This window comes from Devosia sp. P2_G7 (genome assembly GCF_056403495.1).
In genome coordinates this window covers 1-57,671 of the sequence record NZ_JBFUFI010000017.1, presented here as the reverse complement: position 1 = coordinate 57,671, position 57,671 = coordinate 1, and the positions used below count along the sequence as shown (strand labels likewise).

Genomic DNA, 57,671 nt, shown 5'->3' with positions numbered 1-57,671 from the left:
GCGCGGCGACTGGATCGCCAACTTCTCGTGGATCAAGCGCACCGGCGCTTTCGCCGCCCTGCCCGGCGGTCCGCTGCTCGATGTGTCGTTCGATCGCGTCGTGCCGCACCACGTGCTGACCGGCTTCCGCTCGTGGGAATACGAGGGGCTGATCGATGCTGGCGTGGTCATCGGCTGGATCAACAAGCCGGCCGCGACCATTGCCCGCCGCCGGGTCGGCAGAGGCGGGCTCGTGGTCACCACGTTCCGCCTCACCAACGACACGCCGGGCACAGATCCGGTGGCTGCGGCACTATTCGACGGCCTTGTCACCACGACGGCAAATCTGGAGATCGACTGATCAGAAACTGAATCAGCTTTTCGGGTAGGAAACATGGGAAACACGCCACACGGCATGCATGTCGATCTCTAACTAGCTGTAAGTAAAGCACAATTTTCCACTTTCTTTTGATACAGGATTGACAATATTGTCAGCCGCAATAGCATCAGCGCCGGCTCGTGAGATCCCCAAGGGACACGCGGGCCGGAGACGACCCGGGAGGAACACGACTTGGCCGATATCAGGCTCGTAAACGTCAGCAAGCACTTCGGACAGGTGCGCGTCATCGAGAACGTCTCGATGACCATCGAGTCCGGTGAGTTCATGGTCTTCCTTGGCCCATCGGGCTGCGGCAAGTCCACGCTGCTGCGGATGATCGCGGGCCTCGAGGATATCGACGGCGGCGAAATCCAGATCGGCGACAAGCGCGTCGACGAGCTGCCGCCCGCTGAGCGCGGCGTCGCCATGGTGTTCCAGAACTACGCGCTCTACCCGCACATGACGGTGCGCGACAACATGTCCTTCGGCCTGCAGAACATCCGCACGCCCAAGGAAGAAATCGCCAAGCGCGTCGCTGCCGCGGCAAAGACCCTCGAGCTCGAACACCTGATCGACCGCAAGCCCGGCCAGCTCTCCGGCGGCCAGCGCCAGCGCGTCGCCATCGGCCGCGCCATCGTGCGCGAGCCCAAGGCCTTCCTGTTCGACGAACCGCTCTCGAACCTCGACGCGGGCCTCCGCGCCCGCACCCGCATCGAATTTGCTCAACTGCATCAACGCATGAAGACCACCATGATCTTCGTGACGCACGACCAGATCGAAGCCATGACCTTGGCCGACCGCATCGTGGTGATGAACAATCGCAAGATCGAGCAGATCGGCACGCCGATGGAGATCTACACCCGGCCGGCCTCGCGCTTCGTCGCCGCGTTCGTCGGCTCACCCTCGATGAACTTCCTGCCGGTGCAGCAGATCTCGGATCGCGACGGCAAGGCGCTGGTGAAGCTCCCCGACAACTCCGAAATCCAGACCAACATTGCCACCGCGCGGTTGCCCAATGACGGCCAGCTCACCCTGGGCATCCGTCCGGAGTCTGTGCGGGTGACCTCAGAGGGTGCCGTGTCGGGCAAATCCGATGTGATCGAGCGGCTCGGCGAACGCACCCTCGCCTACGTACGGCTGGCGGACAATTCAGTCGTGATCGCCGAGGACGAGGGGATCTCCAAGCTCAATGTCGGCGATCAGTTGAAGCTTAGTTTCGACGGCTCTGCGGCTCACCTGTTCGACGCCCGCGACGTCGCCTACAGCGCGGCCGGCTAGGAGCAACCCGCCGAGGGGAAAACACGCCCTTCTGAACCTGAATTCCTGATCCATATCATCAGATAGGTCAGTAATAATGTCCCGAACGGTCGCCACTGCTCAATGCGTCTGGCCACGGGACAGGACCGGTCCGCACCGATCCACGCCATGACTACGCATGGAGCTAACCCGATGGGAGGAAATGTAATTATGAAGTCGTTTTTGAAGATGGCACTGCTGTCGACGGCCCTGCTGGTGCCGGGCGTCGCGCAGGCTCAGGAAGTCGTCACCTGGTGGGACTTCCTCGGCGGCGGCGACGGCGTCCGCATGAAGGCGCTGATCGAGAAGTTCAACGCCGAGAACGCCGGCAAGATCGAAATCCAGGGCACGACCCTCGAGTGGGGCACCCCCTTCTACACCAAGGTCCAGACCTCGGCCGCCATCGGCGAAGGTCCCGACGTGATGACCTATCACCTGTCGCGCCTGCCGCTCGGCGTGTCCTCGGGTGCGCTCAGCGAAATCACCCCGGACGAGATCGCGGCAGCTGGTCTTTCGGGTTCGGACTACGCGGAATCGAACTGGAAGGCCGCCCAGGTTGATGGCAAGCAGTACGCCATCCCGTTCGATATCCATTCGATTGTCCTCTACTACAACAAGGACATGCTGAAGGCCGCGGGCCTGCTCGGCGATGACGGCCTGCCCAAGGGCCTCGACGGCGTCGACAACTTCAAGGCAGCGCTGCAGAAGCTCAAGGACGGCGGCGCCGAGTACGGCGTGTCGATCCACTCGGCCGCCGGCGATAGCCAGTGGCGCATTTTCTACTCGCTGCTCGGCCAGCAGGATGGCAAGTTCCTCGACGACCAGGGCCAGTTCCTGTCGGGCGACAACCTCGACAAGGCCGTGAAGGCCACCACCGTGGTTGCCGACTGGGTGAAGGACGGTCTCGCGCCGGCCGCCACCGAATACCCCGCTTCGATCGCGCTGTTCACCGGCGGCAAGGCGGCCATGCACATCAATGGTGTGTGGGAAGTCCCGACCATGACCGATCTCGCGGCCAAGGGCGAACTGTTCGACTGGGGCGCCATCGCGCTCCCCACCTTCTTCGATCACCCGGCTACCTGGGCTGACTCCCACGCCTTCGCCATTCCCAATCGCGTCGGCAATGAAGTCTCGCCCGAGAAGCGCGCCGCCGTCATGCAGGTCATCGCCTGGATGAACAAGAACTCCCTCGCCTGGGCCGACGCCGGCCACATCCCGGCCTACTCGCCGGTCCGCAACAGCGAAGAGTTCAAGACCAAGCAGCCGAACGCGACCTACTCGATCCTGGCCGACACTGCCGTGTTCGATCCGTCGTCGGTGCTCGCAGGCGTGGCCTCCCCGGTCTACGACGCTGCCGGCAACTACCTGATGCCCGCCGTCAACGGCGAGATCGATCCGCAGTCCGCCATGGAACAGATGCGCGACGATCTGCAGGGTCAGGTGGAGTAATTCCGACCCGGCCGGCGCTCTCCCGGGCGCCGGCCGGACTTCTTATGACTGGCAGGGAGGCCAGAACCAATGTCAGCCGATGCCGCCACCGAAGCCGCAATACCGCTGCCTGCGCGCAAGAAACGCTTCAACCGCTCCGAGGTGCTGGCGGCACTGATCTTCGTTCTGCCCTTCGTCATCGTCTACGCCGTGCTGTTCATCTACCCCACGCTGCAGATGATCTGGCTCAGCTTCCAGAAGGCGCCCCTGATCGGGCCGGGCACCTTCATCGGCTTCGACAACTACGCCAAGCTGTTCAAGGACAAGCTGTTCGGCGTGGCCTTCTGGAACACGGTCTATTTCGTGACCCTCACGGTCATTCCCGCGACCCTTACCGCCCTGGCAATCGCCGTCGGCGTCAACAGGCTCATGGGCTGGATGCAGTCGGTGATCCTCGCCTGCTTCTTCATCCCCTACATCCTGCCGGTCTCGGTGGTGTTCCGCGTCTGGGGTTGGATGTTTGATAGCCAGTTCGGCGTCCTGCAGCCGCTGATTGCGCTGTTCGTCGGCGAGAACGTGCCGGTGTTCCGCACGTTGCCGCTGTTCATGCCGACGGTCGCATTCATCACCGTGTGGTGGACCATCGGCTTCAACATCCTGCTGTTCATTGCCGGGTTGCGGAACATCTCGCCTGAGATTTACGAGGCGGCCGCGCTCGACGGCACCTCGAAATGGCGCCAGTTCACCCGCATCACCTGGCCGCTCATCTGGCCGGTCACCGTGCTGGTGCTGACCATCCAGTTGATCGCCCAGTTCAAGATCTTCGACCAGGTCTATCTGTTCGGCAATGGCGGCCGTTCGGACGCCACCATGGGCCTGGTGCAGCTGATCTATCGCAGCGCCTTCCAGAAGAACAACGGCGGCTACGGTGCCACCGTCGCGGTGGTCTTGTTCCTCATCATCGTCGTCTTCTCCGTGCTGCAGTTCCAAATGCTCCGTGCCCGAGGTGAGAAATGAGCTCCGTCGCGACCCCGGCCGCCGGCGAAATCGCCGGCATGAGCCCGCGCAAGCGGCGCATCATCAGGACGATGGACATCCTCGGATTAGTTGCCACGATCATCACGGTGCTCGGCGCCATATTCTGGGCCTTCCCGCTCTACTGGGCGGTGATCACGACGCTGAAGGTCGAAAATGACATCGTGCAGCCGGGCATCGAGCTCTGGCCCAAGCGCTTCACGCTCGACGCCTATACGCACGTGCTGTTCAACACAAAGATCGGCACCTGGTACATCAACTCGCTGGTCACCGCCGTATCGGTGACGGTACTCGTGGTGATGATGTCGGCACTGGCAGGCTATGCCATCAGCCAGCTGAAGTTCCCGGGCCGCCGCATCCTGTGGTGGATCATCCTGGCCAGCTTCATGATCCCCATCCCGGCGCTTATCGTGAACCACTTCGTGCTGATCAGCCAATTCAAGCTGTTCAACACCTGGCTCGGCGTGATCCTGCCGCAGCTGGTCTACGGGCCGGTGACTGTCATCATCTACAAGCAGTTCTTCGACTCGGTGCCCAAAGAGCTGCGCGAGGCGGCCAAGATCGACAACGCCAACGAATTCCAGATGTTCTTCAAGCTCTATCTGCCGATGAACTGGGGCATCACGACCGCGCTGGCGATCATCACCTTTATCGGCGCCTGGAACCAGTTCCTGTGGCCGTTCCTCGCCGTCACCGATGAGAAGATGATGAACGTGACGGTCGGCATCACCCAGGTCACCGATGCCTTTGGCGTCAAGTATGCCCGCGACCTCGGCAGCGCCATCCTCGCCGGCCTGCCGGTGGCGATCGTCTACCTGATCTTCCAGCGCAAGGTCACCGAGGCAATCATGCTGTCGGCCGGCATCAAGGGCTGACCCAGCCTTCGTGTACGGGTTTCGAGCGGGCGTGGAGGCAATGCTTCCACGCCCGCTTCGCTTTCGCCCATCCCGATGGTCGAACCACGTCACTCGATGCATGGCCGGCCGAGCGATCGCACATTATTTCTGTCGTTTGGTACACAAGCTTGCCAAGGCGAAAAAACCCCGTACATTCAAAGCGGTTCGATTTGTGAACCCGGATTTATCGCCAAGCGCCTGCTCCGACTACCATTCCAGCTGTTGACTCCACCTACTCTCGCGTCTAACGCTTGGGAATATCGGGAGAAATAGCCGGGCCGCTCTGGAGGGAGTGACCGCGCTTTGGTGGGGGAGACGCCAAGCCACATGCCGCAGGGCAAGATCTGAACTGTCCGATGGGCGGTACAAGCAAAGCGCAGTGTAGCGTAGCGGCTGTCTGACGAAAGTCAGGCAATCGATGGTCTATGACGTGCCGTTTCCGATAGGGACTCGGCACAGACAGCCAAGCTCGTATGGCCCGGGTTCGATCTTCAGCAGAGATCGGACGAACATGAGATCCCTGCCGTGCATACATGCAGATCAAGGGGCTGAGGTTTCAGCCCCCAGAACTGCGGCGAGGCTGAACCGTCCCTCCCGAGAAGTGATCGCAGGATAACAAGATTATCTTGGGGAGGTGTGGGGCGTTACCGGGGTCGATGGGACCCACAATTTCAAACATTTGTCGCCTCAAGGCGACGTTCAGCTTTCGTCGACAGTCAAGGGAGACTCTGTCACATGGTCAAACGTAGAATAGTAACAGCGGCACTGCTGGCGCTCGGCGTCATGGCGACGCCGCTGGCAGCGATGGCTCAGAGCCCGCTTGCCGCAACCGCGCCCAAGGAAATCGCTCCGGCGACCCCGCTCGCCGACGTGCCGCGCAACCAGACCGTCGTTCTCGGCTGGGGCGTTGCGCTGTCGTCGCCGATCGGCGTCACCAACCCCTGGGCCCTGCCCGGCTACACCCACCAGGAAGGCAATGCCTTCATGTGGGAGCCGCTGATGTACTTCGCCATTTTCAAGGGCGAGTACGTGCCGTGGCTGGCCGACAGCATGGAATACACCGACGACACCTTCACGGCGCTCGAGATCAAGCTCAACAAGGACGCCAAGTGGAGCGACGGCACCCCGGTGACGTCAGCGGACGTGAAGTTCACGTTCGACGGCCAGCTGAACAACAGCAAGCTGCCCTACAACGCCCACTTCACCCAGTTCGTCGAATCCACCGAAGCGGTCGATCCGCTGACCGTGCTGGTGAAGTTCAAGGCCCCGGCCCCGCGCTTCAAGTTCGAAGTGCTGACCGAGAAGTTCGATACCGGTATCCCGATCGTCCCGGCCGCGTACCTCTCGTCCAAGCCGGACGTGAACATGGAACCCGGCTCGATCGATATCCCGCACTCGGGTCCGTATGACCTGAAGGCGTGGAACGCCAACCAGAAGATCTTCGACTACCGTCCGGACTGGTGGGCCGTGAAGGCCGGCCGTATCGCCGAGCCGGCGGTCAAGCGCGTCATCATCGCCAACATCACCGGCGTCTCGATGGACACCGTCGCCCAGCGCGTCGTGAACAACGAGTTCGACTCCGCCCTCGACATGCGTTCCTCGGTTATCGGCAACATCCTTGCCCAGAACCCGGAAATCACCACGCACACCGGTTCGGAATCGCCGTTCGGGTACCTCGACTGGTGGCCGAACTCGCTCTGGATGAACACCCAGATCGAGCCGTATAGCGACCCGCGCGTCCGTCACGCGATCAACCGTGCCATCAACCGCGATGTCATCAACGACATCCTGTACGACGGCGCCCAGATCGCGACGATCTATCCGTTCCCGCTCTACCCGAACCTGCAGGCCTTTGCTGACTCGCCCGCCGTCAAGGCGCTCGAGGCTCAGTATGAGCCGCGCAAGTTCGACCTCGACGAGAGCGCCAAGCTCATGACCGAAGCAGGGTTCACCCTGAACGGCGACGGGCTGTGGGAGAAGGACGGCAAGACCGTCAACGCCACGATCCAGGGCTTTGAAGGCATCCATAGCGACATCGTCCCGATCCTGGTCGAGATGCTGCGCACGGCTGGCTTCGACGCCGCGATCAACTTCGGCCCCGACTCCTACCAGAACATGGCAGACGGCAAGGAAGGCCTCTACATGTTCGGCCACGGCGCATCCCTGTTCGACCCGTTCGAGGCCCTGAACCTCTTCCACGGCAAGTACAGCGAGGCCATCGGCACCTCGGCGGGCAACAACCGGTTCTCGCGCTACAAGAACCCGGAATACGACGAGATCCTCGACTCGATCGCTCCGCTGTCGTCCGACGATCCGAAGTTCCAGGAAGGCGCCGCCAAGGCTCTGGGCATCTACTGGCGCGACCAGATCGACGTTCCGATCATCCAGTGGCTGCACCGCATCGCCTACAACCAGCACTACTGGAAGAATTGGCCGACCGCCGCGAACCCCGCAATGGGCACCAATGGCGCGTTCTGGGCCCACACCGGCATGCTGGTGATCGCCTCGCTGCAGCCGACTGGCGCGCAGTAACCTGAAGTAGCGAAATCGGAGTGCGCGTCCGCGCGCACTCCTCCAAACGTCACCGTGCCGGAGTTGACCGAGTGAACTTCAAGCTGATTGCCAAGCGCCTCTCCTTCCTGGTTCTGGTCATCTGGGCCGCATCCACGATCGTGTTCTTCATCCCTCGGCTCTCGCCGCGAAACGCCATCCGCGAACGGTTCGCCGAACTGGCGCGTTCCGGCGGTTTCTCGCCGGGCGATATCGAGAAGCTCATCGCCAACATGAACCAGCAGTTCGGCCTCGATAAGCCGCTGCTTGAGCAGTACTGGACCTACCTCGGCAACATCGTCCGGATGGATTTCGGCTACTCTCTGAACCGCTATCCCGCAACGGTCACCGACATCATCAGCCAGGCCCTGCCCTGGACCTTCGGCTTGCTGCTGGTCACCACCATTCTCAGTTTCATTATCGGCAACCTGCTCGGCGCCGTCTCGGCCTGGCCCAAGGCGCCCAACTGGCTGCGCTCGATCGCCACCCCGTTCGTGCTGCTCACTGGCGTGCCGCCGGTCATCATGGGCGTGTTGCTGCTGTTCTTCATCGGCTTCCGTCTGAAGCTCCTGCCGCTGGGCGGCGCCTATTCGATCGGCGTCGTGCCGAACTGGTCCTGGTCGTTCGCCTTCGACCTGCTCCAGCACCAGTTGCTACCCGGCCTCGCGCTTATCCTTGGCTCGGTCGGTGGCTGGGTGCTGTCGATGCGAGGCATGGGTGTAACGATCCAGGGCGAGGACTACGTCAACTTCGCCGAGCACAAAGGACTGACCGGCGGGCGCATCTTCCGCGACTACTATCTGCGCAACACCCTGCTGCCGCAGGTCACTGGCCTCGCACTGGCGCTCGGCACCGTCGTTACCTCGGCCATTGTCGTGGAAGGCATCTTCGGCCTGCCCGGCCTCGGCACAGTGCTGCAAAACGCGATCAAATCGAACGACTTCCCGACCATCTACGGGATCGTGCTGTTCATCACCATCGCCATCGCGGTGCTGATGGCAGTGCTCGAGTTCATCTATCCGCTGCTCGACCCACGCGTGCGCAACCAGTAGGAACCGGAAAATTGACGACCGTTACCGCAACCTCACCGGCGACCGCAGAAACCTCGATGGAGCAGCCCAACGGGCTCACCCTGTTCCTGCGATACCTGCGCCGGAACAAGGGATTGGCCGTAGGCCTGCTCATCCTGCTCGGCCTGATCCTGTTCACCGTGATCGGCTTCATGGTGATCAACCCGAAGCACGCTTACCCGCTTTCAGTGGCTACCAAGAAGCCGCCCAGCTGGCAGTACCCGTTCGGCACTGACTTCTTCGGCCGTAACCTGTTCGCGGCAATGGTCGTCGGCATGTGGCAAACCGCCATCATCGGCGTGCTTGCCGGCGGGCTCGGCACCTTGATCGGCGTCGTCCTCGGTTTCACCTCGGCCTATTTCGGCGGCTGGATCGACTCCACCGTCCGTACTATCTGCCAGATCCTCACGCCGATCCCGGTGCTGCTGATCCAGGTGGTAGTGGCCGGTTCGCTCGACAAGCGCGACGTCACCATCATCACCATGGCGCTGATCGTCGTGATGCTCGCGTGGATGGGACCAACGCTGGTCATTCGAGCCCAGGTGCTGACCATGAAGGAGCGACAGTTCGTATCCGTCGCCAAGCTCTCTGGCGTCAGCGACGTCGGCATCATCTTCAAGGAAATCCTGCCCAACCTGTTGCCATTCATCGCCGCGGCCTTCGTCGGCCAGGTGTTTGCCGCCGTGTTCGCGTCGTTCTACCTCGCCGTGCTCGGCCTCGGCCCACTGCGCGAGCCGCTGCTCGGCAACATCATCTGGGCCGCCCAGCTGCAAGGCGCTTTCTTCAACGGCTGGTGGTGGTGGCCGATCGCCCCGTCGGTCGCGATGATCCTGATCCTTGGCTCGCTCGCCCTCATCAACATGGGCCTCGACGAACTGGCCAATCCGCGCGTGCGCAAGACGGAGTGATGACTATGAACCTTGCAACCACGGAAACCGTAGCGGGGCGCAGCGGCACGGCTACGGGGACCAGCCCGATCCTGCGCGTCGAAGACCTCGTCGTCACCTACTACACCGACCTCGGCCGGGCCCGCGCCCTCGACAATGTCAGCTTCACCCTCGAGGCCGGCACGAAGATGGGCATGGTCGGCGAGTCCGGCTCGGGCAAGTCGACGCTTGCCCTCGCCATGATGCGCATGATCAAGCCCCCCGGGCGGATCGAAGGCGGCCACGTCTGGGTGGGCGGCACAGACCTCCAGTCCCTGAACGATGAAGGCATGCGCAAAGCCCGCCTCTCGAAGATCGCCTACATCCCGCAGGGCGCCATGAACTCGCTCAATCCGGTCACCCGGATCGGTGAGCAGATGGTGGACGCCATCAAGTCCCACCTGTCCGGTGAGAGCCGCCAGGCGATCAACGACCGCTGCGTCTGGGCGCTGAAATCGGTGGATCTCGATCCCGGTGTTTTCCACATGTACGCCCACGAACTGTCGGGCGGCATGAAGCAGCGCGTCTGCATCGCCATCGGCATCCTGCTGCGCCCCGAAGTGATCATTGCCGACGAGCCGACCAGCGCGCTCGACGTGGTCACCCAGCGCCAGGTGATGGAAACCATCGACAAGGTGCAGGACGAGATCGGCGCCGCCGTCATCCTGATCGGTCACGACATGGGCCTTATGGCCCAGACCATGGACCGGGTGGCGGTGATGTATGCCGGCCGCCTTGTCGAGGTGGCGACGGTGCGCGAGATGTTCACCGATCCCAAGCACCCCTACTCGCAGGCGCTGATTTCCAGCCTGCCCACGCTCGACAACCGCGGCAAGTTCCAGGGCATTCCGGGACTTGCGCCGTCACTGCATCGGCTGCCCAGCGGCTGCGCCTTCCACCCGCGCTGCCCCTATGCGTCCGATCGCTCCCGCAAGGAGAAACCCAAGGTAAACGTGCTTCCGGGAGGACGTCTCGTCGCCTGCAATCTGTATGACGAGGAGACCTGATCCGTGGCCAACCTTCTGGAAATCCGCAACGTCACCAAGGTCTACCAGCGCGGCCTGCTGAGCTCGCACGCCAAAGTCGCGTTGAAGGAGTTCTCGCTGACGCTGAAGGAAGATGAGCCGACCATCCTGACGGTCGCCGGCGAGTCGGGCAGCGGCAAGACGACCCTCGCTATGCTGCTGCTGGGTTTCATCACCCCAACAACCGGCGAAATCCTCTATCGCGGCAAGAACATCACCACGCTGCGCGGCAAGGAACGCCTGGCATACCGGCGCGAAGTGCAGGCAGTGTTCCAGGACCCGTTCGCGGTGTTCAACCCGTTCTACACCGTCGATCACCTGCTGACCGTGCCGATCAGGCAGTTCAAGCTGGCCAAGTCCGGCCGCGATGCGCGAGCCAAGATGGACGAGGCGCTCAACACCGTGGGCCTTCGACCCGAGGACGTGCTCGGCCGCTTCCCGCACCAGCTCTCGGGCGGCCAGCGCCAACGCATCAACGTTGCGCGCGCCCTGCTGCTGAAGCCCCGGCTGCTGATTGCCGACGAGCCGGTGTCGATGGTGGACGCTTCGCTGCGCGCCAACATCCTCGAGTCGCTGAGAAACCTGCACCGCGACCATGGTGTGACGATCATCTACATCACGCACGACCTGACGACGGCCTATCACGTCGCCAACTCGATCACCGTGCTGTATCGCGGCGATGTGGTGGAGAAGGGTGACGTCGAGAGCGTGATCCGCAATCCGCAGCATGCCTATACGCAGTTGCTGGTCGACTCGATCCCCTGGCCCAACCTTGACCAGAAATGGGGTCAGCGCCGCGACTTGACCCCCGAAAAGGTACTGGGCAGCTAAGCCGGAACAGCGAGGCTCCCGGCCTGATCGGAGACCATCCAAAAGCCCAAGCGACAGGCCCCGCGGGGCCGTGTTCACTCTGTCCGCCGCCTGCATTGTTTTAGCCCTATTGCCGGCCGTTATTACCCTCGCCTCGCCTTCAAGGACCTTCTGCGCCATGCTCGAGATTGCCGAATTCATTAATCCCACGCCCTCGCCGCTCTGGAAGCTGGCCAAGCAAGCCGGTGTGGACCTGGCGGTCGCCGGTCTGCCGTTCGATACTCTGCAGGCAGGCGAACGCGTCTCGAGCCTATCGGCGCTACAGCGCATGAAGGACGTCTACACCGAGGGTGGCTTTGACATCCGCGTCATCGAGTCCCGCCCCCCGCTGAACCTGGCCAAGCGCGGGCTCGAAGGCCGCGACGCCGAAATCGACGTGGTCTGCGAGCTGCTCACCAACATGGGCAAGCTCGGCATCCCGGTCTGGTGCTACGAGTGGATGACCGACTTCAACTGGGTCCGCACCAACATGGCGACCCCCTCGCGCGGCGGATCGGTGGTCACCAGCTTCAACGTCGACGACGTGCCGGACAACCTCACCTCCAATCCGCCGATCAGCGAGGAAAAGCTCTGGGAGACCCTCGAGTACTTCCTGCGCCGCGTGCTGCCGGTGGCCGAGAAGGCCGGCGTGAAGCTCTCGATGCACCCGGATGATCCGCCGATCACCCCGATCAAGGGCGTGAGCCGCATCATGCGCACGATCCCGAACTACCAGCGGCTCATCGACATGCTGCCGTCGGACTACAACACCATCACCATGTGCCAGGGCAACTTTACCCTGATGACCGACGACCTGCCGCGCGAGATCAGGAAGTTCGGCAAGAAGATCAGCTTTGTGCACTTCCGCGATGTAAAAGGCATCCCGACCAGGTTCGAGGAAACCTGGCATGACGCGGGCAAGACCGACATGCTGGCCACCATGCGCGCCTACAGGGACATCGGTTTCAGCGGCGTGCTACGCCCCGATCACGTGCCGACCGTCGAAGGCGACAGCAACGAACACGCCGGCTACTCGTCGTTTGGCCGCCTCTACGCCATTGGCTACATCCGCGGCCTGCATCAGGCCGTCTACGCCAGCTAAGGAATTCCGATCATGAAGATCGCACTCACCGGGTCGTCCGGCGGCATCGGCCGCGCCATCATCGTCGAAGCCGCCAAGCAGGGCCACACCCTCGTCTGCATCGACCGTGTCGCCGCGCCCGAAACCGAGGAAGCCAGCAAGCTGCACTTCATCCAGGCCGACATGAGCGAGTATGACAAGCTCGTCGAAGCCTTCGCCGGCTGCGATGCGGTCATCCACATGGCAGCCATCCCCTCGCCCGGCCGTCATCCTGACCACATCGTCCACAACAATAACGTCGTGGGCAGCTACAACGTGCTGCGCGCCGCGGCCGAGCACAGCATCAAACGCGTCTGCCAGGCCTCCAGCGTCAACGCGATCGGCCACTCCTACAGCCGCAACCCGCGCTACGACTATCTGCCGCTCGACGAAGAGCACCCGAACTACACCGAGGACCCGTATAGCCTCTCGAAGTGGATCTGCGAGCAGCAGGCCGATGCCTTCGTACGTCGCTATGAGGACATGCGCATCGCCAGCATGCGCTTTCACTGGGTGGTACCGGAGCGCGAGCTCGCGGCCCGTAGCTTCACTGCCAACAGCACTCCTGTCGACGCCGCCAAGCACCTGTTCGCCTACACCCGCTTCGACGCCGCGGCGCGCGCCTGCCTCCTCAGCCTCACCGCCGATTTCCATGGCCACGAGGTGTTCTACATCGTCGGCCCCGACACCACAGTTGACGTGCCGAGCCTCGAACTGGCCGCCAAGCACTTCCCGAACATCCCCATCAAGGGCGATCTCAGCGGCTTCCGCAGTTTCTTCAACTCGACCAAGGCCGAGCGGCTGCTCGGCTGGAAGCACGACTTGTCATAACTCCGTGTCTGGCGATTAACGCTCGCTAGACGCTGTCCTCGATACTGCTTGCTGAAACCCGGAACCAACCCGCCCGCCGCGGGTTGGACCGTCGGTCCACCCCCTGGAGGAACGCCATGAGACTCTCTGCAACGTTCGCCCTGGCCACCGTACTTTTGGGCACGGCTGTCCCGGTCTTCGCGCAAGATGCACCGGACTCTGCGGTGGTGGGCACCAAGCAGTTCGAAATGAAGGAGCTCACCAACGGGCTCGAGGGTCCGTGGGAGATCACCTGGGGACCGGACAACTGGCTGTGGGTGACCGAACGCACCGGTGGCAAGATCACCCGCGTCAATCCGGCTGACGGCACCAAGCAAGTCGCGATCGATATCGAGGAAGTCTCGGCTCCCGGCGGACAGGACGGCCTGCTCGGCCTGGCGCTTGATCCGGGCCTGCTGAAGGATACCGGCAACGACTACGTCTACACCGCCTACAGCTATGTCGATAAGTCGCTCGGCGGCATCCCCTGGGTAACGGACCAGTTCAGCCCGTATCACGACCTCTGGGTCAAGATCGTCCGTCTGAGCTACGACAAGGCGACCGGCAAGCTGTCCGACCCCGTGGACCTCATCACGGGCATGCCCGGCAAGAACGACCACAATTCCGGGCGCCTGAAGTTCGGCCCCGATAGCAAGCTCTACTACACCATCGGCGATGGCGGTAAGAACCAACTCGGCAACTGGTGCATTCCCATCGAGGCGCAACGCCTGCCCACCGCCGACGAAGTGGGCGGCAAGAACTGGATCGCCTACCAGGGCAAATCGCTGCGCCTCAACCTCGATGGCTCGATCCCCGACGACAATCCGGAGCTCGATGGTGTGAAGAGCCACGTCTTCACCTACGGCCATCGCAACATGCAAGGCATCGACTTCGGCCCCGACGGCACGCTCTATGCCTCCGAGCAAGGTCCCAAGACCGACGATGAGGTGAATGTCCTCGTCGCCGGCGGCAATTATGGCTGGCCGCATGTCGCCGGCTTCAAGGACGACAAGGCCTATCAGTACGCCCGCTGGGCCGATGCAACGACGCCCTGCGCGCAGTTGACCTTCAGCGACATCACCATCGATCCGTCGGTGCCGGTCGAGGATGAAACCAGCTGGACCGGCGAACAGCAGGATCCTGTCGCGACCCTCTTCACCGTTCCCAGCGACTGGGACTTCACTGATCCCGCCTGCGGCGGCATCGACTTCATCTGCTGGCCGACCGTCGCCGCTTCCAGCATGCAGGCCTACTTCCCGGCTGCAGGCGAAGGCATCCCCGGCTGGGAGAACTCGCTTTTGGTTACCACACTGAAGCGCGGCTCGATCTATCGGGTTCCGCTCGCCGCGGACGGCAAGACGGCCGCCGGCCCCATCGAGCGCTACTTCCAATCTGAGAACCGCCTGCGTGACATGGCGATCAGCCCCGACATGAAGACCTTGTACGTCGCGACCGACGTCAGCGGCCTCGTCGGCACTATGGACGGCGGCGCCGGCACCACGCTGCAGAACCCCGGCGCCATCCTCGTCTACACCTACACTGGCGAAGGCGATGGCACGGCCGCGACTAGCACGACTAAGGAGGCCCCGGCGGCAGGGGCGGCGGCCGCAACGCCCGCATCCGGCAACCCGGTGACTTTCACCACCGAACAGGCCGCACGCGGCAAGACCGCCTACGACGCCAACTGCGTTTCGTGCCACGGCCCCGATCTGGTGAGCGCCAACTATGGACCGCCTCTTGCCGGCGAGTATTTCGCGGGCAAGTGGATCGGCCAGACCGCCGCCGCGCTCTACACCCATACGCACGATCGCATGCCGCCCTCGCGCGCCGGCCAGCTAGGCGACCAGACCTACGCCGATCTCGTCGCCTACATCCTCCAGGTCAACGGTCTCGCCGCCGGTGACACTGAACTGCCCCCGGATGTGGCCAAGCTTGAGACCATGGTCATCGCCAAGTAGCAGGCGTCTGATCCGAAAACGAAAAAGGGGCCGACGGGCCCCTTTCATTTGGCGGTGCTCCTGGCTCAGAAGCCGACCTTGCGGTGCTGCCGCGGCTCGTCGCTATCGAGATCCGACCCGAATTGGCCGAGCAGCGTCTGGTATTCCTTCTCCGCCAGGCCATAGGCGCCGTTGGTGAACTGCGCCAGGCCCGCCCTATCGACGATGGCCACAACGCCGCGCATGGTGCGGATGAGGCCCCGCGCCTCGAGATCCTGCAATGCCCGGGTCACGCCGGCCCGGCGTACCGCCAGCATGACGGCGAGAAACTCGTGGGTGATCTGAAACGACTCGCCAAGGCGGTCGCCGACCATCAGCAGCCAGCGAGCCACCCGCTGCTCCAGCAGCAACCGGCCATTGGCCGATGCCGTCGAGGCGACCTGGACGGAGAACGCCTGGGCGTACCGCATGAACAACTGGTGCAGCGATGGGCTATCGGCAAGTGCCGCACGCAGGTTCTCCGGCTCGACCCGCACCGCAGTGCCACCGCCCTGGACGAACGTGCTGAACGGCGTCGTCTCGACCCCATGCACCACCGACAGTCCGGTCATACCCTCAGGACCAATGAGCCCGACTTCGATGATCCCGCCATCGGCATCGTCGGCGACGACCGAGGCAAAACCGCGCTCGATGAAGTAGATCGAGTCGACGCTGCGGTTGGCCACCTCGAGGGCGTTGTGCGGAGCCAACTCGATGCGCTTCATCGGCCCCAGCAACTCCAGGTCATGCTCGGACAGGCGCGACAGCAGGCCATTCTCGAATTGCGGGGACATGAAAGACAAGCGTCACGCTCCTACTGGAGCGGCGCGCCCGGTAACTGTTGTTTCCCTGTTCAGGGCCGGCGTAAACGCGCCGCAACTGCCATGGGCTACCGCTCATGCCAAATATCAATGTCCAAGTGAAGCTGCGCCCCCCGCAGATTCCCTTGCGCTATAAGACGCGCCCCTTGGGGCCGTTGATCAAGCGCGGGCGGCATTCTGCCACCGTCTACCGCCACCGACGATATGCCTGAAAGCTAACAGGTCTTCCCTGCAATACGATCAGCACACAATCATATACTTCACCAAACGGTACGAAACCGTACAATGCACCGTCTATATTGTGGCAACGACTAAAGTTACATCACGTGACGGGGTTGATCAAGGCGACATTCAGGTCGCTCGGCCGTTGAAGCGCCACTCGATAGGTGAGGCTGCCGGCTAGATTGTGACAGAAGTACGAGTAGCTGCGACACATCGATTCGAGCCGTCGAAATAACGGTGAAAATCCCGCCTTCGTAGGCATGTCAGTAACGGCACGACGTTGCAGTCAGTTTCTTGCGAAGCTGCCGCTTAACCATTCGCTAACGCTGCGCTGTTTCTGCCACCAAACTGACCGGGCGCTGGAGCAACGTGGTTGTGGGTGTCTGGCCGGTCACCTCGTGCAGGTGCAGGCAGAGCTGCTGCTGTGCCATCACCGGTGCCACCATGGCCCCGACCGCGAGTAGCGCGATCACACCGAGTGCCACCATCATCAGCATTGAGGGCATTCCAAGGTCCTTTCATCACTCACAAACGTCGGCCTGTGACAGACCCGCCTCGAATTGCCGATAGCTCAGCGGCCTCCAACGAGATCGCAGAACTGGCCGGTGAACCTGGCACACAAGAACATATCCGCTGCTCGGCGTTGCCGCCTGCCGCGAAAACCTGCGAGGGGCTGAGGAGACGACCATCCGGACGGCAGGGCCTCCGCCCGGATGGTCCGTCGACCGCTTGCTGCTTCCAACCGAGGGCTGCGTCGGTCTATGGTGGCCTTGGGGGCTCGCGAGTCAGCGATGGGGAGCCACCTGGAAGCATCATGCCGTTGGTCGAACCGGACGAAGCCAAGGCCTCACATCTCAACTTCATCCGACCTTATCGACACTATGCTCAAGTACTAATGAAACTCAGAATGGGCGATAGTTATTTAGAACCGTTGTTCAATCAATTTTAATGGCCGTCGGTACGATAGCGAACTGCAACCTTCCAAGCAACAAGTCCAAGTCGAGCGAACTAAGCTTGAGAGTTCTGTTTGCGGCAAAGCTGACGCGCGACGAGATCGATATCAATAAAAACGGGAAGCCCATCCGTCACACGCCTGGTCGCGGCGGGTAAAGTGAACGCCGCGAAGCTACAGCGAATGGAGAGGGGAGGAGGGAGCTCCACTCGTCAGCAGCCTCGCAGCGCTCCACCAATGCCCGGTGATCACCCGGACTTGGGATACCGCGACTTGCCGCTTCTGCGGCCATAGCGGGATCGGGGGTTCAACAGCGCCGGAGCAATGACTCGGCACGGATCGAACCTTCGATCCGCGAGACGCCGGTCCTGTTGGACGTCCGAAGAGTGTGTGTCGCCGGCGGGCTCTCGGCCCTGTCGTCCGCCTATGCGCGGGGAAGCCGGCAGTGAGACACGGTATGTATCGGTCGAATACTGTACTAAGTGGTTTGGCAAAACGTCAACGATACCCGCAAGCTTTGTTCGGCATCGAACATCACCCGTACGCTGAAACACTCTGTGGTTGCTGTAGCAGGAATTGGCCTCCGCATATTGCGAAGTGACTTTGCACGAGCTTCTTGGCCAGCGCCGCTCCCGCAGACAACAACGCCGGTGACCGGCGGATATCGCATTTCGACGCTCAGCGGTGTATCAGGGAAATGGCGCCGCCCGGCAGGTGGTCCACCGAGCGGCGAAGTGAGGCGAACATACTATCGCGGTTCCGCCGTTCCGTTTTGATGAAGCCGGTAAGGCGTAGTCGCATCTAATTGCTGCGGTTTCTGCCATGACCCGGGCGCTCCCCAGGCCGTAAGTTGCACCCCGCTCGCCGCGAGTGCCAGTCGTTCGCCGGGCGCATCGACAGCCTGCGCCGCGGCAAAAGCGAGAACCCCGAGTGACAGGACAGCGGACGTGGTGACCAGCAGAACTCTCTTGGAAACACGCATCGCGGGGCTCCTGGATTCAGCCAGCGCCTGAGCTGGTACCGTCGCTTTCGCAGCGCGGTGACTCGGGGCCTACGATCAGGCACGCCACCTGACGCGGTGGGAGACGTCATCCGGTGCCACGACGCCGGCGGCCACAGCCGGCGTGCGTGGCATGGTCAGAACGACCGCGGCGGCGAGAAGGGCGATACGGCCGAAGGCAGATGCCGTCGAAACGCGGGACCGTCCCGGCGCCAATCGATCGCGTGTATCTGGCATGGTCTGCTCACTCATCGGCTCGAGCCACGCGTGAGGCGGGCGGATATGGAGTGAGGCGATATGAGACTGGACGGCAGAACTTGCCGAAGCCCTCGCGCCCAGCGGGCATTCGAATTGATTTGGCTCAGTCGAGAAACACCTTCACCGAGTCCGACCGTCCTTCGGCGTCCACCACCGAGAGCGTCACGAACCCCGGCCCATCCGGCCGCCAACTGTTCTGCCTGGCAAAGGCCGAGCGGCCGAACGGCGCACCGTTGGCGAAGAAGGTGAAGGGCGGCACGCCATTGCGCACCTTGACGATCAGCGGCGCCTCGTTGCCCGAGGCGAGCCCCAGGTCAACGTCGACGCCATCGGTCGGATAGGCGATCTGCGGCGCCGCATCGCGCTTCACCTTCTGCTCGTCCGGATGGCGGAAGCGGCGCAGCGGCAATGGCAGCTCCGAGTTGGAGGCAAAGATCGTCCCCGGCGGCGCATCGCGCAGCGGCACCGTCTTCTCGGCCAGCCGGTCGAAACTCTCGAACAGGATCGGCGCCGCCGCCCGGATCCCGGTGATCCCCGGGATCTGCGAGTTGTCGGGCCGGCCGACCCACACCCCGATCACGGTCTTGCCATCGAAGCCGATGGCCCACGCGTCGCGATAGCCGTAGGACGTGCCGGTCTTGTAGGCGATGCGCCCGGCCGAGCCGTTGAGCGGCGGCGGCACGTCGGCGAGGATGTTGGCGACATACCACGCCGCGATCGGATCGAGCACCGGCGCCGGCGTCTCAGCCTCGTCCGGCACCGCCGTCACCCCATCGCGCAGCACCACGGGCGTACCGCCCCGGCCGATCGCCGCATAGATCGAGACGAGGTCGCGCAGTGTCAGGCCGACGCCGCCGAGACCCACCGCAAGGCTCGGCGCCGTATCCGCCGGCAGCCGCGCCGCGGCGTGCGCCCGCTTGATGCGCGACACCAGCCGCGCCGGCCCGACCGCGTCGAGCACCACCACGGCGGGAATGTTCAGCGACTCGGTCAGCGCCTGCCGGATACTGACCGTGCCGCGATTGAAGCCGTCGAAGTTGACCGGCACATAGCCGTTGAACGCCGTCGGCCGGTCCTCGATCAGGCTCTCGGGATGCGCCAGTCCCAGCTCGAACGCCAGCCCGTAGATCAGCGGCTTCAGCGTCGAGCCAGGCGAACGCACCGCCTCGGTCATGTCGACATAGCCGGCGCTCTCGGTGTTGAACAAACCGGCCGAGCCGACCGAGGCGAGGATGTTGCCGGTCTGCTGGTCGGCGACGACGATCGCCACCGACAGCTTCGAGCCGAGCTGCGCCGCGCGGTCGGCGCCTAGCCGCTCGAGCTTCGCCTGCAGCTGGCGCTCGATGGTCAGCTCGATCTGCCGCGCATTGGGGCGCGCCTTCACGGCCGCCTCGGCGAGGTGCGCCGCATACATCGGGAACTCGCGCCGCGCCTTGGGCATCGGCTCGAGCTTCGCCGCCTCGGCCTCCTCGGCGCCGATCACCCCTGCCCCGACCATACGATCGAGCACCAGGTTGCGCGCCGCCCGCGCCACTTCGACATCGCGGTCCGGCCGCCTCGCTTCGGGCGATTGCGGCAGCGCCACCAGCAGCGCGCACTCGGCCGTGGTCAGCCGCCCCGGTTCCTTACCGAAATAGGCGAGGCTGGCCGCGCGAATACCCTCGATATTGCCGCCATAGGGCGCCAGCGTCAGGTAGAGCGTCAGGATCTCGTCCTTGCTGAGCGTCCGCTCCAGCGCATCGGCGTGCACCATCTGGCGCAGCTTGCCGGCGACGTTACGTGTCGGCTCGCCGCCGATCAGTCGCGCGACCTGCATGGTGAGGGTCGAGCCGCCCGAAACGATCCGCCCTGCCCCGGCATATTGCACCGCGGCGCGCAGCATCGACGGCCAGTCGATGCCGTGGTGCTCGGTGAAGTGCTGGTCCTCGTAGGCCAGCAACATCGTGATGAAGCGTCGATCGACCTCTTCGATCGTCACCGGCAACCGCCAGCGCCCATTGGCCGTGGTGAACGGCCGAAGCAGCAGCCCGGCATTGTCGACCACCGCGGTCGAAACCGGCACCGCCGACACCACCGGCGTGGGCGGCAGCGTGGCGCGGATATCGCGCAGCACGGCCAGCCCATACTGGCTGCCGACCAGCGCCACGCCCGCGAAGACGATAAGCGTCGCAGTAAAGAGCCCCGGCGCGCGGAAGCGCCGGGGCTGCTGTTTGGGTGCGGCCGTGCTCATGGCCCGGTCGCGCTGACCTCGATCTGGCCAGCGTCGGTATTGGCGCGGAGCTCCGGCCGGTACATGTCTTCGACCGTGGCGCCCGGCATCACGAAGCTGCCCGGCGAGACGGCACGCACCATGTAGGCGGTGGTGACGCTGCTGGCAGCCGACGTGAACCTGAATGCGGCGACGAACTGGTCGGTCCGCGATTCAACGTGCGCCGGCGTATCGACGGTCAGCCAGCTGAGATCGGCAACGCCTGAGCCCTGCAGCAGGTCGGGGTTCTCGATCTCGAACCCGGCCGGCAGCGGATCGGCCACCACGTACTGGCCCGAACCGAGCTGGGTCGGCTGCGTCGTCAGCACCACCACGAACCGGTCGTTCTGGTGGATATTGCTGAGGTCGGCCGGCTCGCCGTTCGGCAGGTAGTAGTCCCGCGAAATGGTGAAGCCGTTCGAGCTCGCCGCCGGCGGGGTCGCCGGGATGGCGGTGACGGTCACCTTCATCTCGGTCGGCCGGTTGCCGTTGTTGGCGATCTCCACCGGAGCACTGTCGAACGCCTCCTGGTCGTAGCGGCGATAGACGGTGCCGGTCAGCGGCTCGCCGTCGATCGTCACCGATCCATCGCCGGCCTCACGGGCCAGCGCCGAGGCAGCGACCAGCGTCCACGCATCCTCCTGGGTGGAGGTCCAGCGGGCCTGGTCACGCAACGTCGCGAGCTTGGTGGTCAGCGCCGCGATATCGACACCCGACGGCGTGAACTCGGCAGCGAGTGCAAGCACTCCGGCCGTATCACGCAGCTGGCTGCCGTAGTCGTTGCGATACTTCGCCCGGTCCTCGCGTGCCTTGAGGTCCTCGACGGCCGCCTGGAAGGCAGTCGCCGCACGGGTACGGTCGCCATAGAGGGCGAGCGCGGCACCGAGCTGGGCCTTGGCGAGCGGCGACCCGAAGGCGCTGAGGCGCGCCTCGAGGTAGTAGCGCAGGTCGCCGATGGCAGCCCGGCCGGCGCGCGCCAGGTCGTAGAGCGCGAAGGCCACGTCCTCTCCGCCGACCGTGAAGTCGGTAGCGTAGGACACCTGGTTGCCGAGGTTGTCGAGCGCCCGGGTCATCGCCAGCTCCGGCACGTCGTACCCTTCCGCCTTGGCGCGGAGCAGGAACTCGGTGACGTAGGAGTCGAGCCACAGGTCGGTGCCATCGTACGGTCCCCAGAGGCCGAAACCGCCGCTGGAGGTCTGCTTGGCGAGCAGGTTCTTGATCGCGTCCTTGACCCGCTGGGTGATCGCTTCGTCATCGCCCAGACCAATCATCGAGGCGACTTCGTTGAGATAAAGCAGCGGCAGGGCACGGCTCGAGGTCTGCTCGGCGCACCCATACGGGTAGCGGTCGAGCTGCATCAGCAAGCCCGGCACATCGAGGCGGGCAATCGGACCCACCGCGAGCGTCAGTTCCCCGGTATGCGGCACCATGTCGGCGAAGAAGCTCGCATCGAGCATCGTCTTGGCGCCGACTTCCAGCGGGATCAGCTGGCTGGTGGTCACCGGTGCGCTGGCGGCGCGGACCCCGAGCGTCAGCTCCTTGGTCTGCGTTGTCCCATCCGGAGCGGTGACGATCACCTTGAGCGTCTGGTCGCCGATTGCCGTGCCGGTGAGGCTGAGGTAGAGCGCGGTGCGCTCGCCCGTCGGCAGGTCGACCGTCGTCTCGGCCGCATCGGTCGAGAGCCCCGTCCCGGTCTCTAGCGCCACCTCGTAGGTGCCCGGCTGGCCGGCAACGTTGTTGACCTCGACCAAGAGCCGCGACGTGTCGTCGAGACGCAGGAACCGCGGCGGGCTCAGGTTCACCACCACCGGATCGCGCACGATCACGTCGGCGGAGCCATGACCCACGGCGCCGGCGCTCCACGCCATCGCCATCAGCCGCACCGTCCCGTTGAAGTCCGGCATGTCGAAGCTGACCGTCGCGGTACCGTCAGGCCCCACTTCGACGATGCCCGAGTGCAGCGCCACGAGGACCGTGGTCGCCGGCGGCGTGCCGAAGCGCGAGGCGCCCTCGTCACCACCGGTACGGAACGCGCCTGTCGTGCCCTGCATCGGATCGATCAGCTGGCCATAGAGGTCGCGCACCTCGACGCCGAGCTGGCGCTGGCCGAAGAACCAGCCATCCGGATCCGGCACTTGGAACTTCGTGAGGTTGAGGATGCCGAGGTCCACCGCCGCAACCGCGACATAGGCCTTGTCACCCGGCTGAACGTTGGCGAGCTTCACCGTGGTGGTGAAGGCCTGGCGCGGCAGCGCTTCCTTCGGCGCATCGAGCGTCAGGTCGAGCTTCAGGTCGCCCGGCTCCACGTCGGCAAAGGCGAGGCCGAGCGCACGCGCCGGCATCCGCTTGGCTTCCACGCTGGCCGGCCGATAGAGCATTGCCGTCACATAGGCGCCCGGGCCCCAGTCATCGGTGACTTCCAGCGGCACGGTGGTGCCGCCTTCCGGCACTTCGACCGCTTTCATGTCGATGATCCGGTCGTCGACCACCATCACCAGCGCCGTACCCGCGAACTGCGGATCGAGCTTCAGGTTGGCCGTCTCGCCCTTGCGATAAGCCGGCTTGTCGAGCGCTACGGAGAGGGTGTCCGGCGTGTCCGAGCCCGCTTCCGGATAGTAGTAGCCGGCATAGAACTCGTAGCTGGACGAGGTCGCGCCTTCACCGGTGCTCGACACCTCGAGCCGGTACTGGCCCCAGCTCACGGGCGCGCCGATGGCGACCGGGCCGGAGGCGAGCGCATCGACGGTGCCGTTGGCCACTTCGCGCGTCGTAGTGACGGCTTCCCACTTCCAGGTGCCGCTGTTGCGGTACCACTGGTAGGTGGTCTCGACCCGCGACAGGCTCCACTCGAGCCCGGCCTTGTCGACGGTCGCGCCATCGGGCGCCACCGCGATCACGTCGAAGCTGGCTTCGCTGCCTTCGGCAAGCCCGCTGGCATCCTCGAAGCGTGGCTTCAGCCCAATGCGATTGCCATCGGCCAGCACCGGACGGGTGAGGCTGCGCTCGATGGCGCGGCCATTGCTGTCGACGAGGCGCATGATCAGCTGTGCCTCGAGCGGCCGCGTCGTCGACTGCGGCGCACTGACCGTCACCTCGGCGGTGACATTGCCGGATTCGTCGGTGGTGCCGACGACGCCGAGCGGTTCGCGCGAGGTCTCGAACGTGTCGTCGAGACGGCCGAACGTGTAGCCCGGGTAAGCCGGCAGCGAGGTCACCGGACGCAGCACCGCATCGGCCTCGACCGCGAGGTCGGGCGCCGTGGCGCCGTAGAGATACTTCGCCGTCACCTCGACCGGGGTCACTTCGCCGGTCTTGATCGGCTCATCCGCCGCGCTGATCTCGAACGCCAGCCGTTCCGGCTCGAAATCCTCGACGAGGAAGCCGACATTGGTCAGTGCATCGGCCTTGGGGTCGGCATAGAGCCGCATCGTCCACGAGCCGCGCATGGCTTCGGAGTCGAGCGTCACGGCGCTGAAATAGCCGCCGGCGCCTGCGTCGTTGAGCAGTTCAGTGGTCGAGATCACCCCGTCCGGACGCTGCACCTCCAGTGTCAGCGGCAGGTCGGTCACCGCCTTGGCGTGCACATCACGCAGGATCGCGGTGAGGAACACCGTCTCGCCCGGGCGATACACGCCGCGCTCGGTGGTCGCGAACAGGTCGAGCGGACCCGGCGACGGCCGGCCCTCGACACCACGATCGGTGAGATCGAACGCCGCCTTCGACACGTCGAGGAACGCATAGTCCCCGCCATCGGTCTCGGTGGTGATCAGCTGCGGCGCCCGGCCGCCTTCGCCGCGCGACAGGCCCGGCGCGAAATCGGCCCGGCCATCGGCATCGGTCACCGCTTCGCCGAGGATCTCGTTATTGACGGCGACGAGCCGCACCTTGGCATTGGCCACCGGCTGCGCGCTGGTCAGCGAGCGCACGAACGCGTGCACGCCGTCATCGCCCGTCACCGTGGTCAGGCCCAGGTCGGTGACGATGAACCACTGCGTCGCGACTTCTTTCCAGTATTCCTGCTGCACGCCGTTGACCTTGGCGGTCACCACATAGGCGCCCGGCTGCAGCTCCTTGACGATCTCCGCGACCGGGATCGCCGTCACCGTCATGGCGTTCGGCGCGCCCTGCGCCAGGTCCACCTGGCCTTCCCAGGTCTTCTCGCCGGTCGAATTGGCGACGTCCTCGGCCGAGTAGCCGTCGAGCGTGCGCTGGAAGATGCCCTGGCGCACCGCGGTCGCGATCGAGCGGTCGCCGATCCGGTAGATCACCACGTCGGCGGTCTTGGCGTTCACCGAGGTGATCGGCAGGCCGCCGCCGAGCCCGGCGGGCATCACGTAGGCACTGTTGGCAAAGCCGACGAACGGCGCACGATCGGGCACGTAGAGGTCGAGCTCGACATCGGCGCGCAGTTGCTCGCCATTGGCCGACGGCAGGCCCGAGCGCAGCTTGATGTGGTAGCGCCGGCCATGCTCGACGCCGGTGATGCAGATCTGGCTCTGGTCGCTTTCAACCGCCACAGTCGGCGCATTGTCGACCACCACGTAGCTCGAAAGGTCGGTGCCGCCAGCAGGCAGCGAGTCCGAGAACACCGCGCAAATGCGCGGGTTGGCCGCTTCGGCATCCACCTGGTTCGAGGTGACGCGGAAGCCGTGCTCGGCGACCGCCTTCTCCAGCGCCGCTTCCAGCGTGGCATTGTCGACCAGCGCAAGGCTGGCGCGATAAAGCGCAATGGACTCGCGCCACATCTCACGACGCGACAACGCCACGGCCAGCGCACCCAGCGCATCGGCGCGCTCGGCAACGGTCTCGGACAGCATGAAGGCGTTCATCGCAGCATAGGACGAGTTGACCGCGAGGTCGTAGACACCGTTGCCGGCCGCTGCTTCTATCACGGCACGGGCCTCGCCCTGCGCCGCGAGCTTCAGCCATACGGACGGGTCGTTCTTGTTGATCGCCAGCGCCTGCCGGTACGACACCATCGCCGCCGAGGGGTTCGACTGGGCGGACGCCTCGTCACCCGCGGCAACGAGGTCGGCATAGGTCACATCCGGCGGCGGCGGATCGGTCTGTGGTAGGCTGGTCGCCAAGTAGCGGGCGGAATCGATCAGGTCCTGCGCCGGGAACGGCAGTTCGCTCAGCCGCGCTTCGAGGTTCTCGGCCAACGGCGGGGTAAAGTCGACGCGGCCGGACGTGGCGCCCTTGAACGCCGTCTCGGGGCCGACATCGCCCTTAAGGAAGCACCACTTGGCCTTTTCGTTGAAGGTGAAGGCGCGGCAGATCTTGTCATCGGTACAGGCGGCCGAGCAGGCGTCGATATCGACGTCCTTGATCACCGAATAGTCGAAACCGGGAAGATCTGTGCCCGGCAACAGCGTGATGTTGCGGTCCGCCGCTTGGGCAGGTCCTAGGAGGAGGGCTCCGGCCACAACAAGCCACCAGATCGACCGAAAAAGCCGCTGCATTCCCTCACCCCTGTGATCTCTTATAGTTGCGCTACCCTATGATGACGGGGGCTGAACGACAAATGAATGAAGGCGCGCAAAGTCGACGAAACCCGGTTGCGGGGCGCGGTGCTACTCCGCCGCTTCGAGCCGGTTGAGTTCGATCAGCCCGCGGATTTCCGCGCGGCACGAGCCGCAATTGGTCCCCGCCTTCAGCGCCGCGCCGATCGCGTCGACGGTGTGGCAACCGCCGCGTGCCGCCTCGGCGATCTGGTTGGCGCCAACCGAGAAGCAGGCGCAGACGATCGGGCCGGGGTCCGGACGATCGGCTCCAGGACGGCCGACCAGGATGTCGGCCCGCCGCGCCGGCTTGATGTTTTCGGTCAGCAGCGACACCGCCCACTGTCGCGATACCAGCACCGGATCGGGCGATAGGAACAGCGCGAACACCAGTTGGTTGCCGTCGAACAGCGCGAGGCTCTGACGTCCGGTTGCCTTGTCGGTGATGGTCAGCGGCGCCGTCTCGGGCGCCAGCTGGAAGGCCTCGCGCGCCCATTCGAGCGGGTCGGCGAGGTCATCGAGAAACGCCAGCTCGGCGCGCCAGCCGCCGGTCGTCTCGGCGATCGCCCAGTAGTCCGCGCCGGCCAGCTCCGGCCGCTTCCGGCTCACCGCGAAGCCGTAGCGCCGCGCCAGGGCCGGCCCTACGCTTACCGTCGCCATCTTCAACGCCGGCTGTCCTGATTGCGGGTCGGTCTGCCCGGTGACCAGCGCATCGACGCGGCCGGCGGCGGAGAACTGCCCGGTCCAGTGCATCGGCACGAACACTGAGCCCTTCTGCTGGCGGTCCGTCACAAGCGCCCGCACCAGCGCCGAACCATGCCGGTTCTCGAGCCGCACCAGGCTCGCATGCCGGATGCTCTTTTCGAACGCATCGTCCGGATGCAATTCGGCGAACGGCTCCGCCATATGCGCCGACAGTCGAGGCGTCTTCCCCGTCCGCGTCATGGTGTGCCAGTGGTCGCGTACCCGCCCGGTGTTCAGCACCAGCATTCCCGGTGGCGGCACGATCGGCGGCGGCGGTGCCACCGCCACGAAGCGTGCCCGATTATCGGGGGTGAAGAACCGTCCATCCGTGAACATCCGCGCCGTGCTGCGCACCGAGCGCACCGGCCACTGCACCGGCTGCAGCCCGTCATACTCGGCGTGCATCAGCCCCGACAGGTCGAAGTCGCGGTTGCCGTTGTTCTCGAACGCCGAGAGCGCCGCGTGCTCGGCGAATATCTCGCCCGGCCGCTCGTACGCGAAGGCCTCGGCATGCCCCATCCGCCGCGCCACCTGGGTGACGATCCACCAGTCCGGCTTTGCCTCCCCCGGCGCCGCGAGGAAAGGCCGCTGCCGCGAGATCCGGCGCTCGGAATTGGTCACCGTGCCGTTCTTTTCACCCCAGCCCGCCGCCGGCAGCCGCACATGGGCTTCGACCGCCGTATCGGTCGCCGCGTTCATGTCCGACACCACGACGAACGGGCAGGCGCGGATCGCCGCCCGCACCTTGTCGGCCTCGGGCATCGAGTCCACCGGGTTGGTCGCCATGATCCACAGCGCCTTCACCTTGCCCGCACCGATCGCCTCGAACAGGTCGACCGCCTTCAGCCCGGGCTTGGTCGCCACCCGCTCCGAGCGCCAAAACCGCTGCAGCCGGTCGACATTGATGGCGTCGAAATCCATGTGCGCGGCCAGCATGTTGGCGAGCCCACCGACCTCGCGGCCGCCCATCGCATTAGGCTGCCCGGTCACCGAGAACGGGCCCATCCCCGGCATGCCGATGCGACCGGTGGCGAGGTGCGCGTTGACGATGGCGTTGACCTTGTCAGTCCCCGTCGCCGACTGGTTCACGCCCTGCGAGTAGACGGTCACCGTCCGCGTGGTCTCGGCGAACCAGTCGTAGAACACCGCGATATCGCGCACGCTGAGCCCGGTGGCCTCGGCCACCCGCTCGAGGCTCCAATTCCGCGCCACGTCCAGCGCCGCGCCAAACCCATTGGTGCTCTCGGCGATGAACTCGGCATCGACCGCATTCCGCTCCGCCAGCGACTTCAGCAGCCCGACGAACAGCGCCGTGTCACCATCCGGCTTGATCGCGAGATGCAGGTCCGCCTGGTCCGCCGTGGTGGTCCGCCGCGGATCGATCAAGACGATCCGCATCCCCGGCCGCTCGGCCTTCGCCTTGATGATCCGCTGGTACAGCACCGGGTGGCACCAGCTGAGGTTGGAGCCGACGAGGATCATCAGGTCTGCGAGTTCAAGGTCCTCGTAGTTCCCCGGCACCGTGTCCGAGCCGAAGGCCCGCTTGTGCCCGGCCACCGACGAGGCCATGCAGAGCCGCGAGTTGGTGTCGATGTTGCCCGAGCCGATGAACCCCTTCATCAGCTTGTTGGCGACGTAATAGTCCTCGGTCAGCAGCTGCCCCGAACCATAGATGGCGACGGAGTCAGGCCCATGCTCGGCAACGGTCTCGGCGAAGGTATTCGCCACGAGGTCCAGCGCCTGGTCCCAGCTGGCCCGCTCGCCGCCGATCTCCGGGTGGAGCAGCCGCCCCTCCAGCGACAGCGTCTCGCCCAGCGCAGAGCCCTTCGAGCAGAGCCGCCCGAAATTGGCCGGATGCTCCGGATCACCGGCAATCGTCACCGAGCCATCCGGCTGGGGCGTTGCGAGCACCCCGCACCCCACCCCGCAATAGGGGCAGGTGGTGCGGACCGTCTTGGGGTCGGCCATGGTTGCTCCGCCCTACTCCGCCGCCATAAGCATGACCTCGGCCGCCATGAAGATGCGCCCTTCGACCACGTTCACCGCGAAGGTCCGTACCTGTCCCTCGTCCGCGCCCTGCGCCTCGCCAGTCGCGAGATCGAACACCCAGTTGTGCAGCGGACAGGTCACCGACCCGCCATGCACGATACCTTCACTGAGCGGGCCGCCCTTGTGCGGGCAGCGGTTCTCGATGGCATAGACGTGGTTCTCCGCCGTGCGGAACACCGCGATTTTCCCAGCCGGGGTGGTAACGCAGCGCGCACCCCGCAACGGGATCTGCTCGATGCGACCGATTTCGACCCAGTCTTCCATCAAGCTCACTCCGCTGCCTGCGGCACGCCGAATTCTGCCAGAGCGGCGAATTCGTGTGCGTCCTTGCCATTGACCCGCTCTTCCCACGGGTCGACCTGGGCGAATTTCTGCGAGAACACGAACCGGTCGTAGTAGAAGCGGCGCTTCCCCAGATCGCGAACGATCGAGGCCTGGATCGACTCCATGCCCACCCGCTTCAGCCACTTGTACATGCGCTCGAGATAGCGCCCCTGCTCGCGATAGAGCTGGGTCAGTGCTGCGATGATCTCGATCGCCTCATCCTCGCTGTCGGCATGGCAGAGCGCCTCGGTGCCCTTGATGTCGAGGCCGGCAGCACCGGCGAAGACGATGTCGTAACCGGAGTCCACGCAGATCACACCGACGTCCTTGCACGTCGCCTCGGCACAGTTCCGCGGACAGCCGGAGACTGCCATCTTCACCTTGGCCGGGGTCCAGCTGCCCCACATGAACTTCTCGAGCTTGATGCCGAGCCCGGTCGAATCCTGCGTGCCGAATCGGCACCAGTCCGAACCGACGCAGGTCTTCACTGTACGAAGGCCCTTGGCGTAGGCGGCGCCCGAAACCATGCCGGCGGCGTTGAGATCAGCCCACACCCCCGGCAGGTCTTCCTTCTTCACGCCGAGCAGGTCGATGCGTTGGCCGCCTGTGACCTTCACCGCCGGGATTTTGAACTTGTCGGCGACGTCGGCGATGGCGCGCAGCTCGTTCGGGCTGGTCATGCCGCCCCACATGCGCGGCACCACCGAATAGGTGCCGTCCTTTTGGATGTTGGCGTGCACGCGCTCGTTGATGAAGCGCGACTGCCCGTCATCCTCGTATTCACCCGGCCAGGTGGCGATCATGTAGTAGTTGAGCGCCGGCCGGCACTTGGCACAGCCGCAAGAGGTCTTCCACTCGAGCTCCTGCATCAGCTGCGGGATCGAGCGCAGTTCCTTGGCAATGATCAGCCGGCGGACGTCGTCATGGCCGAGATCGGTGCACTTGCACATCGGCTGCACCGCCGATGGGTTGTAGCTGTCGCCTAGTGTCAGCAGCAGGAGCTTTTCGACGAGGCCCGTGCACGAGCCGCAGCTCGCCGAAGCCTTGGTGTGAGCGCGGATGTCGTCGAGCGACGTCAGGCCCTTCGCCGTGATGGCGCCGGTGATCTTCGATTTGCAAATGCCGTTACAACCACAGATCTCTGCCTCATCCGGCAAGGCTGCAACGGCCGCCGTAGGGTCCAGCGGGGCACCACCCTGATAGTTCTGGCCGAAGATCAGCGTGTCGCGCATTTCGCGCGTGTCGACGTTGCGCTTCAGCATGTCGTAGAACCACGGCCCGTCCCCGGTATCGCCGTAGAGCACCGTGCCGATGATCTTGTCGTCGCGCAGGATCAGCCGCTTGTAGACGCCGGCCGTGGCGTCGCGCAGCACGATCTCCTCGCGATCGTCACCCTCGGCGAAGTCACCCGCCGAATAGAGGCTGATGCCGGTAACCTTGAGCCGGGTCGCCGTGGCGACCGGGACGAACGTCGCCTTCTCGTCGCCGCAGAGCTGGGCGGCGAGGACATTGGCCATGTCGTAGAGCGGCGCCACGAGGCCGAAGGTTGCTCCATTCACCTCGACGCACTCGCCGAGCGCGTAGATCGAGGGGTCGGAGGTGCGCATCTGCGCGTCGACCACGATACCGCGGTTGACCGCCAGCTCCGCCGCCTTGCCGAGCGCGGCGTTCGGCCGGATGCCGACCGCCATCACCACCAGGTCCGCCGGCAGGATAGTGCCGTCGGCCAGTTCGACGCCGGTGACGCGCTTGTCGCCGAGGATCTGCTTGGTATTGGCCGCGGTCAGGACTTTGACCCCGCGGGCCTTCATCGACTCGCCGAGCAGGTAGCCCGCCGCCGGATCGAGCTGCCGCTCCATCAGCGTCGGCATCACGTGCACCACGGTGACGTCCATGCCCTGCTCGTTGAGTCCAGCCGCCGCTTCGAGCCCGAGCAGGCCGCCGCCGATGACCACCGCCCTGCCCCGCGCTTTCGCCGCCATCATCATGATGTTGACGTCGTCGAGGTCGCGATAAGTGACGACGCCGGCGAGGTTGACCCCCGGCACCGGGATGATGAACGGCACCGAGCCCGTCGCGATCACCAGCTTGTCGTAGCTCTCGGTGATGCCATTGGCCGAGGTGACCGTCTTGTTCACCCGGTCGATCGTCTCGATCTTGCAGCCCTTGTAGAGCGTGATGCCGTGCTTGATGTACCAGGCGTCACCGTGGATCACGATGTCGTCGAAGCTCTTTTCGCCCGACAGCACCGGGCTGAGCATGATGCGGTCGTAGTTGACCCGCGGCTCGGCGTTGAAGATCACCACGTCGTAGCGATCGGGGTCGGTCTCGAACAGCTTCTCCAGCGCCCGCCCAGGCGCCATGCCGTTGCCGACGATGACGAGTTTCTCTTTCACTGAACTGCCTCCAGTTGAAGTTGTCCCGCGGGCTGCGTTGGGCTCTGCCGGGTCATGCGGCGGACGGTGAAATGCATCAGCCCCAGCGACACCACGACGAGGACGAACAGCGCGATGAAGCAGCTGCTCCACAGGCCCGTGACGTCGTTGAGCCAGCCGAAGAGCAGGGGCAGGATGAATCCGCCGAGCCCGCCGATCATCCCGACAAGGCCGCCCACCGCCCCGACGTTCTCCGGGTAGTAAGCGGGGATGTGCTTGTAGACCGCGGCCTTGCCCAGGCTCATGAAGAAGCCGAGCACGAACATCAGACCGATGAACGCCCAGGGGCTGATGGCAAATGGAACGCTGAAGCTGCCGGCGATGCCATGGATCGTCACGTCGCTCGTCGGCAACGCCAGGATGAACGTCGCTACGGCGGAGACGCCGAAGGTCCAGTACATCACTGTCCGCGCCCCGACCTTATCGGAAAGCGAGCCGCCGTAGGCCCGGAACAAGCTGGCCGGGATCGAGTAGGCGGCGGCGACCATGCCCGCGACTTTGATGTCGAAGCCGTAGACGCCGATCAGGTAGCGCGGCAGCCACAGGGTGAGGGCAACGAACGCGCCGAAGGCGAAGAAGTAATAGAGCCCGAAGCGCCAGACCCGTACGTCTTTGAGCGGCGCGAACTCGGCGGCGAGGCTGCGCTGCGGCGCCCCCTCCTTCCGGCGCTTCACCAGCACCGGATCGTCCTCGGTCGAAAACCAGAACACTACCGCCATGACGGCCAGCACCGCGGCCCAGGCAAGCGCCACGGCTTGCCAGCCGAACGCCACCATCACGAAGGGCGCGAGGAACTTCGTCACCGCGGCGCCAACATTGCCGGCGCCGAAAATCCCAAGCGCCGTGCCCTGCTGCTTCTGCGGATAAAAGCGCGACACATAGGCGACGCCGACCGCGAACGACCCGCCCGCGAGGCCGACGCCCAGCGCCGCCACCAGGAACTGCTCGTAGGTGTGTGCGAAGATCAGCAGCGACGTCGCCACGGCGGCCGCAAGCATGGTCACCGTGTAGACGAGCCGCCCGCCATACCGGTCGGTCCAGATGCCGAGCCCGATGCGGACCAGCGAACCGGTCAGCACTGGTGTGCCGATCAATAGCCCGAACTGCGTCTCGGAAAGGCCGAGCTGATCCTTCAGCGCCACCCCGATGATCGAGAAAATCGTCCAGACGGCAAAGCAGACGGTGAAGGCGATGGTCGACAGCGCCAAGGCTCGGCGCTGCGAACTGGTTTGAGCATCGGGACTAGTCATATTCGCTCCATTGGTGAGAGCCGGAAAACAAAAAGGCTGCCGAAGAAGCACGACCCGCGGACCGGGACCGAGCATCTGTTGGCAGCCTTGCCTGTTGGGGAGCGCCCATCATTGGACGCAAGGTCATCGCGGGTTTCGCGTTTCGCTAGCTACTATGCACGCGGCGTGCCAAACCGGCTTCTCGGAAAAATCCTGTTACAAAACATACCGTTACGCGGATGGGCAGAAATTAATCAGACAGCGGAACTGACTAATCCGAATCCAGACTGACCAAACACGTGCACAAAATTTACTCGCCAATACCCTGTGGTCAATATTTAGGCACATCACCTGAAGCCGCCACCCTCCCCTCAGAGGGGAGGGATAGCCAGCTCTTCAGCTTCCTCAAGCCGCCTCGACGAAACGATGCCGCTCGTACAGGAACTTCAGTACCGCCTCGCGGCACTTGAGGTAGCTGCGGTCGGTAGCCAGATCGAGGCGCCGGCGCGGGCGCGCCAGCGGCACCGACAGCACTTCGCCGATCCGCGCCGCCGGTCCGTTGGTCATCATCACGATCCGGTCACTCAGCAGCACTGCCTCGTCGACGTCGTGGGTGATCATGATCATGGTGTTGTTGAGCCGCTCGTGGATCTCCATCACCGCATCCTGCAGGTGCGCCCGGGTCAGCGCGTCGAGCGCCCCGAACGGTTCGTCGAGCAGCAGGATCTTGGGCTCCATCGCCAGCGCCCGGGCAATGCCGACGCGCTGCTTCATGCCGCCCGAGATTTCAGCCGGACGCTTGTCCTTGGCGTGCCCCATCTGCACGAGGTCGAGATTGTGCATGATCCAGTCGTGCCGCACCGCCTTGGTGCGGGTGGAGCCGAACACCTTGGCGACGGCGAGGTTGACGTTCTCGTAGACCGTCAGCCAGGGCAGCAGCGAATGGTTCTGGAACACCACGGCCCGCTCCGGCCCCGGCTCCGACACGATCTTGCCCTCGAGGAAGATTGCGCCGGAGGACACTTCGGTGAGGCCGGCGATCAGGTTCAGCAGCGTGGACTTGCCGCAGCCCGAGTGGCCGATGATCGAGATCACCTCGCCCTCGGTAATCTCCAGGGAGATGTCCTTGAGCACTTCCGAGGTCGCGCCGTTGCGCTCGAAGCTTTTGTCGACGTGGTCGATCTTGAGATAGGCGGTCATGACGCTCCCCTCAGTTCGCGGCTGTGCCGCGGGTGATGAAGGCGCCGAAACTGGCAACCAGGCGATCGAGCATGAAGCCGATCACGCCGATATAGACCAGCGCCACGATGATGTCGGGCAGGCGCGACGAGTTCCACGCATCCCAGATGAAGAAGCCGATGCCGACGCCGCCGGTGAGCATTTCCGCCGCGACGATGGCGAGCCAGCTGAGCCCGATCCCGATACGCAACCCGGTGAAGATGTACGGCGCCGCCGCCGGCACCATGATCTTGAAGAAGAACTCGATCGGGTTGAGCCGGAGAATGGCGGCGACGTTCCGGTAGTCGTTCGGAATGTTCCGGACGCCCACCGCGGTATTGATGATCACCGGCCACACGGCGGTAATGAAGATCACGAAGATCGCCGAGGGATGGCTATCGCGGAACGCGGCCAATGACAGCGGCAGCCATGCCAGCGGCGGCACGGTGCGGAGGATCTGGAAGATCGGGTCGAGCCCGCGCATCGCCCACACCGATTGTCCGATGAACGCGCCGACCGCCACGCCGACCAGTGCGGCGAGGCCGAACCCCACCGCGACGCGCTGCAGAGAGGCGAACACCCGCCACGCCAGCCCGATGTCGCCGTTGCCGTAGTCGAAGAACGGGTTCCAGATCAGCTCGCCTGCCTGATCCCAAACCACCGAGGGCGGCGGCAGCGACGCACCGGGCGTCGAGCAGGCGATCTGCCAGATCAGCAGCATCAGGAGGATGACGATGACCGGCGGCACGACCGAACGCGCAACGCCCGCGGCAATTTTCTTCATGTCGATCTTCCGGCCGACGGGCTTGCCCGGAAAGGCGAACACTTTCGCCTTTTGGGGCGGCGCGGCGGTTTCGAACTGGGCCTCTGCACTCATGATCGCGGGGTCCGTACTGAAAGGGGAAAAAATGCGGCGCCGAGCCAGGGAGGACCCGGCGCCAGTAGGGGACATCAGCCGAGAGCGGTGATCGCGAGGCTCTCGAGATAGGCGGATGGGTTCTCGGGATCGAACACCTTGCCGTCGAAGAAGGTCTCCGGCCCGCGCGAGGTCGAGGTCGGGATATCGGCCGCGGCAATGCCGAGGGTCGTCGCCGCATCGCGCCACAGGTCTTCGCGGTTCACCTGGTCGACCAGCGCCTTAACGTCGGTGTCGGCCGGGAGGTACCCCCAGCGGATATCCTCGGTAAGGAACCAGGCGTCGTGGCTCTTGAACGGATAGGACGCATGGTCCTTCCAGAACTTCATCTCGAGCCCGGTGGCCTTGGCGACACGGCCATTGCCGTAGTTGATGTCGCCCTTCAGCCGCCCCAGCACATCGGCCGGCGGCACGTTGAACCAGCCGCGCTTGCCGAGGATTTGTGCCAGCTCTTCCTTGTTGGCCATATCGTCGGCCCACTGCGCCGCTTCCATCACCGCCATCAGGATGGCGCGGGTAGCGATCGGGTTGGCGTCGATGAAGTCGTTGCGGAGGCCGAGCGCCTTTTCCGGATGGCCCTTCCACAGCTCGCCGGTTGAAGCGGCTGTAAAGCCGATGCCCTGGTTGACCAGTTGCTCGTTCCACGGCTCGCCGACGCAGAATGCGTCCATGTTGCCGACCTTCATGTTCGCCACCATCTGCGGCGGCGGCACGGTGATGGTCGAAACGTCGGTGTTCGGGTTGATGCCGCCGGCGGCGAGCCAGTAGCGGATCCACAGGTCATGCGTGCCGCCTGGGAAGGTCATCGCGACGGTGACTTCCTTGCCCTCGGCCTTGCGCTTCGCGAACACGTCCTTCAGCGGCGAGGAGTCGAGGCCGACCCCGACATCCTTGTAGGCCTGCGACACCGAGATCGCCTGGCTGTCGAGATTGAGCCGCGCGACGATCGACATCGGCAGCGGCACGTTGTTCTGAGTCACCTTGCCGGTGGAGATCAAATACGGCATCGGCGTCAGGATATGGGCACCGTCAATGCCGTTGGCTGCACCACCGAGCACCAGGTTGTCGCGCGTTGCGCCCCAGCTGGCCTGCTTCAGCACTTCGACATCCGGCACGCCATGCTTGGCGAACAGGCCCTTCTCCTTGGCAATGACCAGCGCCGAGGCGTCAGTCAGCGCAATGAAGCCGAGCTTGGCGCCAGTGACTTCGGGTCCCGCACCCTGGGCGAAGGCGCCCGAGGGGAACAGCGTCTTGGCCGCAACGAGCGTCGCTGCGGTTGCCGTGGTACCGGCCAGGAAGGCGCGCCGGCTCAGGAGGGTGGTCGAGGTCAACTTCTTCATCAGTCTCTCCGTGTGATGCGATCAGCCGGCGCCCGAAGTGCCCCTCGGCTCCCAAAATGAAAAAGCTGCCAGCAGGTCGTAGCGCTGGCCCGAAAGCCAGTGAAACGTTCCTGTTGGCAGCCTTGCCTGTTTGGGAGCGCCCACCGTTGGACGCCGGATCATCGCGATTTCGCGTGTCGGAGAATACAATGCATGTCCCGTGCCAAACTGGCCGGAGGCAATAAGATAAGATATTTCAGCTTGTTACAGCATTGCCCGCAAATTAGGCAGGCGCCAATTGTGCCCAATCAGAATCCACACAGCCGCGTACCGATGCAAAAATAGGCAAAATAGGAATACGCCTAAATCGTGCGCAGACTGTCAAACAGCTTTCTGCGCGGCGATATACGCGTCAACCTGATCGGGATCGAACACCCGGCCATCGAAGAACCCGTCCGGCCCGATAACCAGCGTGCTCGCGGTCACCGTCACCTCGGTCGGCGCTGCCAGCAGCCCCTCGATCTTGCTGTCCACGACCGGCATCGGCACCCCAAGGGGCGCCAGCGCCGACCGGTACACATCCGGCCGGAACGTCATCGCCGCCGCTCGCGCCCGTTCCGGCGTGTGCTCGACTTCGCCCCAGCGCACCATCTGGCTGTAGAACCACGCCGCGTGGCTGCTCCACGGGAAGTTGGCCGCCCCCGCATACGGCACGAAGTGGTCCGGCACACTCGCCGCCATCCCGCCGCCGATATCGAGTTGCCCATCCAGCGCCGGCAGGATCAGCTCCGCTGGCAGACCCAGATAGTGCGGCGACGACATAATCTCCGCGGTCTCGGCATGGTTGGCGCTCTCGCCACACCAGCGCGCCGCGTGGTGCACCGCCCGGATCAGCCCGGCGACAATCTCGCTATTGGCTTCGGCCCAGTGCGCCCGCATACCGATCACCTTGTCGGGGCTGCTTCGCCAGATCGAAGCCTTGACCGTCGCGATATGCGCGCCGGCGTTCTTCACCCCCACCGTGTTCCACGGCTCACCGACGCAATAGCCATCGATTCCGCTCGAACCCAGCGCCTCCGGCAACAGCGGCGGCGGCAGCACCACGATCTCGATATCGCGATCCGGCGCGATGCCGCTCGCCGACAGCCAGTAGCGCAGCTCGTAATTGTGCGACGAGGTCTGGTGCACCACGCCGAACCGCAGCTTCCGCTCCGACGCCGCGACCACCCGCTTCAGCGCCGCGCCCACCGGCCCCGCCTCCAGCGTCGCCGGCGCTCCGGCATCCGCCATCCGCGCCCAAAGCTCGGCGCTCACCGTGACGCCGTTATTGCCGAGCCCCAGGATCATCGGCGTGATCATCGGCACCGACAGCGGATTGAGCCCCAGCGTCGCCGCGATCGGCATCGGCGCCAGCATCTGCGCGAAGTCGAAATGCCCCAGCGCCGCCCGGTCGCGGATATTGGCCCACGAGGTTTCCTTGACCAGATGCAGGTCCAGCCCCTCGGCCGCCGCGAACCCCTTCTCCCGCGCCAGCACCAGCAGCACGCTATCCAGCAGGGGCAGGAATCCGGCGGAGAGGGGGATGAGCGACATGATTATTCCTCTGGGCCGAGCAAGCTGTCGGCCGTAACTAGGCTCTGGGCGATATCGACGATCCGTCGGTTCTGGTTCATCGCGGTCTTGCGCAGCAGCGCATAGGCATCCGCCTCAGCGAGACCGCGCGTTCGGAACAGGATCGCCTTGGCCTGGTCGATGACCTTGCGATCCTCAAGCTCGCTGCGTGCCTGCTCCAGTTCGCGGGTCAGCCGCGCGAAGGCGTTGAAGCGGCTGACGGCCATGTCGAGGATCGGCTTCACCCGCTCCTTCTTCAGCCCGTCGACCACATAGGCCGACACACCCGCCTCCACCGCCGCCTCGATGGCGGAAGCGTCGGAGCGGTCGACGAACATGGCAATCGGCTTCCGGAGCGCCCGGCTCAGCGTGAAGAAGTGTTCGAGCCGGTCGCGGTTGGGGTTCTCGAGATCGATCACCACCACGTCGGGCATGTCGCGCTCGATCACCCGCGCCACCTCGTTGATCTCATTGACCACGGTGACGCGCAAATGCCCCGCCTCCCGCAACCCGTCCTCGATGATCGAGGCACGAATGCGGTTCTCGTCGATGACCAGAATGGCGAGGTCCTGCACCTGCATGGGGCTGACTTATCTGTCCCAAGCCACAAAGCGCAAGCGGTGCTCGCGCAACCCTGCTGCGCATCGACTACGGCCGATTTCTGAATTCCATTTGACTTAATAAATCAGCCAGCACAGTCTCCCTTCCAGCCTAGGAGGGACGCCTTGGGCCTGAGAGGGACGAACCAGGAATTCGGACGGCCGTACAATCGGCGGATCGTCCTCGAAGCCATCCGTGCGACCGGCCCCACGACCCGTGGCCGCATCGCCGCGGAGGTCGGACTCACGGTGCAGACCGTCTCCACCATCATCCGCGAACTCGAAGAGCAGGGCTTCATCCTGTCGCTCAAGGAAGAGCCGCGCGGCCGTGGCCTGCCTCCGACGACGCTGCGCATCAATCCCGAAGGCGGCTATGCCATCGGCATCTACATCACCCCGCTGGGCATCGACGCGGCGCTGATCAATCTCGGCGGCGATGTCATCGGCAGCGCCCACCGCAATGCTGCCCACGCCACCCCCGACGAGGCCTTCACGCTGATCGGCGCAATGGTCGCAGAGTTGCGTGCCCTCCGCCAAGGCGTCCGCATGCTCGGCGTCGGCCTCACCCTGCCGGGCCCATTCGGGGTCGAGTCGATGAGCTTCGTCGGCCCCACCACCATGGTCGGTTGGGACAACGTGCAGTTGCGCGAGCGCCTCGCCGAAGTCACCGGCCTGCCCGCCTTCATCGAGTCCGACATGGCCGCAGCGGCGCTCGGCGAACGGCTCTATGGGCGGGGCGCCGAGTTCGCCGATTTCTACTACCTGTTCGTTGGTGTCGGCCTCGGCGGCATCATGGTGCACGAGGGTGTGGCCCAGCGTGGCGCCTGGGGCAACGCCGGCGAAATCAGCCACATTCCCGTCGTGCCCGATGGTGAGCCCTGCCCTTGCGGTAATCGCGGCTGCCTCGAACGCTACATCTCGCTCGAGGCCTTCGCCCGCCGCGGCCTCGGCGAAGCTGCCTATGCCGACGCCATCGCCCCGCAGCTGCGCGCCGCGCTGATCACCGTCGAGAACCTGTTCGATCCTGAGACCGTGATCCTCGGCGGCCTCGCCCCGGAGAGCCTCTCTGCCGAGTTGGCACGCGTCGCCGCCGACCTGCCCAACTCCGTCTCCGCCCGCCGCGATCGCAAGGCACCGCGCCTCATCGTCTCCAATGGCGGCCCGCACACAGTGCTGCGCGGCGCCGCGGCGCTCGCCGTCGCCGGCGTTCTCTCACCCCGCTTCGGCCAGCTCTTCGCCCCCGGCCGCGACCAGATGAAGGGCCTTGCCGCATGAGCACATTCGAGCCGCTGCTCGTCCTCGACGACATCAAGAAGAACTACGGCGCCATCGAAGCGCTGAAGGGCGTCAGCTTCACCATCGGCAAGGGCGAGGTGGTGGCGCTGTTGGGCGACAATGGCGCCGGCAAGTCGACGCTGGTGAAGATCATCGCCGGCGGGCTCGAACCCACCTCCGGCAAGATGCTGTTCGAGGGCCGCGATTTCCTCGCCAAATCGCCGTCCGAAGCCAAGGTTGCGGGGATCGAGACGGTCTACCAGGACCTCTCGCTCGCCACCAATGTCGATGTCGTCGCCAACTTCTTCATGGGCCGCGAGATCACCAAAAAGGTCCTCGGCATCCCCGTGCTCGACGAAAAGGCCATGGAGGCCGTCGTCGCCAAGGCCATGGCCAGCGCCGGCACGAAAATCCCGTCGCTCCGCACCAATGTCGAGCACCTCTCGGGCGGCCAACGCCAGGCCATCGAGCTCAACCGCTTCGTCCACTGGGGCGGCAAGCTGGTCCTGCTCGACGAGCCCTTCGCCGCGCTCGGCGTCGAGCAGACCCGTCGCGGCCTCGAGATGATCCGCCAGGTCGCCAGCCAGGGCATCGGCGTCGTCATCATCACCCACATCATGCAGCAGGCCTTCCAGGTCGCCGACCGGATCGTGGTGATCCGCCAGGGCGTCGTGGCCGGCGACGTTGCCACTAAGAATACGAGCCCCGATGCGGTGGTCCGCATGATCACCGGGGAGACCCTGGCCGCTGCCGGAGCGGCTGGCTGAAGGGGAAACGGGAAATCCGGCATCAAGGAGCGAACGAAATGAAGCGAATACTCCTATCCGTCTTCGGCGTTCTGGCAGTGGCGCTTGCCCTGCTGTCGCCTGCCTTCGCCCAATCGAAGGGCAAGGTCTACTACCTCGTCCCCACGCTGATCGATGAATTCCAGACTGGCTCCGTGTCGGCGCTGGAAATGTTCCTGAAGCAGGTCGGCTACGAGATGCAGACGCTGAACGCCGACAACAAGACCGACGTCCAGCAGTCCCAGATGAACGACGTCATCGCGCTGAAGCCCGCGGCCATCATCCTCGCCGCCGTCGACTTCAACGCCTTGAAACCCTCGATAGAAGCCGCCATGGCGGCCGGCATTCCGGTGGTGGAATTCGACCGCCAGATCACCTCCACTCCGTCGGCCTTCACCTCGGTCGCCGGCACCGTCGAGATCGGCTACGTCGCCGCCGGCGTGGTCCAGGACCTGCTGACCAAGAAGAACGGGTCGGTGAAGGGCAAGGTGCTGCAGGTGCTCGGCGATCCGGGCGACCCCTACACCCTCGATATCCAGAAGGGCTTCGAGGAGAAGATGGCAGCCTTCCCTGACGTCAAGATCATCTCGGTTCCCGCCATGGCCTGGGCCGCCGACGCCGCCGGCACCATTGTCAACGACCAGCTGCTCGCCAATCCCGACATCGACCTGATCTTCAACCACGCCGCCCACCTCTCGGTCGCCGCCGCCGCTTCGCTCGAAGCAGCCGGCAAGAAGCCGGGCGACGTGCTGATGCTCTCGTCTAACGGCGCGCCGGTCGGCCTCGATCTGATCCGCAAGGGCTGGATGCAAGCCGAAGTCGAGCAGCCGCTTTATGCGCAGGCGGCCGCCGTCGCCATGTTCATGGACAAGATCGTCAACCACCAGGAGATCAAGCCCGGCGAGTATGACGTGCTCGGCCTGAAATCCACTGTGACCAACGAAGCCTGGGGCCCGAATATCAAGATCCCCGGCGCCGCCATCACCATGGAAAACATCGACAACCCGGCCTTCTGGGGCAACATGAAGCCCCCGACGGACACCATCAAGTCGGTGGAATAAGCCCGTCCTCAACCACGTCCCCCTCCCTCGTGCGGAGGGGGACAGATGTCCCCTCACCGGAACCCCAGCATGAACCCCAACACCCGCCGCACCCTCGAGTTCATTCTCGATAACCTCGTCTGGTTCATGCTGCTGTTCGTGTTGATCGTGTTCTCCGCCTTCGTGCCCAATTATTTCCAACCCGGTATCTTCGCCAATATCATCGAGGCCTCATCCGTGCTCGGCGTCATGTCGATCGGCCTCGCGCTGGTGATCATCGCCGGCCACATGGACCTTTCGGTCGAGTCCGTCGCGGCGCTCTCCGCCATGGCCGTGGGCATCATCTTCTGCTCCGCCGGCATCGGCATGGGCGTACAATTGACGCCCGACTGGCTCGGCGTCCCCGTTTCGCTCATCATCGCGCTCGCCGTCGGCAGCGCCATCGGCGCGCTCAATGGCTTCCTCATCGTGAAGCTGAAGATGAACGCCTTCATCGTCACGCTGGCCTCCTACATCTGGGTGCGCGGTGTCGTGCTCGCGATATCGGGCGGCCGCTCGGCACAGGATCTCGCACCCGCCATCCGCTGGTTCGGCGTGCAGCGCCTGCTCGGCCTGCCGCTCACCGCCTGGATCGCCATCGCCTGCTTCGTGGTGTTCTCGCTGATCATGGCCAGGACGCGCTTCGGCCGGCACATCGTCATCATCGGCGGCAACCAGAACGCCGCTTTCCGCGCCGGCATCAAGGTCGATCGCATCCTGATGCTGAGCTTCATCCTCGCCGGCGCCATCGCCGCGCTCGCTGGCTGGCTCCTGGCCATCCGCACCTCCGGCGCCACCGCCAATCTCGGCATTGGCCTGCTCTTTAACGCTTTCGCCGCGGTGGTCATCGGCGGCGTCAGTTTGAAGGGCGGCGTCGGCGCCCTGCCCGGCGTTTATGCCGGCGTGCTGCTGCTCTCGGCCATCAACACCGCCATCAACCTGATGGGCCTCCCCGCCACCTCCACCCAGGTGATCCACGGACTGCTGGTGCTCGCCGCCGTGCTCCTCGATACCCTCAAACTCTCGATTCGGCAGAAACTCGCATGACCAAAAGACTTGAAGGCAAGACCGCGCTCGTCATCGGAGCGGCGCGCGGCATCGGCAAGGCCATTGCTGTTCGCTTCGCCGAGGAGGGTGCGAACCTCGTCATCGCCGACACCGAACGCGAAGCCGGCATGACAACAGCCGCGGAGCTCGATGCGCCGTTCATCTACACCGACATTTCGAAGCTGGCCGACGCAGAGGCCGCCGTCGCCCTGGCGCTCAAGCAATATGACCGCCTCGACATCCTGGTGCAGAATGCCGGCATCTACCCCTGGCAACTGCTCGAGGAGACTTCGGTCGACGACTGGGATCGCGTCATGGGAGTGAACCTGCGCGGCAGCTTCATCGCTGCACGCGCTGCGCTCACGCCGATGAAGGCGCAGGGCTACGGCCGCATCCTCTTCACCTCATCGATCACCGGCCCGCACGTCACCAGCCCCGGCCATGGCCACTACTCGGCCACCAAGGCCGGCATCAACGGCCTGATCCGCGCCGCCGCGCTCGAATTCTCGGGCTACGGCATCACCGTCAACGGCGTCGAGCCCGGCAACATCCTCACCGAAGCTGTGCAGCAGCACCGCTCCCCCGCCTTCATCAAGTCGATGGAAGACGCCATCCCACTGGGCCGCCTCGGCAGCACTCGTGACGTCGCCAATGCCTTCCTGTTCCTTGCCTCCGACGACGCCAGTTACATCACCGGCACGACGATCGTGGTCGATGGTGGCCAACTGCTGCCCGAGGGGAACGACTTCAAGATCATGCCGGATCGACCATAAGGCGGGAGCGGGCCTGCCCTAGGCCAATCGCCTACAACCGGCGCGCCATGTACACCGCGTTTCGTGGCGCCCCTTCGCCCGTCAGCCTCTCGAACCCGAGCTTGCGATAGAACGCCTGTGCCCGCCGATTTTTCGGGCCCACCCCGAGGTGCATCCCCGGCGCACCGGCGGCTCCCAGCCGCTCCATCACCAGGTTAAGCGCCGCTCGCCCGATGCCGCGCCCCTGCACCTCCGGAAGCAGGTCGATATGCCCATGCGCCGGGTAGGGATGCAGGGCCTCGGGATAGACGAACGTCGGATGATGAATCTCATATCTCGCCCAGTCGCTCCCCCGCCAATGCTCCCGGTCCGGTCCGGGATCCGCGAGCTGCTCCGCAATCGGCGGGAACCACTCGCTTCCGGCCCAGCGATAAAATGCAGCGCTGTCCACCGCCCCCAGCACATACCCGCACACCCCGTGCGGCCCATCGACAACGAACGCAAACTCCGGCGCAAACACCTGGTACGGCACCGCGTAGATCAACCCCAGCAGGTCCACATCATCTTCCCGCGCCGTGGCGTCCCTGCCGTTATCCCCGGTCTTCAGGCACACCATGCACAACGCCGAATGATCAGCCTCCGTCGCCGCCCGCAGCCGGTACCCCTCGCCGAAATCAAGCACCATGCCGGAAGCGCCCCTTGCCGTCGCGCGACAGCAGTTCCTGTACCGCCAAGGTGCACCCTTCCCTGCTAACTGGTATGTTGTTGGTTTGGCCCAGTATGTCCATTGGCCGGAACTCCTGCAACTTTTCGTGCGGCACGCTTGCCAACGCCAGTCCAAAATCATACCAGCTGCGGACTGAACCACGCATCGGTGGCCGGGAGCAGCCTTGGACTTTTACGCAGCTGTACGCGAGCGCATGGAGCGGCAGCACGGCCCGCTGGGCGAGCGGCTGCGCAACGCGTTGACCGCCGTGCTCGATTCCGGTGGCATCGCCCCGGGCGAGTCGCTGCCCTCGGAGCGCGAGATGGCCGAGGCGCTCGCAGTCTCCCGCTCGACCCTGCGCCAGGGCCTCAAGGAACTGGCCCAGATGGGCATCGTCGCCACCCGCCCGGGCGCCGGCACCGTCGTCGTCGGGCGCATCCCCAAGGCCCTGTCGCGCCTCTCCGGCTTCTCCGAGGATATGCGCCTGCGCGGTCTCGAGCCCAGCTCACGCGTGCTCGAGTGCTCCATTGGCCAGGTCGGGGCCGACGCCGCCTTCCGCACCGGCCTGCCGCTTGGCTCGCCCATCCTCACCCTCGTCCGCCTGCGCCTCGCCGGCGGCGAGCCGATCGCCTACGAGCGGGCCGTGGTACCGGTCGAGACGGTCGGCGCCGACTATGACGGCACCGGCTCGCTCTACGACCGCATGGATGCCCGCAACGCCCGCCCGCAGCGCGTCCTGCAGAGCCTCCAGGCCACCGAGGCCGACGAGGAACTGGCCGGCCACCTATGCATCCGCCGGGGTGCCGCCGTACTCGAGATTTCGCAACTCGGCTACGGCGCAACCGGCACCGTCGTCGAAGACGCGATCAGCTGGTACCGCGGCGACCGCTACAAATATGTCGGCGAGATCAGAGGCTAGAATGACCATCCCACGCCAGCGCTACCGCGATCAGGTCACAGCCCTCCTCGACCGCGTGCTCGCCGAACAGTCCGATGCCCTCGATGCCGCCCGCGACGCCGTGGCCACGGCGCTCGGCAGCGACCACCTGGTCTATGTTGCCGGCTCCGGCCACTCCCACCTCATCGCCGAGGAAGCCTTCTACCGCGCTGGCGGCATCGCCGCCGCCCAGGCCATCCTCGATCCCGACCTGATGCTGCATCTCGGCGCCGAGCGCTCTACCCTGCTCGAACGCGAAGCCGGCCGCGCCGAGCGCGTCCTCGCCGACTATCCGGTCGAGGCCGGCGACGTGGTCTTCATCGCGTCCAATTCGGGCCGCAACGCCTACCCGATCGAACTGGCGCTCGCCTGCAAGGCTCGTGGCGCCACCACCATCGCGCTGACCTCGCTGCGGCACGCCGGTGCCACTACCTCGCGCCACGAGTCGGGCAAGCTCCTCTTTGAGGTCACTGACCTGGTGCTCGACAATGGCGGCGAGTACGGCGACGCCGCGCTCAGCGTCGGCGACAACGACATCCGCATGGGCCCGACCTCGACCATATCAGGAGTGTTCCTCCTGAACGCCGTGCTCGCCGAAGCTGTCGACCAGCTGTCACGCAACGGTGTCGAGGTTGATGTCTATCAAAGCGCAAACATGCAGGGCGCCGAAGCCGCTGCAGAGGAAATGATCCGCCGGTGGCAATCGCGGATCAGGGGGCTGTAGGGTCGTCCGGGCAGGCGACCCTACAGCCTCGACTAATTTGCAGGTGGGCTGCCCCCCATCTGCCCCACAGATGCGTCCCGGCTTGTAGCCGGTTCGACATCCCCCTAAACCTTCCGGCGAATTTGGAGGGTTGAGCGGTGGATTTCGGGTTTGCATTCAAGCCGGGTGAACTCGATCGCGTCGCGCACCTGCGCACCACGGACGAGGCGCGCAACGACGCCCGGGCCCGCACGCTGGTGTTCTGGCGCGGCAAGCTTCTCGCCGATGCCGACGGCCGGCCCGCAGCCGTGCCGCTCGATCACCCAGCCCTCTCCGATAGCCGCGAAGCGCCAATCTTCGTTGGGCTGACGCCCGAGGGGCCGCGCTTCGCTGTCGACCTACCACTCTGGTCGCCGCCTGAGGATGCCACGACCATCGGCCAGTTCATCGACCAGACCCAGCAGGTCCATCCCAGCTTCCCCGACGCGAAGTTCACGGAAATCCGCGGTCTGATGCCGATGCTGTCGCGGCTCGAAGGCGAAACCGTCGCCACCGGGCGCGCCCTGATCGGCTGGCACGGTACCCACCGCTTCTGCGCCAATTGCGGCGCGCCGAGCAATGTCGAGAGCACCGGCTGGGTCCGCAAGTGCCCGCAATGCGGCACGCAGCATTTCCCGCGCACCGACCCGGTGGTGATCATGGCAGTCACCCGCGGTGACCTGCTGCTGCTCGGCCGCAGCCCCAGCTGGCCGGAGCGGATGTATTCCCTGCTCGCCGGCTTCGTAGAGCCGGGTGAAACCATCGAGGCCGCCGTGCGCCGCGAGACGCTGGAGGAGAGTGCCATCAAGGTCGGCCAGGTCCGCTACGTCTCCTCGCAGCCTTGGCCGTTCCCGATGTCGCTGATGTTCGGCTGCCAGGGCGACGCCACCAGCGAGGCGATCACCATCGATCCGGCCGAGCTGTCCGACGCCCGCTGGGTTACCCGCAGCGAAGTGCTCGAAATCCTCGCCAGCACCCACCCCGAGATCAACAAGCCCCGTCCCGGCGCCATCGCCGGCGCGCTGATCGAAGCCTGGGCGAACGGCAAATTGCTCGACGCCGACCACTGGAACAACTGAGCCCTAGCCCTCGCTCCCCACCAGCTTCGTCGAGAAGTGGATGTACGGAAACAGCTCGGGGATGTGCGAGTCCCAGACGCCATGCGCGCTCCAGGCCCAGCCGCCGGAGTCCTCGGCCGGCGCTGCCGCCCGATAGGTGTTGAAGCGCGAGAAGTCCATCCGCCAGGTGTCGCCGTCACGCGGCGGCAGCGTTCGTCCGTCAGTCGCAAGCTGCTGCATGCCTGACCACGGAATGGCAATCTCCGCCGTCCAGCCGCGATCGCGGTCGCGGTTGTCGTTGATTGTCCCATCGACTGCGACTGCGCTTCGAAGTCCCGGCAGGTCCCAGTTGAAGAACCCCAGCCGCGGGCCGCGCGGGTGCTTGTCGAAGCCGACGCCGTTCCATGGCTTCGCCCCGGGCGCCGTGCGCGAGAACTCCGGCGCCTTGCTGAAGCCCGCGCGTTCATACGCATCCTCCCACAGGAAGAAGGCCTCATAGATCGTGCCCAGCGCATTGATCTCGAGTTCGTAATACGCGTCCGCCCCGGCCACGAACACCTCGATGTCGTTCTCGCTCCAGATCAGCGAGTCACGCTCGGTGAGCTTGGCCTCGACAAACGGCTCCTCGACCCAGAAGCCGGCATAGAGGTAGCTGTCATCCCACAGCACGGCCGCTCGGGTGTCATGCACCGTCGGCTTGCCCGTGATCAGGTCGACGAAGCGCGGCGAGCGCGGGGCCAGCCGCCAGCTTGCATCATCGAGCTTACCGCCAATCGCGAGTGGCTCGGGCACGCGATAGGCGGTGTAATGCGCAACTCGTTCTTCGGGCCAGGGAAACGGCGGCGCCGACCCGGTGCTCATGTGGCCTCATATCCCCCTGCCGGTGGATAGGCATGCACCCCGCCCTGCCAGTCCGACACGGAATAGGTTCCCTCGCCCGTCACCTCGACATTGCTGGCCGCGATCGGCGCCTTGCCGTAGCCCCCGGGGATATCGAGCACATAGGTCGGCTGGCACAGCCCTGACACCCGGCCGCGCAGGCCCTTCACCAGCGCCTGTCCTTCGGCGATCGACAGCCGGAAATGCGCCGTGCCGGGCGCGAGGTCCGGATGGTGCAGATAATACGGCCGCACCCGCATCTCGACGAAACCGCGCATCAGTTCCGCCAACACATCGGCATCGTCGTTGATGCCCCGCAGCAGCACCGACTGGCTGAGCATCACCACGCCCGCGTCGACCAGCCGCCCCGCCGCAGCTCGCGCCGCCGACGTCAGTTCGCGCGGATGGTTGGCGTGCATCGCCACATAGGTGGTCTTGCCACTGGCCTTCAGCGCCGCGATCAGCTTGTCGTCGACCCGCTCCGGCTCCACCACCGGCACCCGGCTGTGGAAGCGCACGATCTTCACATGCGCGATGTCCCTGAGCCGTACCATCATCTCCTCGAGCCGCCGTGCCGACAGCACCAGCGGATCACCGCCGGTGAGGATCACCTCCCAGATCTCCGGATGCCCGGCGATGTAGCCGATCGCGGCATCCATCGCCTCGGGCGTCAGCGTGCCCAACCCCTCGGGCCCAACCATCTCGCGCCGGAAGCAGAACCGGCAGTAGACCGGGCAGACATGCACCGCCTTCAGCAGCACGCGGTCAGGATAGCGGTGCACGATCCCCTCGACCGGCGAATGCGTCAGGTCCCCGATCGGGTCCGCCCGCTCTTCCGGCGTCACGCTCAATTCGGCGAAGTCCGGCACGAACTGCTTGGCGATCGGATCGTTCGGATCGTCGCGGTCGATCAGCCCCGCCATCGCCGGCGTGATTGCGACCGCGTACTTCTTCGCGACGGCCTCGGCATCATCCAGCCGCTCCGCATCGAGCAGCCCGGCCGAGACCAGCTCCGTCGCCGACCGTATCGCGCGATCCTGTTTCATCTGTCGCCTCCGACCACCGGCACCCACAGCACGTCTTCGATCCGCCGCGCCCCGACGGTCAGCATCACCAGCCGGTCGAACCCGAGCGCCACGCCGCTGGTTTCCTCCATCAGCGGCAGCGCCGCGAGCAGGTCTTCATCCAGCGGATAAGTTTCATGGTACAGCCGCAGCTTTTCGTCCATCTCGGCTTGGAACCTTACGCGCTGTTCTGCTGCGTCTGTCAGCTCGCCAAACCCGTTCGCCAACTCTACGCCGCACGCATAAAGCTCAAACCGCTCCGCCACCCGCCGGTCATCCACCGTGCGACGAGCAAGTGCAGCCTCCGCCACCGGATACCGATCCAGCACCGTCACCCGCCCAAGCCCCAGATTCGGCTCCACTTTTTCCACTAGCACCCGACTGAACAGATACGACCAGGTATACTCCCCCGGCACCTCCAGCCCCACCCGCCGCATCTCGGCGGCAAGCGCGTCGGCATCCGTCACCCCGTCAGCGTCCATCGTCGCGAACAGGTCAATCCCCGCAAACCGTTGAAAAGCCTCGACAACTCCAAACCGCTCCGGCTCGACGAACGGATCGCACTCCCGCCCCTTGAACCGCAACAGCGCGTTTCCGGCGGTCTCCGCCGCAATCCGCAACATCGCCACACAGTCGGCGATCACCGCGTCATACCGCTCCCCTGCCCGATACCACTCCAGCATCGTGAACTCGGGATGATGCAGCGCACTCCGCTCCCGATTTCGCCAGACATGCCCGAGGCTCGCGATCCGCCGCTCCCCCGCCGCCAGCAGCTTCTTCATCGAGAATTCCGGCGACGTATGGAGATACAGCGTCTCCCCCACCCCATCATTGCCGATCGCCGTGGTGGCGAAGGCATGCAGGTGCGTCTCGTTGCCCGGGCTGCGCTGCAAACCCGGCGGGTCCACCATCAGGAAATCCTGTTCCGCCAGATACTTGCGCAGTGCCAGCTCGATCCTGTTCCGCGCCAGCAGCGCAGGCCGCCGGTCTGCATGCACCGATGGCGTCCACCACGGCGAAACCGGCGGCAAAGAAGAGGACGTGGGCAACGGCAGTGTCTTTCGGCTCAGGACTGGCGGTTTTCGCGGAATTAGGATATCGGGCGGCACCGAATAGTCAGATCAGCGCGTCCGCCGGCCTCCGTTGCCGCTCTCTAGGCCGCCGCCAACCGTTGAACAAGGAAGAAATATGGTCAAGGTCATCGCCTCGTCCCTGCGCAAAGGCCACGTCGTCGAGCAGGACGGCAACCTGCACGTCGTGCTCACGGCCGAGAACGTCCACCCCGGCAAGGGCAATTCCGTCACCAACGTCAACATGCGCCGCATGTCGGATGGCGTGAAGGTGATCGGTCGTTGGCGCACCGTCGAAATGGTCGAAAAGGCCGACGTTGACGAGCGCGAATACCAGTTCCTCTACCACGACGGCGAGGGCTACCACTTCATGGACCCCGCCTCGTACGAGCAGATCGCCGTCTCCGAGGACGTCGTCGGCGATCAGGGCGCCTTCCTCACCGACGGCATGTTGGTCTACCTGAAGACCTTCGAAGGCAACGCCATCGCCATCGAACTGCCCGCCCGCGTCACCCTCGAAATCACCGAGACCGAACCGGTAGTGAAGGGCCAGACCGCCTCCTCCTCGTTCAAGCCGGCGACGCTCTCGAACGGCGCCAAGACCATGGTCCCGCCCCATATCGGCGTCGGCACCCGCGTGGTCGTGATGACCGAAGACGGCAGCTACGTCGAACGCGCCAAGGACTGATCCTCGGTCAGACCGACCTGGCGCGACACAATCCCCGCGAAAGCGGGGATTTCTTTTCCAACCGTCCCCGCCCACATTGTTCACCCCCCATTGACAACCCGTCGGCATCCGGGGGCTCTGCCGGAACCTTCGTTCAGACTATGTATTGGCCACCGATAACAACGGAGGCCAGTCATGACCCTCGAACTCAAAGGCATTCATCACCTGACGGCAATCACCGCCCAGGCGCAGCGCAATGTCGAATTCTACACCCGCACGCTTGGCCTCAGGCTGATCAAGAAGACCGTCAACCAGGACGACGTCAGCGCCTATCATCTGTTCTATGGCGACGCGATCGCCTCGCCGGGCGCCGATCTCACCTTCTTCGATTGGCCCACCGCACCGTCGAAGCGCGGCAACCACGAAGTGTCGCGCACCGGCCTGCGTGTCGGCTCCGAAGCCGATCTCAAGTGGTGGAAGGAACACCTCACTGAGAAAGACATTTCCTCGGGCAACATCAAGGAACGTGCCGGACACCTGTCGCTCGACTTCGAGGACTTCGAAGGCCAGCGCTTCCGTTTGATCGCCGATCCGAAATCCGCTGCCGGTCATCCTTGGTCCGAAAGCCCGGTGCCCGCCGAGCATCAGATTATCGGCCTCGGCCCCATCACCCTCGCCGTCCCCGATCTTCGTCGCACCGAGCCGGTGCTGACCAAGGTGATGAACATGCGCGAGGTCCGCTCCTACCCGGCACGCGAGAAGAATGGCGAAATCCATGTCTTCGAGATGGGTGAAGGCGGCGCCGCGGCCGAACTGCATGTCGAGGTGAACCCCGATCTGCCGCAGGCCCGCCAGGGCGCCGGCGGCGTGCACCATGTCGCTTTCCGCACCCCGGACAAGGAGCAGTTCGACGAGTGGGTGAAGCGCACCGCTCAATTCGGCGTCCGCTCCAGCGGCGAGGTCGAGCGCTTCTATTTCAAGTCGCTGTACTTCCGCGAGCCCAACGGCATCCTGTTCGAGATCGCCACCGACGGCCCCGGCTTCACCGCCGACGAACCGCTCGAAACCCTCGGGCAGCGCCTCGCGCTGCCGCCCTTCCTGGAGGACCGTCGGGCCGAGATCGAAGCAGGTTTGAAGCCGTTGTAACAATATAGTTGCCAGATCGAGCGTGAAGGATTGCCCCAACACGAGCCCTTCGCTAACTGTGGCGGGCAGAGAGAAGCAGTGTGCGGTTCGTGCACTGCTTCTCCATCGCACAGCGTCACGGAGTTCCCATGTTGGAATCCAACAAATCTTCCAAGCCGAAATCTCGCCTGCGCCTAGTGGTCGTTGCTATTCCCACTGCCGGGCTTTTGTTCTTGGGTAGCACGGTCACCAGCCAGGCCTTTTTCACGCCCGAGGTGATCGAACAGATCGATCACTTCGTCGAGTGCTTCGGCTGGATGGTCACTGACCCCGAAATGCACAACGCCAAGTGCTCGCCACCAAACTACGTCTGGCCCGCCGAATCGCTAAGTGGCTCTGACGACGGTGACGGACCTGAAGTGATCGTCACGACGACGACGACCACGACGACCACCACCACGACAGGCACCGGTGGCGGGAACGAGGGCGGGAACAACGAGGGCGGCAGCCTCGGCTAGGTCCGCATGACAGCCGCCGACCAAGCGATCGCGGAGGCACGGCACCACTTAGCCGGGGCGGTGCCGTACCGGCGCATTGCCGTACTCCTCTTTCTGGCACTTGCAGGGATCGCCCTGCGGTTCGCTGTCTTCGCCTGGATCAAAGGCGGCACCGACCCGACCGGTTATGTTCAGGCGCTCTGCGTCTGGGACTGCGGCTGGTACAGAACCATCGCCGAAGGCGGCTACGACCTCGCGCCGGGTGTCCGGCTTCGCCCGGGCGCCGCCAACTGGGCCTTCTTTCCGCTCTCGCCCGCCCTCGCGGCCCTGTTCGGCCGCGTGACCGGGCTGTCGGCCGAATGGGCCGGCTTCATCGTTTCGAACACGGCGGCAATCCTCGCTGCCCTGGCAGCGCGCCCACTGTTCGCCAGCGCACGGGCCTACTGGCTGTTCGCCACCGGCCTGCTCATCGGCCCCTTCTCCTTCCTGTTTTCCAGTCTGCACACCGAGGCGCTCTTCATCCTCCTGACGACGCTAGCCCTGCTGGCGCTCGATCGGTCGCGCTATGTGCTGGCTGGCCTGTTTGCCGCCCTCCTCTCGGCGACGCGTATCACCGGCGTGCTGATGGTCTTCGCGCTTCTGACCCGGGCCGTGGAGCAACACCTCACGGCTGGCGGGCGCTGGCGCGACCTGCCGCTCGCGCTACTGGGCAATCCGCGGTTGGTGCTGGGCGTCATGCTCGCCCCGGCGGGTCTGTTCGTCTACATCGCCTATCTCAGCTACCTCACCGGCGATGGATTTGCCTTCGCCCACATCCAGCGCGCCTGGGGGCGGGAGTTGGTCAGCCCGCTCGATACGATCAGCGCGCTGCTGACGCTGACCTGGCCGCTGACTCCGGCCGCCATGGTGACCGCGAGTTGGACAGTCGCGGCTCTGGTCGGCGCCGCCGCCTGCCTGTTGCTGGTGGTCCAGCGCCGGCTGCCCGCCGCGATCTTCTGCCTGCTCTGCGTCCTGGTCTCACTTTCGGCAGGCCCGACGTCGCTGGTTCGCTTTGTTGCCGGCTTGGCCCCTATCGGGTGGGCTATCTCCGATCTCGTGTCGCGCTGGAGGCCGGCTTGGCTGCTCGCCTTTCCGATCGTCATCATCCTCGACATCGTGCTGACGATCGGCTGGATGAACAGTTCGCTGTTCGTGATGTAGCCATGCGCCAGCGCCGCGACACCATTCTCTATAGCTTGGCCGCCCTGCTGCTTGCGGGGGAAGCCGCCATTCTCGCCATCGCGATGTCGCCCACCGTCGATCCGCTCTATCGCGCTTACTACATCGACAAATCCAGCGACTGCTTCCCCCTGCCCGTACGGGGCACCTATGCCCTTGGCGAACGCGTCTCGTTCGGAGCCGACGGCGGCGCACCGCGCGCGTCGCTCACCCGCTGCGGATGGCGCGATCCGGACACAGCGGGCTCCTGGTCAGACGGTGATCGATCCATGCTGCGCTTCGCCGTTGCGGCGCCGTCCGACCTACTGCTCGAACTCAACATGCGGCCCTATGTGGATCGCGACACCACCCGGCAGCGCGTGGAAGTCATCGTCAATGGCGCCTCGCTTGGCACGCTGGAGTTTGCAGGACGCTCAGCGACAAGGAGAGAGATCGCCATTCCGGCTGCCGTCATTGGAAGCTCCAGCTTCGTGGACATCACCTTGATCTATCCCGACGCAGAGAAGGTGTCGGGACCAGCCGGCACCGGCAGCCGCGTCTATGCCGTCTTTCTCTACGATCTGCGGCTCTCGACGCGGTCGAGCGCGGCACCGTCAGCAGCGGGGCCGCGCTCGTAAGCGCCGTGGGGGGCTGGCGGCGCTATTGCTTGGGCGTCGCCGCCTCGGTTTCCGGTACCAGCACCTTGGCCATGTCGATCAGCTGCATGAACTCGGCGCGATAGCCGTTCTCATCGGCGCCGCGGGCACCCTGGGCCAGCGTCCGGATGTCGTTCCAGCTCGTCTCGCCATAGTTCGAACCCTTGAGCTTCTGCCCGAAGGCGGCGACCGCTGCGGCGAAGCGGGAGTCGTCATCGGCCTGGGCCAGCTCGTTGACCGCGTCGGCCCTAGTGATCGGCTGCTCGACCAGCGTCGAGGTGTCGCCGTCCGGCAGCTTGTAGCGCAGCTTCAGGAAGCCGATCTCGTCGGTCGTCGGCATCATTGGCGTCGCTTCGACCGGCGGCGCTCCGGCCGTGCCGCCCGCTTCGTAGCGCAAGGGATCGTTGAGCTCGGCGCCCGAGCCGACCGGGGTGATCTCGTAGAGCGCGGTGACGGTAGTCCCCGCGCCGATCTCGCCGGCGTCGACCTTGTCGTTGTTGAAGTCCTCGCGGTTCAGCGCCCGGGTCTCGTAGCCGATCAGCCGGTACTCGCTGACCACCACCGGGTTGAACTCCACCTGGATCTTCACGTCCTTGGCGATGGTCTCGAGCGTGCCACCGGCGTCCTCGACCAGCACCTTCTGGGCTTCCTTGAAGCTGTCGATGTAGCTCGCATTGCCGTTGCCGTTCTGCGCCAGTGCCTGCATCGTATCGTCGCCGAGATTGCCCTGGCCGAAGCCGAGCACCGACAGGAACACCCCGCCGTCGCGCTTACTCTTGATGTAGGTCTTCAGGTCTTCCGGATCGTCTATCCCGACATTGAAATCGCCGTCGGTCGCGAGGATCACCCGGTTGACGCCGTTGGACACCTTGTTCTGCTCAGCCAGCCGGTAGGCCAGCTCGATACCTTCGGCGCCGGCGGTCGAGCCACCGGCCGAGAGGTTCTCCAGCGCGCCGAGGATCTTGGCTTTCTCCGTCGCCTTGGTCGGCTCCAGCACCACGCCGGCCGAACCGGCATAGGTGACGATCGAGATCGTGTCGTTTGCGCCGAGCTGGTCGACCAGTAGCGCGAACGCCCGCTTCAGCAGCGGCAGCTTGTCCGGCTCATCCATCGACCCCGAGGTGTCGATCAGGAACACCAGGTTCGACGGCTTGTCCTCGGTCACCGGGGCCACATAGCCCTTGATGCCGATCTGAACGATCTGCGTCTTGCCGTTCCACGGCGTCGGATAGACCGAGACGGTTGGCTTGAACGGCGTCGAGGCGTCGGTCGGGGCCGGGTAGTTGTAGTTGAAGTAGTTGATCAGCTCCTCGATCCGCACCGCATCGGGCTCCGGCACCCAGCCCTCGGTGAGCGAGCGCCGGACATACGAATAGGCGGCCGTGTCGACGTCGATCGAGAAGGTGGAAACCGGATCGGTCTTCACCACCTTCACCGGCGATTCCGTGAACTTGGTGAACTCGTCGCCGCTCGGCTCCGTCGGCGTGGCAATCGTCGCGTCGGCTGGCGCAGGTGCCGCGGCGAACGATTCCTCCTGCATCATGCCGGCAGACAGGGTCGGATTGGCCGCCTGCTGCTTGGGCGCAGCCATTCGCATCTCGGTCATCGGTGCGACCGGTGCCGTTGCATCGAGCGACATGCTGGCCTGCGGAGCGACCTCGTCGCGCATCTGCAGATCTGCCTCACCTTCCGGCGCGGCCGCCGCAAGGTTCGAAACGTTGCCATCGGCGCCGACAGTCGCAGGGGCTTCGGCCGTCGTGGTGGCCGTCGCGCCGCCGGCTGCTTCCTTCTTCAGCGCATCGACGCGGCCGATCTCCATCGGCGCGGGTTCGGGCTGCACCACCGGCTTGTCCGCATCGGTGGTGCTGACGGCCACCGGCGGCACGCCGATCGGGGTGATCGCGGTGGTGGTGTAGAGCTGGTAGCCGAGCGGCAACAGCAGCAGGGCGACTGCGGCGGTGCCGAGGCCGTAGGTGAGACGCGTATTCATGGTCCAAGTCCCTTTCGCATTGGCGAAGATGGACCTGAGACGCTGGGTGATGGGATTTCCTTGGGCAGCTTTCTTCTGGCTCGCCTGCTCCGCATCGAACGCCAGCATCGCGGCGTCGAGCGCGCGGCGGCGCGCCGCCCCTGAAGGAGCCGGGGTCTGCGCCTGCTGCAGCGCGTTGAGCTTTTCGTCGTCGTTCATGTGGTTGCTCATAGGAGCCCCCTCAGGGTCTTTTTTGCCTCGTGGACGTGCCATGAGACTGTCGCCTCCTTGCACCCCATGATCACGCCGGCTTCGGCGTGGCTCATCCCCTCCGCGTAAATCAGCAGCACCGCATCCCGTTGCTGTTCGGGAAGTCTGCGCACCGCATTCCACAACTCCCCAGAAGTCGCTGCGTCTTCCTGCTCAGGCAGGTATTCATCCGGCGCCACCTCGGCATAGCGATCGGCATTGCGCCCGCGCCGGCTCCGCGCCCGCTGCATGTCGCGCACCGCGTTGAGGGTCACGCGATAGAGCCAGCTGGTGAACGCCGAGCGCCCGTCGAAACTCCTGAGGATCGAGGCGAGCTTGACGCACACATCCTGCGCCACATCCTCGGCATCCGAAACCTTGCCGCACCATTTGCAGGCGGTGCGGAAGATGAAGTCGTAGTGCCGCTCCACCAACTCGCCAAATGCACGCCGATCGCCGCCGACCGCCCGCGCGATCAGCGTTTCGTCGGCTGTGGGGGCGTCGAGCACCCCGGTGTTCATGAATTCAGGCGTCAAGGATCGTAGCACCTGCGTGAGCTTTCCGTCGGCATTCTAGGGTGAGACGATGAACGCGGGCTGATCCTTGGGGTGAGGGTGAAGATTTTTCGCATGCAATGAGCGGAGGCGAGCCGAAGCGTCCGACAGCCCGTGGGCTTCGGAGGTTTCAAAGAACCTTCCCCTGATCGAGGAAGTGAAGCGGGACCGGCGAGGCGTTTGCCCCGTAGCGGTAGTCCGCAGATGAAAGAGGCTCACGCCTCGCCGGCCGGCCGGGGTTTTGGGCCTATGCCACCAGTGCCGGGGCGCATCCCCTGCCGCATCGCGGGAACGATGGCAGCTCAGTTGGCGGCCGGAATGCCAGCACCGCGTTTCCTTGCTCCCGCCCGGCTCATGCGTGCCAGGCTTCGTCCCTTGGGCTGCTCCGCATCGAGCGACCCTCGCGTGATAGCGGCTTGACCGGCGAACCGGTCCTTGCCGTGATGGTTTCCGCCTGAACTGCAGCGACCCGCAGCCCACCCGGTCTCCCCCGCACCAACCACTCGTCATGATCTCGCTTCGGTGCAGCGGACAGCGGA

At 64.9% G+C, this 57,671-nt stretch carries 45 protein-coding genes (1 of these 45 running past the window's edge); 26 read left to right on the top strand and 19 right to left on the bottom strand.

The window, feature by feature from the left end; genetic code table 11:
* From AC1DWU_RS21680 to AC1DWU_RS21620, 13 genes are all read left to right on the top strand, one after another.
* A protein-coding gene (locus tag AC1DWU_RS21680; RefSeq protein WP_477152089.1) for a glycoside hydrolase family 2 protein crosses the window boundary here: on the top strand, window positions 1-340 show its 3' end. Its footprint begins 2,405 nt before the window's first position; the window shows 340 of its 2,745 coding nt (coding positions 2,406-2,745); its start codon lies off the left edge, out of view; it ends in the stop codon at window positions 338-340.
* A 210-nt stretch (window positions 341-550) separates the two neighbouring features.
* On the top strand, window positions 551-1,636 hold the full coding sequence (locus AC1DWU_RS21675; RefSeq protein ID WP_477152088.1) for an ABC transporter ATP-binding protein: 1,086 nt from the start codon (window positions 551-553) through the stop codon (window positions 1,634-1,636).
* Window positions 1,637-1,825: 189 nt separating this feature from the next.
* Complete coding sequence (locus tag AC1DWU_RS21670; protein ID WP_477152087.1) at window positions 1,826-3,103, top strand: ABC transporter substrate-binding protein; 1,278 nt, start codon at window positions 1,826-1,828, stop codon at window positions 3,101-3,103.
* Between the two features lie 69 nt (window positions 3,104-3,172).
* Window positions 3,173-4,099: a carbohydrate ABC transporter permease gene (locus AC1DWU_RS21665; protein WP_477152086.1), complete on the top strand. Its 927-nt coding sequence runs from the start codon at window positions 3,173-3,175 to the stop codon at window positions 4,097-4,099.
* A 62-nt stretch (window positions 4,100-4,161) separates the two neighbouring features.
* The gene (locus AC1DWU_RS21660; protein ID WP_477152097.1) at window positions 4,162-4,992 is read left to right on the top strand and encodes a carbohydrate ABC transporter permease; all 831 of its coding nucleotides are present in this window, start codon (window positions 4,162-4,164) and stop codon (window positions 4,990-4,992) included.
* A 756-nt stretch (window positions 4,993-5,748) separates the two neighbouring features.
* Complete coding sequence (locus AC1DWU_RS21655) at window positions 5,749-7,545, top strand: ABC transporter substrate-binding protein (protein ID WP_477152085.1); 1,797 nt, start codon at window positions 5,749-5,751, stop codon at window positions 7,543-7,545.
* A 71-nt stretch (window positions 7,546-7,616) separates the two neighbouring features.
* Window positions 7,617-8,615 (top strand): ABC transporter permease, encoded by a 999-nt coding sequence (locus tag AC1DWU_RS21650; protein WP_477152084.1) that lies wholly within the window; start codon window positions 7,617-7,619, stop codon window positions 8,613-8,615.
* A gap of 11 nt (window positions 8,616-8,626) precedes the next feature.
* On the top strand, window positions 8,627-9,541 hold the full coding sequence (locus AC1DWU_RS21645) for an ABC transporter permease (protein WP_477152083.1): 915 nt from the start codon (window positions 8,627-8,629) through the stop codon (window positions 9,539-9,541).
* Window positions 9,542-9,546: 5 nt separating this feature from the next.
* Complete coding sequence (locus tag AC1DWU_RS21640) at window positions 9,547-10,566, top strand: ABC transporter ATP-binding protein (protein WP_477152082.1); 1,020 nt, start codon at window positions 9,547-9,549, stop codon at window positions 10,564-10,566.
* Between the two features lie 3 nt (window positions 10,567-10,569).
* On the top strand, window positions 10,570-11,415 hold the full coding sequence (locus tag AC1DWU_RS21635; RefSeq protein WP_477152081.1) for an ABC transporter ATP-binding protein: 846 nt from the start codon (window positions 10,570-10,572) through the stop codon (window positions 11,413-11,415).
* A gap of 157 nt (window positions 11,416-11,572) precedes the next feature.
* A complete protein-coding gene (locus AC1DWU_RS21630) occupies window positions 11,573-12,535 on the top strand; it encodes a mannonate dehydratase (RefSeq protein ID WP_477152080.1) in 963 nt (320 codons plus the stop codon).
* Between the two features lie 12 nt (window positions 12,536-12,547).
* Window positions 12,548-13,384 carry an NAD-dependent epimerase/dehydratase family protein gene (locus AC1DWU_RS21625; protein ID WP_477152079.1) on the top strand — a complete coding sequence of 279 codons (837 nt, stop codon included), beginning with the start codon at window positions 12,548-12,550 and terminating at the stop codon, window positions 13,382-13,384.
* Between the two features lie 116 nt (window positions 13,385-13,500).
* Window positions 13,501-15,360 carry a glucose/sorbosone family PQQ-dependent dehydrogenase gene (locus AC1DWU_RS21620; RefSeq protein WP_477152078.1) on the top strand — a complete coding sequence of 620 codons (1,860 nt, stop codon included), beginning with the start codon at window positions 13,501-13,503 and terminating at the stop codon, window positions 15,358-15,360.
* A 65-nt stretch (window positions 15,361-15,425) separates the two neighbouring features.
* Here AC1DWU_RS21620 and AC1DWU_RS21615 read toward each other — a convergent pair whose 3' ends face one another.
* From AC1DWU_RS21615 to AC1DWU_RS21555, 13 genes are all read right to left on the bottom strand, one after another.
* A complete protein-coding gene (locus AC1DWU_RS21615; RefSeq protein WP_477152096.1) occupies window positions 15,426-16,172 on the bottom strand; it encodes a Crp/Fnr family transcriptional regulator in 747 nt (248 codons plus the stop codon).
* Between the two features lie 569 nt (window positions 16,173-16,741).
* Complete coding sequence (locus AC1DWU_RS21610; protein WP_477152077.1) at window positions 16,742-16,918, bottom strand: hypothetical protein; 177 nt, start codon at window positions 16,916-16,918, stop codon at window positions 16,742-16,744.
* Between the two features lie 1,816 nt (window positions 16,919-18,734).
* Entirely contained in the window at window positions 18,735-20,861 is a 2,127-nt protein-coding gene (gene pbpC, locus AC1DWU_RS21605) for a penicillin-binding protein 1C (RefSeq protein ID WP_477152076.1), read from the bottom strand.
* Complete coding sequence (locus tag AC1DWU_RS21600; RefSeq protein ID WP_477152075.1) at window positions 20,858-26,341, bottom strand: alpha-2-macroglobulin family protein; 5,484 nt, start codon at window positions 26,339-26,341, stop codon at window positions 20,858-20,860. Before AC1DWU_RS21600 ends, pbpC begins: the two co-directional genes overlap by 4 nt.
* A 111-nt stretch (window positions 26,342-26,452) precedes the next feature.
* Complete coding sequence (locus tag AC1DWU_RS21595) at window positions 26,453-29,092, bottom strand: nitrate reductase (protein WP_477152074.1); 2,640 nt, start codon at window positions 29,090-29,092, stop codon at window positions 26,453-26,455.
* A gap of 12 nt (window positions 29,093-29,104) precedes the next feature.
* Complete coding sequence (gene nirD, locus AC1DWU_RS21590) at window positions 29,105-29,437, bottom strand: nitrite reductase small subunit NirD (protein WP_477152073.1); 333 nt, start codon at window positions 29,435-29,437, stop codon at window positions 29,105-29,107.
* Between the two features lie 5 nt (window positions 29,438-29,442).
* Complete coding sequence (gene nirB, locus AC1DWU_RS21585) at window positions 29,443-31,893, bottom strand: nitrite reductase large subunit NirB (RefSeq protein WP_477152072.1); 2,451 nt, start codon at window positions 31,891-31,893, stop codon at window positions 29,443-29,445.
* Window positions 31,890-33,182: an MFS transporter gene (locus AC1DWU_RS21580; protein ID WP_477152071.1), complete on the bottom strand. Its 1,293-nt coding sequence runs from the start codon at window positions 33,180-33,182 to the stop codon at window positions 31,890-31,892. The genes nirB and AC1DWU_RS21580 overlap by 4 nt, the downstream gene beginning before the upstream one ends.
* 384 nt (window positions 33,183-33,566) lie before the next feature.
* Window positions 33,567-34,361: an ABC transporter ATP-binding protein gene (locus AC1DWU_RS21575; RefSeq protein WP_477152070.1), complete on the bottom strand. Its 795-nt coding sequence runs from the start codon at window positions 34,359-34,361 to the stop codon at window positions 33,567-33,569.
* 10 nt (window positions 34,362-34,371) lie between these two features.
* The gene (ntrB, locus tag AC1DWU_RS21570; RefSeq protein WP_477152069.1) at window positions 34,372-35,256 is read right to left on the bottom strand and encodes a nitrate ABC transporter permease; all 885 of its coding nucleotides are present in this window, start codon (window positions 35,254-35,256) and stop codon (window positions 34,372-34,374) included.
* Window positions 35,257-35,330: 74 nt separating this feature from the next.
* A complete protein-coding gene (locus tag AC1DWU_RS21565; protein WP_477152068.1) occupies window positions 35,331-36,635 on the bottom strand; it encodes a CmpA/NrtA family ABC transporter substrate-binding protein in 1,305 nt (434 codons plus the stop codon).
* 360 nt (window positions 36,636-36,995) lie between these two features.
* The gene (locus AC1DWU_RS21560; RefSeq protein ID WP_477152067.1) at window positions 36,996-38,207 is read right to left on the bottom strand and encodes a CmpA/NrtA family ABC transporter substrate-binding protein; all 1,212 of its coding nucleotides are present in this window, start codon (window positions 38,205-38,207) and stop codon (window positions 36,996-36,998) included.
* Window positions 38,208-38,209: 2 nt separating this feature from the next.
* On the bottom strand, window positions 38,210-38,806 hold the full coding sequence (locus tag AC1DWU_RS21555; protein WP_477152066.1) for an ANTAR domain-containing response regulator: 597 nt from the start codon (window positions 38,804-38,806) through the stop codon (window positions 38,210-38,212).
* 144 nt (window positions 38,807-38,950) lie between these two features.
* Between AC1DWU_RS21555 and AC1DWU_RS21550 the strand changes: the two genes are divergently transcribed.
* From AC1DWU_RS21550 to AC1DWU_RS21530, 5 genes are all read left to right on the top strand, one after another.
* Window positions 38,951-40,099: an ROK family transcriptional regulator gene (locus AC1DWU_RS21550; protein ID WP_477152065.1), complete on the top strand. Its 1,149-nt coding sequence runs from the start codon at window positions 38,951-38,953 to the stop codon at window positions 40,097-40,099.
* The gene (locus tag AC1DWU_RS21545; protein WP_477152064.1) at window positions 40,096-40,866 is read left to right on the top strand and encodes an ATP-binding cassette domain-containing protein; all 771 of its coding nucleotides are present in this window, start codon (window positions 40,096-40,098) and stop codon (window positions 40,864-40,866) included. The genes AC1DWU_RS21550 and AC1DWU_RS21545 overlap by 4 nt, the downstream gene beginning before the upstream one ends.
* A gap of 38 nt (window positions 40,867-40,904) precedes the next feature.
* Complete coding sequence (locus AC1DWU_RS21540; protein ID WP_477152063.1) at window positions 40,905-41,945, top strand: sugar ABC transporter substrate-binding protein; 1,041 nt, start codon at window positions 40,905-40,907, stop codon at window positions 41,943-41,945.
* A gap of 69 nt (window positions 41,946-42,014) precedes the next feature.
* Window positions 42,015-43,010: an ABC transporter permease gene (locus tag AC1DWU_RS21535; RefSeq protein ID WP_477152062.1), complete on the top strand. Its 996-nt coding sequence runs from the start codon at window positions 42,015-42,017 to the stop codon at window positions 43,008-43,010.
* Entirely contained in the window at window positions 43,007-43,783 is a 777-nt protein-coding gene (locus tag AC1DWU_RS21530; protein ID WP_477152061.1) for an SDR family NAD(P)-dependent oxidoreductase, read from the top strand. The genes AC1DWU_RS21535 and AC1DWU_RS21530 overlap by 4 nt, the downstream gene beginning before the upstream one ends.
* 31 nt (window positions 43,784-43,814) lie before the next feature.
* On the opposite strand, the gene AC1DWU_RS21525 is transcribed toward AC1DWU_RS21530, so the two are convergent.
* A complete protein-coding gene (locus AC1DWU_RS21525; RefSeq protein ID WP_477152060.1) occupies window positions 43,815-44,447 on the bottom strand; it encodes a GNAT family N-acetyltransferase in 633 nt (210 codons plus the stop codon).
* Between the two features lie 205 nt (window positions 44,448-44,652).
* On the opposite strand from AC1DWU_RS21525, the gene AC1DWU_RS21520 reads away from it, so the two are divergent.
* The 3 genes from AC1DWU_RS21520 (at window position 44,653) to nudC (ending at window position 47,226) form a co-directional block, all read left to right on the top strand.
* Window positions 44,653-45,387 carry a GntR family transcriptional regulator gene (locus AC1DWU_RS21520; protein ID WP_477152059.1) on the top strand — a complete coding sequence of 245 codons (735 nt, stop codon included), beginning with the start codon at window positions 44,653-44,655 and terminating at the stop codon, window positions 45,385-45,387.
* Window position 45,388: 1 nt separating this feature from the next.
* The gene (locus AC1DWU_RS21515) at window positions 45,389-46,129 is read left to right on the top strand and encodes a sugar isomerase domain-containing protein (RefSeq protein ID WP_477152058.1); all 741 of its coding nucleotides are present in this window, start codon (window positions 45,389-45,391) and stop codon (window positions 46,127-46,129) included.
* 137 nt (window positions 46,130-46,266) lie between these two features.
* Window positions 46,267-47,226 carry an NAD(+) diphosphatase gene (nudC, locus tag AC1DWU_RS21510; RefSeq protein WP_477152057.1) on the top strand — a complete coding sequence of 320 codons (960 nt, stop codon included), beginning with the start codon at window positions 46,267-46,269 and terminating at the stop codon, window positions 47,224-47,226.
* A 3-nt stretch (window positions 47,227-47,229) separates the two neighbouring features.
* On the opposite strand, the gene AC1DWU_RS21505 is transcribed toward nudC, so the two are convergent.
* The 3 genes from AC1DWU_RS21505 to epmA are packed head-to-tail and all read right to left on the bottom strand — an operon-like array spanning window position 47,230 to window position 50,179.
* On the bottom strand, window positions 47,230-48,066 hold the full coding sequence (locus AC1DWU_RS21505) for a carbohydrate-binding family 9-like protein (RefSeq protein WP_477152056.1): 837 nt from the start codon (window positions 48,064-48,066) through the stop codon (window positions 47,230-47,232).
* Window positions 48,063-49,130, bottom strand: a complete 1,068-nt coding sequence (locus AC1DWU_RS21500) for a lysine-2,3-aminomutase-like protein (RefSeq protein ID WP_477152055.1) — start codon at window positions 49,128-49,130, stop codon at window positions 48,063-48,065. The genes AC1DWU_RS21505 and AC1DWU_RS21500 overlap by 4 nt, the downstream gene beginning before the upstream one ends.
* Window positions 49,127-50,179, bottom strand: coding sequence for an EF-P lysine aminoacylase EpmA (gene epmA, locus AC1DWU_RS21495; protein ID WP_477152095.1), 1,053 nt, complete (start codon window positions 50,177-50,179; stop codon window positions 49,127-49,129). Before epmA ends, AC1DWU_RS21500 begins: the two co-directional genes overlap by 4 nt.
* Before the next feature lie 157 nt (window positions 50,180-50,336).
* On the opposite strand from epmA, the gene efp reads away from it, so the two are divergent.
* The 5 genes from efp to AC1DWU_RS21470 all read left to right on the top strand — a co-directional run bounded on the left by efp (window position 50,337) and on the right by AC1DWU_RS21470 (window position 54,342).
* Complete coding sequence (gene efp / locus AC1DWU_RS21490) at window positions 50,337-50,906, top strand: elongation factor P (protein WP_477152054.1); 570 nt, start codon at window positions 50,337-50,339, stop codon at window positions 50,904-50,906.
* A 174-nt stretch (window positions 50,907-51,080) separates the two neighbouring features.
* The gene (locus AC1DWU_RS21485; RefSeq protein ID WP_477152053.1) at window positions 51,081-52,031 is read left to right on the top strand and encodes a ring-cleaving dioxygenase; all 951 of its coding nucleotides are present in this window, start codon (window positions 51,081-51,083) and stop codon (window positions 52,029-52,031) included.
* Window positions 52,032-52,159: 128 nt separating this feature from the next.
* A complete protein-coding gene (locus AC1DWU_RS21480) occupies window positions 52,160-52,528 on the top strand; it encodes a hypothetical protein (RefSeq protein ID WP_477152052.1) in 369 nt (122 codons plus the stop codon).
* 6 nt (window positions 52,529-52,534) lie between these two features.
* The gene (locus tag AC1DWU_RS21475) at window positions 52,535-53,707 is read left to right on the top strand and encodes a hypothetical protein (RefSeq protein ID WP_477152051.1); all 1,173 of its coding nucleotides are present in this window, start codon (window positions 52,535-52,537) and stop codon (window positions 53,705-53,707) included.
* Window positions 53,623-54,342, top strand: a complete 720-nt coding sequence (locus AC1DWU_RS21470; RefSeq protein WP_477152050.1) for a hypothetical protein — start codon at window positions 53,623-53,625, stop codon at window positions 54,340-54,342. Before AC1DWU_RS21475 ends, AC1DWU_RS21470 begins: the two co-directional genes overlap by 85 nt.
* 22 nt (window positions 54,343-54,364) lie before the next feature.
* Here the strand turns inward: AC1DWU_RS21470 and AC1DWU_RS21465 are convergent, their stop codons facing one another.
* Both AC1DWU_RS21465 and AC1DWU_RS21460 read right to left on the bottom strand, forming a co-directional pair.
* Entirely contained in the window at window positions 54,365-56,560 is a 2,196-nt protein-coding gene (locus AC1DWU_RS21465) for a vWA domain-containing protein (protein ID WP_477152049.1), read from the bottom strand.
* A complete protein-coding gene (locus AC1DWU_RS21460; protein WP_477152094.1) occupies window positions 56,557-57,099 on the bottom strand; it encodes an RNA polymerase sigma factor in 543 nt (180 codons plus the stop codon). The genes AC1DWU_RS21465 and AC1DWU_RS21460 overlap by 4 nt, the downstream gene beginning before the upstream one ends.
* Between the last annotated feature and the right edge of the window lie 572 nt (window positions 57,100-57,671).

What these genes read in the sequence shown, in the direction of transcription:
- AC1DWU_RS21670 (WP_477152087.1), top strand. Translation starts at nt 1,826, where the DNA reads ATGAAGTCGTTTTTGAAGATGGCACTGCTGTCGACGGCCCTGCTGGTG.
- AC1DWU_RS21665 (WP_477152086.1), top strand. Translation starts at nt 3,173, where the DNA reads ATGTCAGCCGATGCCGCCACCGAAGCCGCAATACCGCTGCCTGCGCGC.
- AC1DWU_RS21655 (WP_477152085.1), top strand. Translation starts at nt 5,749, where the DNA reads ATGGTCAAACGTAGAATAGTAACAGCGGCACTGCTGGCGCTCGGCGTC.
- AC1DWU_RS21640 (WP_477152082.1), top strand. Translation starts at nt 9,547, where the DNA reads ATGAACCTTGCAACCACGGAAACCGTAGCGGGGCGCAGCGGCACGGCT.
- AC1DWU_RS21630 (WP_477152080.1), top strand. Translation starts at nt 11,573, where the DNA reads ATGCTCGAGATTGCCGAATTCATTAATCCCACGCCCTCGCCGCTCTGG.
- AC1DWU_RS21625 (WP_477152079.1), top strand. Translation starts at nt 12,548, where the DNA reads ATGAAGATCGCACTCACCGGGTCGTCCGGCGGCATCGGCCGCGCCATC.
- AC1DWU_RS21620 (WP_477152078.1), top strand. Translation starts at nt 13,501, where the DNA reads ATGAGACTCTCTGCAACGTTCGCCCTGGCCACCGTACTTTTGGGCACG.
- AC1DWU_RS21615 (WP_477152096.1), bottom strand. Translation starts at nt 16,172, where the DNA reads ATGTCCCCGCAATTCGAGAATGGCCTGCTGTCGCGCCTGTCCGAGCAT.
- AC1DWU_RS21610 (WP_477152077.1), bottom strand. Translation starts at nt 16,918, where the DNA reads ATGCTGATGATGGTGGCACTCGGTGTGATCGCGCTACTCGCGGTCGGG.
- pbpC (WP_477152076.1), bottom strand. Translation starts at nt 20,861, where the DNA reads ATGAGCACGGCCGCACCCAAACAGCAGCCCCGGCGCTTCCGCGCGCCG.
- AC1DWU_RS21600 (WP_477152075.1), bottom strand. Translation starts at nt 26,341, where the DNA reads ATGCAGCGGCTTTTTCGGTCGATCTGGTGGCTTGTTGTGGCCGGAGCC.
- AC1DWU_RS21595 (WP_477152074.1), bottom strand. Translation starts at nt 29,092, where the DNA reads ATGGCCGACCCCAAGACGGTCCGCACCACCTGCCCCTATTGCGGGGTG.
- nirD (WP_477152073.1), bottom strand. Translation starts at nt 29,437, where the DNA reads ATGGAAGACTGGGTCGAAATCGGTCGCATCGAGCAGATCCCGTTGCGG.
- AC1DWU_RS21580 (WP_477152071.1), bottom strand. Translation starts at nt 33,182, where the DNA reads ATGACTAGTCCCGATGCTCAAACCAGTTCGCAGCGCCGAGCCTTGGCG.
- AC1DWU_RS21575 (WP_477152070.1), bottom strand. Translation starts at nt 34,361, where the DNA reads ATGACCGCCTATCTCAAGATCGACCACGTCGACAAAAGCTTCGAGCGC.
- ntrB (WP_477152069.1), bottom strand. Translation starts at nt 35,256, where the DNA reads ATGAGTGCAGAGGCCCAGTTCGAAACCGCCGCGCCGCCCCAAAAGGCG.
- AC1DWU_RS21565 (WP_477152068.1), bottom strand. Translation starts at nt 36,635, where the DNA reads ATGAAGAAGTTGACCTCGACCACCCTCCTGAGCCGGCGCGCCTTCCTG.
- AC1DWU_RS21560 (WP_477152067.1), bottom strand. Translation starts at nt 38,207, where the DNA reads ATGTCGCTCATCCCCCTCTCCGCCGGATTCCTGCCCCTGCTGGATAGC.
- AC1DWU_RS21555 (WP_477152066.1), bottom strand. Translation starts at nt 38,806, where the DNA reads ATGCAGGTGCAGGACCTCGCCATTCTGGTCATCGACGAGAACCGCATT.
- AC1DWU_RS21545 (WP_477152064.1), top strand. Translation starts at nt 40,096, where the DNA reads ATGAGCACATTCGAGCCGCTGCTCGTCCTCGACGACATCAAGAAGAAC.
- AC1DWU_RS21540 (WP_477152063.1), top strand. Translation starts at nt 40,905, where the DNA reads ATGAAGCGAATACTCCTATCCGTCTTCGGCGTTCTGGCAGTGGCGCTT.
- AC1DWU_RS21535 (WP_477152062.1), top strand. Translation starts at nt 42,015, where the DNA reads ATGAACCCCAACACCCGCCGCACCCTCGAGTTCATTCTCGATAACCTC.
- AC1DWU_RS21530 (WP_477152061.1), top strand. Translation starts at nt 43,007, where the DNA reads ATGACCAAAAGACTTGAAGGCAAGACCGCGCTCGTCATCGGAGCGGCG.
- AC1DWU_RS21525 (WP_477152060.1), bottom strand. Translation starts at nt 44,447, where the DNA reads ATGGTGCTTGATTTCGGCGAGGGGTACCGGCTGCGGGCGGCGACGGAG.
- AC1DWU_RS21515 (WP_477152058.1), top strand. Translation starts at nt 45,389, where the DNA reads ATGACCATCCCACGCCAGCGCTACCGCGATCAGGTCACAGCCCTCCTC.
- AC1DWU_RS21505 (WP_477152056.1), bottom strand. Translation starts at nt 48,066, where the DNA reads ATGAGCACCGGGTCGGCGCCGCCGTTTCCCTGGCCCGAAGAACGAGTT.
- AC1DWU_RS21500 (WP_477152055.1), bottom strand. Translation starts at nt 49,130, where the DNA reads ATGAAACAGGATCGCGCGATACGGTCGGCGACGGAGCTGGTCTCGGCC.
- efp (WP_477152054.1), top strand. Translation starts at nt 50,337, where the DNA reads ATGGTCAAGGTCATCGCCTCGTCCCTGCGCAAAGGCCACGTCGTCGAG.
- AC1DWU_RS21485 (WP_477152053.1), top strand. Translation starts at nt 51,081, where the DNA reads ATGACCCTCGAACTCAAAGGCATTCATCACCTGACGGCAATCACCGCC.
- AC1DWU_RS21480 (WP_477152052.1), top strand. Translation starts at nt 52,160, where the DNA reads ATGTTGGAATCCAACAAATCTTCCAAGCCGAAATCTCGCCTGCGCCTA.
- AC1DWU_RS21475 (WP_477152051.1), top strand. Translation starts at nt 52,535, where the DNA reads ATGACAGCCGCCGACCAAGCGATCGCGGAGGCACGGCACCACTTAGCC.
- AC1DWU_RS21465 (WP_477152049.1), bottom strand. Translation starts at nt 56,560, where the DNA reads ATGAGCAACCACATGAACGACGACGAAAAGCTCAACGCGCTGCAGCAG.
- AC1DWU_RS21460 (WP_477152094.1), bottom strand. Translation starts at nt 57,099, where the DNA reads ATGAACACCGGGGTGCTCGACGCCCCCACAGCCGACGAAACGCTGATC.